The sequence below is a fragment of the Bradyrhizobium sp. BWC-3-1 genome, assembly GCF_032917965.1.
Classification (GTDB): Bacteria; Pseudomonadota; Alphaproteobacteria; order Rhizobiales; family Xanthobacteraceae; genus Bradyrhizobium; species Bradyrhizobium canariense_D.
The window spans coordinates 7,510,290-7,567,960 of record NZ_CP136625.1; the positions used below are offsets into that span (position 1 = coordinate 7,510,290).

Genomic DNA, 57,671 nt, shown 5'->3' on the forward strand with positions numbered 1-57,671 from the left:
CCTGGCCAGCACAGTGTCACAGCGAGCGGCAGCGCACCTCCCGTGAGGCCCTTGAATAGCACGCTCTATCTGGCACAACATTGGCCTGCTCACAAGTGAGATTGTTCCGGTGCGGCTCCAGCCCGTCATGACCTCATCGGCAATGAACAGGACGTCCGACGCCTCGCAGATCCGCTTCATCTCACTTAGCACCCAAGTTGGGTACCTCAGCATTCCGCCTGCCTCAACACCAGGCTCGACAATAAGGGCTGCGCGATTTTCGTGCCGACATGCTGATTCAAGCACATCAAGCGTTGCCTGCTCACGACCGCTCGCAGGGAATGGCATTGAGGTCAGGTCGAACAGGAGCGGTCCGTACGCCGCGTTGAAGACACCGCGGGCACCAATCGACATCGCGCCGAACGTGTCGCCGTGATAGGAGTGCTTGACAACGATGCGTGTTCCCTGTTTGCCTCTATTGTGCCAATAGCCGAGTGCCATGTTCAAGGGCGACTTCAAGCGGCTGAGCCACTGTCCGAGTAGAACACATGGTCCAAGCCTTGGCTTATGAGTTTCAAAAGGAGCCGAGCGACCTCCTCGGCCGGATCATGCGTGTAGCCGGCGAAAATGACTCGCTTCAATTTGCCGGCCTATTCGTGAATCGCGCTCACGATCTGCGGATGGCAATGGCCGTGAGTGACGACCCCACCAGGATGCGACTGCATCTATGATTCGATGATCATCCGCACTGTGGAGATAAGCACCGTCGCTACGCACAACCTTGGTCATCTCTTGTGAAGCGCATGCTGCGCGAATGGATGCCAGATGGGCCACCTGTTGTTTGGCTTCATGGCTGGAAGTCGCTGGAAATGAACGAGTCTTTGAAGACGACCCGTAGGCTGTCTGCCGTCAGAGGAGAAATCCAGGGCAGCCGGCCTAACCAACGCACCCGCGCGATGTCACAAATTGCGCTTTCAGTTTCAGCATTTCTTTCCCCCGATAATGCGATCCCAAGAATGTCGATCTGGCGCTTTCGCAAGGCCTCAATCGGCAGCAGGGAGTGATTGATGGTCCCGAGTAGCGTGCGGGCGCGGAGCACGACGGGAAGCCGCCACCGCTCGAAGATGTCGATGTAGAGTGGGCTACGGTTCAGCGGCACCATCAGCCCGCCGGCGCCTTCGATGACGAGCGGTCGCTCCCCGGCCTGCGGCCCGATGAGCGAATCCGGGGTCGATGCGAATTCCGTCTGTCTCGGCCGAATGATGCGGGGAAGCGGGTATTTTAAGGCGGTAACGCTCCGGAACGATCCGATCGGCCGGAAGACCGCTCAGCCGTGCAACCAGCTGGCTATCGGCCTCCCCTTCAAAACGATTCTCGCCAACGATATAGGGCAGGATCTGCGAATTCGAAGGACTTCTCTCGCCTCGCACAGCCATCTCCCGATGCAAGAACGCGACCAGCTTCGTCAACCGTTCTTCGCTCCGGCTCCTCCTGCAGGATCAAGAGAGACTCCCGCACGGCCGCCGCCATCAACAGCGACCGAGCGGTCGCGAAGATGAACGGGCGACAGCGATTGATCGTGCGCAGCACGCCAGTGGCGGTGACAAGCGCGCCGGAAGTTCCCAGCGCCTTACCGCAGGTATGAACAACGAGGAGATTCTCGCGTCCTTCATAGGCCGCCGTGAGCCCTCGCCCTTGCTCGCCGTAAACGCCCGTTGCATGAGCTTCGTCGACAACCATGAACGCGTCGTGCAGGTGCGCGATCCCGAGCAGGTCTCCAAGCGGTGCGACTTCGCCATCCATGCTGTAGAGGCTCTCGACTACGATCCAGACCCGCCCGGCTCCTGCGGCCGGGCGCCAGTCGCAAATTGCCGCTTTCGATAGCCTGCGGATTGTTATGGGCACTGATTCGAAACGCTGCTCGGCCCGTTCGCGCTCCTTCATGAATACTGGCGTGAACCGGCGAATCAAGGACGAGCAGGTCGTCTTGTTGCGACAGCCTTGTCAGCACAGCAACATACCCGCAATGACAGAATTCATTCATCACTCGCTGAGCAACGATGGACGCCGCAAAACTCCCAACTGGCCGGACAGAGTCTTCCCGCGTTGGCTTGTGGGTTCAAACTTGCAGGATGGGATCTTCTCGATCAGCCGGCACAATGCGCGGCCTGAAGATGCTCGCATCCTCCTCGTCAAGTGACGCGTATGCAACAATACTTATCTTATCTGCGGGCATTGCCAGTCGCGCCGCCGCACCGTTTACGTCTACGGTGCCGGACCCTTGTGGCGCTTCGGTCACAAACGTTGCAAAGAGTGTTCCCGTCTCGAGGTTGTACAGTTCGACGCGAACGTTAATCTGATACCGGCCGCGTCCAGCAGCGCGCGATCAATCGAGATCGAGCCTTCATAGTGCAGGTCGGATTCAGTGACGAGGTGCAATGAATCGTTCCCTTCAATCAGGACAATCTGCATTTCTTTACCTACGCTGATGGCTTGCGCGCGCCACGCCCATTGTTCTGGATGACTTAAGCGGGTCAGACATAATATCGAGCCGGGCTAGCACACTTGCATCCCGGTCAACTTGCGGATTTTTGGTCGTCAGCAACACATCGCCGACAAAGATGGAATTCGCACCAGCCAAGAAGCATAGGGCCTGGAGTTCATCAGTCATGTACTCACGCCCGGCGGCCAACCGTATGACGCTGTTGGTCATCATGATCCGCGCGGTCGCCACCAGGCGCACCAGTGCAATCGGATCGGGACGCTCCGCCGTGAACCTCACCGGCACGCCATTCACCTCGTTCCAGAGCTTGATCCGGATGCTTTCCGGATGGTTCGGAAGATTGGCGAGCAGTAGCAGCATGCCGAGACGGTCCTCGGCGTCGTCACCGATGCCAATAATTCCGCCGCAGCAGATTTTGATGCCCGCCTGCCGCACGGGCGTAAGAGTGTCGCTTGGCTCTTGCAAGGTCCGGGTCGTGATGATGCTGCGGTAGAACTCAGGCGAGGTGTCCACGTTGTGATTGTAGAAATCGAGGCCGGCGTCGGCGAGCCGTGCGGCGTGCTTTGGCGTGAGCATGCCGAGCATTACGCACGTCTCCATGCCACAATCTTTAACGGCGGCAATCATATCGCAGACCTGATCGAGGTCGCGGTCCTTTGGATTGCGCCAGGCCGCGGCCACGCAGAAGCGGGTCGCCCCTGCGGCCTTGGCCCGTTGCGCGGCGGAGACCACGTCAGACCGATCCATCAAGCGAGCCGCCTTCAGTCCACTGGATACAAGCAACACCCACATGCGCAGCTCCGGAAACGCACTCTTGCCCGGTATTGAAGGAGAAATACCGCCGAGTTGCGCGGGCCATCGCGCGCATATCAGGCTAATAGCCGGCCCGCCTTCCAGGATTTGATCGCAGCATCGAGGCACGCGCAACAACGCTGCCCGACGCGCCTCACCCAGGTCACTAGCCGATGCGTACGTAGTTGCGCCCCGTAGGTCCTTTACTGATGCGAGGATTTGGCCGCCCGCAATGTGTACCGGATCGACCGATCCGCTCTAATTCGTCACCTGGCCGATTCCTCGCTGGCGTTGTTATGCGCGTCATATTGCGCACAATAGACGAGCCGATTCTGCGGCGTGCCTTGCCGCTTTGAGAAGCGCAGCGGCCTTTGGTGCGCAGAGTGGTGCCCGCGGGCCCTTGGCGGGCCTGTGGCCGCCTAGGCTCCAGCGCCACTGCGCTCTCGATTACGTGCCGCCGCTCGACTTGGCATCGATGCGGCCGGGTCCGTTAAGACATGGCACTCATCTGCGCAAACAGAATTGCCGCTTCAGACGGCCCCAGCCCGACGATGCCCACGAAGGCTGACGGAGGCATCGGAATGACCTGACGGGTCGGCCTCCAGAGATGCAGGCAATAGCGACTGTTGTTCACATACTGTGACTGAGGAGGATGCAGCTGCATCACGCATTCCTCCTGATGCCAAAACAGATTTTTGGCGAGACACATCTCCTCCCAATTTGGAGATCGCCGAGGCGTCGACACAGAGACATGCTCCCATCCCGGACGAACGAAGCCGATGATCTTGAGCTGGCAGCCACAAGGCCCCTGCACGAAGAAGAGACCGGAAGGACCAGATCCGGGTGCGGTGGCGAACCGGCCATCGCGCACGCGTCCCGCTTCGAGCCTTTCTACAATTTGCTTCCTCACACCTCCTCCCTCTTTTGACCGATAGGGTCGAATCCGGCACCACTCGTGTTGTCCGACTCATACATTGACCGGCCGCCGCGCCGGCATGGGCAATCCCAACTACTGCGGACCATCTGCACCAAACTTAGTTGGAAGACGAACATCGGCTTTGTCCGGATCGTCCAGCGGAGAGTTTCTCCTGCAGTTTATCTTTCGACATCTGAATCTTTCCTTGGATTTTCTCGTCATTCGTGCCTTCGTTGCGAACTTGCCTCATGCAGACAATCGGCACAGACATCTACGATGGTTGTCGCGGCAAGCCGGGCCTGCAGGAGCTGCTGCCGCCCCTTCGCCTAAACAAGTCCGCAAGGTATGGCGTTGGGCTAACCGTGCTTGATGCCAGAACCGACTGAAATGCCTTAGATCAACAATGGCGGCGGAGGCCATTTGGCGCGGCATGATCCGGCGAACCGGCTAGTATGGCACCAAACAAACGTCATCGGCTTCAGCACATGATGCAAAGCGACGCCAATGTATCGCCAGCTCGTCAACGAGAGGCTTTGCTCTTGCGACGATCTGACGGTGGGCTTTCATCTCAGTCCTTTTCATGTCGAGCGGTTAGCCGGTTACCGCCTGAGACACCGTCAATGCGTCATCTATGTGGCCGGTCACAATGGATCCACGGCCAGGGAACACGTGACGAAGTTTCGCAGTTCAGCCCTAGAGGGCCTCGAGCTCCAACACGGCGAGACTTCGGTGGCCGCAGTCACAGTTCGCTCCGGTAGCGATCAGAACTGCCCGTCAAGCTCGCTTCTTTGCCGCCCCTCCGCGAGGCGAGCCAGCTTGTCATATTCCTCAGCGACCTTGAGGAGCCTGCATCTAGATGTGTCGTCGTCGATCGACTCCGCTTTTAGTCGGGTCGCTTCCGCACGGCCTCGCCAATGTTTGGCGTCTGAGAATAGATTTTTCTGCTTCATGCAAAAGAGGATGCAATGTTTAGATCAAGAAAATGCGACACGGGCCCTACGTAAGATCCCGTAGGCTGGCTTTCACAAAAGCACCTCATTTGCCGTTAGCGCTGTCACTCGCTTTGTTAATGTCCGACATGCGACAAGCCGCTGGGCGAAACGTAAGCGCGGCGAGTAAGCTTCACTGCAATCCGTCGGTTGAGAAGGCCGATTGGAAGGGCAACGCGGCATGATGGACGAGATTTGGCTTCACCGGCCGTTCACGCAGAATTCTGCGCGAAATGCGCGGCTCTCGACATAAATGGCTTGAATCGGACGCAGCGTCAGATTGTAGGGTCTTCTTGCGGGCGAGCGTCCACGATCGCCTGCCGATGGCTTGGGAGCGACGGCTTGCAGACCGAACGCACTTGGCCTGTGCAGCAGATATTACGGGGTGAGGGCGCCAGCGCTACCTGTCCGAACTCGAGTCAGCTTGCGTGAGCAATGTCGCGATCCGATTTCAGTTCGAGATCCTGGCCAGGGAAGGGACGACAGATGACGCGCCCTGGACAAGCAGTCTCACTCGACCGGCTCCGCTTCGAGCAGCACGTTCGCGCGGAGCACTCAGAGCCACCAAATCGAACGATGGCCACACTCGATGAGCTTCTCGCAACAATCAGGCACGCTTGCCGTTGTCAGGACGTGCGCGCATTCTCAGGTTCACTATTCGACGATTCCAAGCAACTCACGAGATCAAATCGCGCACGCTTCCTGCGAAAGGCCGCGACTGCGTTCAGGATCGCATTTGTTCCACGATTTGAGGAAGACATCCGCCTCAAGCTAGCATCGAAATACGCCACAGTATGTGATGCGCTCAGCCGGCAGTCTGGCGGTCAGGCAGGTACCGATCTTTCCAAAGCTCTGGCGGCTCAGCTCTCCCGCCTTAGTGATGCACTGATGGAACAAGTCGACTTCACATCACTTTCGCTCTTTGCGTGTTCATTTGGCCGCCATCCTGCGTCTTCCGACTGCCGCGATGGCATGATCAGAATTGCTGAAGTTTGCCGCGACAAGAGCGAGCCGCTCCAGGACCTAACCGGCCAGCACCTATCATTGCTGATAAGCGGCTTTAGCAAGTGGCCGGATCAACCGGCGGTTCGTGAAGCCGCCCTCAGAATCGCGACTGAGATTTCTTGCCGTACGCGTTCGGATGATCGCCTCTCAGCGCTCACCCCGCGGCATCTATCATTGCTCGTGAACGGCGTCGGAAAATGGCTAGCAGAGGAACGCTTTCACACGGCAGTTGTGATCGTCGCAGATGAGCTTGTGCGCCGAAGCGATCGACTCTCCGATTTTACCCAGGAACAGCTGGCGAATCTGGTCAGCGTCTTTAGCAAGCGGCCGGAAGATTCGAGTTGTCGCAAGGCAGCGATCGCGATCAGCAACGAACTTCTCCGCCGCTCCGATCAGCTCTCCGATTTCAGTCAGCAGCGCCTGGCTAAGCTCGTAAACGGATTCAGCAGGTGGCCGGGCGAGCTCGCGCCTCGGCAAGCCACCGCCAAGATTGCAGGAGAACTCGTTCGCCGCGGGCTTTCCGTCGATCACCATGAGTTGGCGAGTCTGGTAAACGGCTTCAGCAAATGGACGGCGGAGGTTGCCTGTCTCGCGGCGAGCGTCGCGATCGCGGATCAAGTCATCCGTCACGCTCGCGGTACCGAGCGCCTCTCTTATTTTCGTTACCAGGAACTCGGGGTGCTGGTAAACGGTTTCAGCAAATGGCGGCAGGACCCGAGCTGCCGCCAAGCCACAATTGAAATTGCCGGTGAAGTGCTCGCCCGCTGTGACCGCGCCGACGGCGTCTCCTGCATTACTGAACAGGCACTGGCGAACCTCGTAAATGGGTTCAGCAAGTGGCCACAACAGCTGTCTCTTCGCGCCGCGACGGCTGCGCTCGCCCGGGAGGTCGTTTACCGCGCCCGACGGGCCGGTCAGCTCTGTGATTTTACGCAGCAAGGACTGGCTATTCTGTTGAACGGCTTCAGCAAATGGCCAACGGAAGTTCCGCTGCGCGAAGCTAAGACTGCGATCGCGCACGAGGTCCTTTCTCGGGCCTGCCGTTCCGACCGGCTTTCTCATTTTACGCGTCGAGCACTGGCGATCCTCGCCAACGGCTTCAGCAAATGGCGACAAGAGGAGATCTCTCGCCATGCGACGGTAGCCATCGCGCAGGAGATTCTTCGCCGCACTTTCCAGGTTTGTGATTTTAGCGAGCAGGAGCTTGCTCAGCTCATGCGTGCGTTCAGTCACTGGCCGAAAGAGGTCACCTGTCGCGAAGTCGCCGTCGTAATCTCCCAGGAGGTCCTGCGCCGCCTCACCGGGACTGCGCGTTTCACCGAGCAAGAGCTCGCATACTTGGCGAATGGGTTAGCCAAGTGGCCCGAAGTGGCGATCTGTCATCGAGCCGCTGCGGCTATCGGCAATTGGACAGCGCTAGGTGACCGACGACGAACACCATGTCATGCGGCGTTTTGAAGCAAACGGAACACGGCTGCACACCGCTCGTAAGGCACGAAGGGCAACGCTGCTCCAAAGGACGATAACTCAATGCAGGATGACGCGAGCAAGCGGCGCGACCAACGGCACCACACTTTTAGGCGCGAGGTGATCGAGATAGGCGACGAGATGGGCTCGCAAGCTCGTTCAGCGGAGCGGATTTCTGGTCGTACTTTCAGCCATCAAAGGCAATGATCCACGCGTAGTGAGTAGCGAGGTTCTGACGGGCGGCACTATGTCGAATGGTGCATTGAACGGCCGCGGCAGATCTCTGCAGGTGCTCGGCGCTCTGCGTTCAACGGATTTTCCAGAAGAGCACGGAGGCGCGTCATCGCCGCCGCTCTCGGCAGAGATGCATCAAGTGTTCGCTCACGCCGCAGCCCTTTCGGGCGGATTGCTCCGGAGCCCGCGTACATCGTGTTTTTCAGGACGGCAACAGCGCCTCCAGAGTGCAGTGGCTTCTGCAGCTTTGGATGCCAAGCAGTCGTTCAACAGACGACCACGTAGCGCGAGCTCAAACCACAAGGAACTCTCTAATTATGCTCTGCCAGAAATGTCACGGAGATAACTGGTGCGAGATCGCAATGCACGACCCCTGGGCCGGCCGACCAGTGATCACCTGCAACATTTGCGGCGAGTATGCCGAGTACGACAGCCTCCAGCGCAAAACGGCTCACGCGATCATGGCAGCTACCTTGGCCTGTAGCGTGAGCATAGAGGACCAGCGCGATCCCCGGGTGGTTGCTGATAGGATCTTGGATGCACTGGAGAATGCCGGCTTAACAGTCGCTCGCGCCTCAAGATGAATGGGGAGGAGCGCCGATCGCCGCCTACGAGGCCCTGCCCGGCGATCCGAGAGCATGGGCTGCGCCGCTCGTTCCAACAGCCGTTTGATTGCCGTCAGACTTTCCGCCTTTTCCGTGGCCGCTCTGGAGTTGCACGCGCCCATAGCAACTGTTGGAGACCAGCCACGATTGTAGCAAACGCACCAATCCGGACTTAAACCGCGATGCTCTGAACGGGACCAGGGCTGAGCACCGCTTGGGCGCCGTCTTCCAACGCATGACGGCCCCCACATGGATCGAACCCGCAATCATCGCTGACCTGACGCGGCCTGCACCTGACGGCGCCTTTCGAGGTCCATCGTCCAAGTTGTCTGGAACGGCAAAGTCACTGCTCAGTGCCTTGACGGGAATTGCACTCATTGACCGGAATAACCGCTGCCGATGGACCTCGTTTCCCATTCTGCCTAGCGACGCCAGCCTCTAGAAATCCCGGGAAGCAGCCCCATCCAGACAGCGTAGCGGGAGAGCTCGGCCGGATAGACGAGGCGCCAATTCGCACAGATGCCACAGAGCATCCTCGCCATGGACGCTTGATTCGGCCGGCGAGCGCGCTCCTATTCCATGGACCTTACAAGAACTTCATTGACACGCGTGATCGCTCATTGCCACGACCAGCAGCCTCACTGCCGCGGCGTGGCTATGCCGGCACACTTGAGCAGACCCTGGCTGCGCAATTCCGCGGAGGACGAATAGCGAAGGCCAGCCGCTTTGGCGCAGCGCCTCCCGCCCTCCTCCCGTCGCGGCTGGCTCCTGGCGTGACATATTCCCGCGATAACCCCCGCAGGGGATTGAATCGTACGTAGCGTCAGATTGTAGAGTGCCCCTGCTAGTTGGCTCCAATCTTCAGTCGCCCTAGAATTCCTGTGGACAAAAGCGGAGCAAGCCGATCGCGTGTCATGAGAGGTGTTCTGCCAAAGCGGCTGAGGATCGCGCTGAGTGCGAAGGACGCTGTTCCTCTTCTGTCTACGCAAATCGCCAAGTCGCATGAGGTCACGATTGCCCAGATGTAAGAAGGACCAATCCAGCATTGGAGACTTCGCAATACGGTTGCGAGCGCCAAGTGCCAACGAGCCGCCGCGAGACTGATGCGCTATCCTGGAGCGGTGATGTGAGAAGACCCGATGGATCCAACACGGTGTTGCTCGTCGACCATTGTGAGGGCCAATGTCGGGCAATTGTTGGCTTCAAGAATGGCGATCCTGGAAGAGCGTATATGTGCGGGGAACCAATTGTGACGGGACTGCGCCAAAAGCCGTCATCATGGTGCGCTTATCACCATGTCCGAATGCACGTCATGCCATGGTCGGACGGACGCGCCCGTCCTTAAACGAAAAGCAGACTAGATGACAACGAGTAATCCGGGACGAGCGCGCGGCATGGTAAGCGGCTGATTGCGGCAGCAAGAGAGCTGCCGCTAGCTCCGCGAGCTGGGCCTGCTCGAGATGCAGGCCTGACGATTGCCCCAGGGCCGAACGCCGATGCAGGCAACGAGCCCCTCAACACCCGACGAACGAGCATTGGAAACCTCATGTGATCGCCTTGGAACGGAAATGATGTGGAAGTTTAGACACGCGAGCGATCGAAGATTGATCTCGGCGGCGTTCAAACCCGATAAGGCAGCGATCCATTTCGATGGCGCGCCTCTAAGCTCACGCCCCTTTTGGCGCATTCGAGCAGGCGGCGCGTGCTTAAACAGCCCGAGTCGGCTCCCTCCACGATCAGCTCATCCCGCGTGTTTCTGCCGTGGGACTGCAATATGCGCGCCTTCACCTATGCTTATCCGACCACCAACACGATCGTCCCGAGATTGATCGATGATACGGACTGCGCGACAGAGAACAACTTTCAAGGCTTTGTTTGCCGGGCTTGCTCGCAGTTGCACTGGATGAACAGCAAGACTCGAAATTTCTAGGCAAGGACAAGAAATGAGGGACACTCCTTGGCTCGACGCGCGAGCTGAGCATGGAGAGACTGCAGAACGCTTCTCGGCCGAACGGCCTGCTTACCTTTTGACTGCGCCGCAATTCATTGAGCGCACTCAAGCAATAGAGAAGCGCCTGACGAAGGCCGAACGAAATCTGCCGGCTACAAACTTTCGTATAGTCCTTCAAAACTCTTTCGAGGTGGGAGGTTTACCTCCGTACAGTTGAGCAATCGACGCAATACCTGTAGAGGTCCACACTTCGGCAGTTCGAGAGCGTGACGCTTCCGCATTTCGAAGAGCCAGCCGCGATTGACGTCGTCGATCGGGGACGACATTAGCCTGCGCAGAGGAATCATTTGTTAAGCCAAGAGAGCAAACGGCGGGTCGCTCTAATCACCGGCGTGACCGGCCAGGACGGCGCCTATCTTTCCGAACATCTGCTGTCGCTCGGCTATGTCGTGCACGGCATCAAGCGGCGCTCGTCCTCGTTCAACACCGCGCGCGTTGATCATCTCTACCAGGATCCGCATGTCGGCGACGTGCCGTTCCTGATGCACTACGGCGATATGACGGATTCGAGCAATCTGATCCGCCTGGTGCAGCAGATCCGGCCGACCGAGATCTACAATCTCGCCGCCCAGAGCCACGTCGCCGTCAGCTTCGAGAGCCCGGAATACACGGCCAATGCCGACGGCATCGGCGTACTCCGCCTGCTGGAAGCGATCCGCATCCTCGGCATAGAGAAGGAGACGCGGTTCTACCAGGCGTCGACTTCGGAGCTCTACGGCCTCGTCCAGGAGATCCCGCAGAAGGAGACCACGCCGTTCTATCCGCGCTCGCCTTACGGCGTCGCAAAGCTCTACGGCTACTGGATCACGGTGAATTACCGCGAAGCCTATGGCATGTTCGCGAGCAACGGTATCCTGTTCAATCACGAGAGCCCGATCCGCGGCGAGACGTTTGTGACCCGCAAGATCACGCGCGCTGTCGCCCGTATCGAGGTCGGGCTGGAGGAGACGCTCTATCTCGGCAATCTCGAAGCCAAGCGCGACTGGGGCCATGCGCGCGACTACGTCGAGGGCATGCACAAGATCCTGCAAGCCGACAAGCCCGACGATTTCGTGCTCGCCACCGGCGAGATGCACTCGGTGCGCGAGATGGTCGAGCTATCGTTCGCCCAGCTCGGTCGCCGCATCGCATGGCGCGGGACAGGCGTCGAGGAGACCGGCGTGGACGAGATGAGCGGCAAGACGGTGGTGAAGATCGATCCGACCTATTTCCGGCCCACCGAGGTCGATCTCCTCGTCGGCGACGCCAGCAAGGCGCGCGAGGTGCTCGGCTGGAGGCCGAAGCGGAGCTTTGCAGAGCTCGTCGCGGAGATGATGGCGAGCGATCTGGCGGTAGCAAAACGGGACGCGACGAGTGGCAAACGCTCCGTTTGAGCTGACAGGCAAGAGTGTCTACGTAGCCGGCCATCGCGGCATGGTCGGCAGCGCGCTTGCGCGCCGGCTGGCGCGGGAGGACGTCAAGCTCGTCACCGTGGACCGGCGCGAGGTTGATCTGTGCAACCAGGCGGCGGTGTTCGACTGGTTCGCAAGAACGCGGCCGCAGGTGATCTTCCTCGCCGCGGCAAAGGTCGGCGGCATCGCCGCCAACAACACACTGCGTGCAGAATTCATCTACGAGAACATTGCGATCGCGGCTAACGTGATCCAGGCCGCGCACCAGAACGGCGCCGAGAAGCTAATGTTTCTGGGCTCGTCCTGCATCTATCCGAAACTGGCGCCGCAGCCGTTGCGAGAAGATGCGGTCCTGACGGGCCCGCTGGAACCAACCAACGAGCCCTATGCAATTGCAAAAATCGCCGGGATCAAGATGGTGGAGGCCTATCGCAGCCAGTATGGCAGCGACTTCATCAGCGTAATGCCGACCAATCTCTACGGCCCCGGCGACAATTATCATCCCGAACTGAGCCATGTCGTCGCGGCGCTGATCCGGCGCTTCCACGAGGCGAAGGTCGCGGGTGCCAAGAGCGTTGCCGTGTGGGGCACCGGCACGCCACGGCGCGAATTCCTCTATGTCGACGACATGGCAGACGCCTGCGTGTACCTGATGAAGACCTATTCGGGAGCAGAGCTGATCAACATCGGCACCGGCGAGGACGTCACCATCGCCGAGTTCGCGCGCGTCGTCGCAGAGATCGTCGGCTACAGCGGCGAGATCGCCTTCGACACCTCGCGCCCCGACGGTACGCCGCGCAAGCTGCTCGACGTCAGCCGCCTCGCAAAGCTCGGCTGGCGCGCGAGGACATGGCTTACAGATGGAATGCGGCAGACCTATCAGGACTTCTTAGCGGTATCGGCCAAATCGGACAAAGGAGAGAATCTTGCAGCTGTTAATTGCTGACGGCGCTCATTGTCCGATTCCCAGAAAGTTGCTTCGGATCGTCTGGCGACTTCGATTGGGTTTCCGGTGTTGCTTTGAGCTCGCGCACGCCGAGTGACGCGTGCGCGATGGAAGGCCGGCACGACTACACCGGTTGATAAATAGCGAGCGAATTGGTCAGGCGCGTCTTGCGAGACGCTCTGTTTTGAAGTTGAGGTAAACTGGTTACCATGTGCGGAATTGTAGGCATCTTGGGGCGCGGTCCGGTCGCGGATCGCCTCATCGATTCACTTAAACGACTGGAATATCGCGGCTACGACTCAGCTGGCATCGGAACGCTCAAAGGAAATCACATCGAGCTTCGACGCGCCGAGGGAAAGCTGAAAAACCTTGAGACACGTGTTCGCTGCCATCCGCTTTCGGGCCATGTCGGGATTGGGCACACGCGCTGGGCTACTCATGGCAAGCCAACCGAACACAACGCTCATCCGCATGCAACGGACAATGTTGCGGTCGTCCATAACGGCATAATCGAGAATTTCCGGGAGCTGCGCGCGGAGCTGAAACAGCATGGCGCCTGTTTCGCCTCTGAAACAGACACGGAGGTGGTGGCACATCTCATCGACTCTTATCTGAAGAATGGCTGCTCGCCGCAGGAGGCAGTAAAAGCGTCGCTGCCGCGGCTAGTGGGCGCGTTTGCGCTTGCAATCCTGTTCAAGGGCCAACACGACCTCATGATCGGTGCGCGCAAGGGCTCACCACTGGCGATCGGGCATGGCGAAGGCGAAATGTATCTCGGATCGGATGCTATCGCGCTCGCGCCCCTTACCGACTTGATCACCTACCTTGAGGATGGCGATTGGGCTGTGCTCAACCGCAACTTCAGCGTGGTCTACGACGCACAAGGCACAGTCGTCCGCCGGGATCTGGTGAACTCTGGCGCGTCGTCGGCTCTCGTCGAGAAAGCGAACTACCGCCACTTCATGGCGAAGGAAATCCACGAACAGCCGGAGGTGATCGGGCATACGCTTGCGCATTACGTCGATATTGCCAGCGAGAGCGTGGCACTGCCGCAGGAGCTTCCGTTCGACTTCAATGAGATCGGACATATCTCGGTCACGGCTTGCGGTACGGCCGGCTACGCCGGCCACATCGCCAAATACTGGTTCGAGCGGCTGGCTCGTATTCCGGTCGAGCTCGATGTCGCCTCCGAATTTCGGTATCGTGAGGCACCGATGCGCCAAGGAGATCTTGCGATCTTCATCTCGCAGTCCGGCGAGACCGCCGATACCCTGGCCGCGCTCCGCTACGCCAAATCGCAAGGTCTGCATACCCTCTCGATCGTGAACGTACTGAGTTCGACCATTGCGCGCGAAAGCGGGACAGTGTTGCCGACATTCGCGGGGCCCGAAATCGGCGTTGCCTCGACCAAGGCGTTCACATGCCAGCTCGTCGTCCTGGCGGCGCTTGCGGTCGCCGCGGGCAATGCGCGCGGTGAATTGTCGGAGGGCGACAGCATCGATCTGGTACGCGAGCTGATCGAAATTCCTCGGCTCGTTTCAGCGGCGCTGGCCAACGAGCCGCAGATCGAGAAGCTCGCACGCGACATCACCAAATCGCGTGACGTGCTATATCTTGGTCGCGGCACCTCGTTTCCACTGGCCATGGAAGGGGCACTGAAGCTGAAGGAGATATCCTATATTCACGCCGAGGGCTATGCGGCCGGGGAGCTCAAGCACGGCCCGATCGCCTTGGTCGACGAGAGTGTTCCCGTAATCGTCATCGCTCCTTCCGACCGGGTGTTCGAAAAGACCATCTCGAACATGCAGGAGGTCGCTGCACGCGGTGGCAAGATTATCTTGATAACCGACGCTAGGGGAGCCGCAGACGTGTCCATGGATTCACTCGCGACCATTGTGCTGCCGGAGATGGGTGCGACATTCACCTCGATTGTCTATGCGATTCCGGTGCAGCTCCTGGCCTACCACACGGCCCTCCTCATAGGCACGGACGTCGACCAACCCCGAAATCTCGCGAAATCGGTAACCGTCGAATAAGGCAAAGTGATGCGACCTCAGTTGTCGTGGTCAGATTCCGAATGCGCGAGCCGCGGTCAGATCGTATCACGATGTGCCGCCCAGCTCCAGGCCCCGATGCCACCGCGAGGCTTGTGCCTGTTCTTGGCCCTGTTTACGGAGACGCCGGGTTTGGACCACATAGGAACCGGAGCGCCCCTCGAAGTACGAGGCGCGCCTCGCTCGAAGGACAACGTGGCTGTTTCCAAGCATGGCCGTCGGCGCCGCGCTTGATCGCCAGCGCGCTCACAAAATCCTTTCCGGCGAACCACCGGTTAACTTTGAGCATATCGACATCGCTGGAGATCGGGTGAGATAATAGCGCGGTTCGGCCCCAATCGCAGGCTCGCGAGCTGTTCTAGCACGACATCTCACGGAGCTCCTCGCTGCGGCTCGTATGCCACCGATCTCGTCCTTCCCCTTTCACTGCATATCGGTACGCTTGATGAGAACTTCGGCCACCCCACAGACAACAGCCTTGTCGCCAACCTTGGCGCCGAGAATTGCCCCAGGGTTCAGTAGCTTGAGAGCCACTCCTGCTGCACGAGCGGAATGACGAGCGAAAATTGTGAGGGTTGCGGCAATTGCCGAAAATATGCCGGAAACGTCAGGCGCTTACGGCTTGGTCGATAGTGCCCTGATGGCCGATTCGCGGCCATGAAACTGCACGCGGCTGCGGTGAGATTTTCTCCGGAAGCGGCCATTTCAAAATCGAGAGGAAACTCGCCATGTCACCAGCGCCCATTGCGCACGCCTCAAATGCCAAATCGCGCATTGGCGCCATCTTACGTGCCACGAGCGGCAACTTCCTCGAGCAGTTCGATTTCTTCTTGTTCGGGTTCTACGCCAGTGCGATCGGAAACGCGTTCTTTCCATCAGGAAGCGAAACCGCTTCACTGCTTAACACCTTCGGTGTGTTCTGGCTGGGTGCCTTGATGCGACCTGTTGGTGCGATCGTGCTTGGAGCCTATATTGACCAGATTGGCCGTCGGCAAGGCCTGATCATCACGCTTTCGATCATGGCCATTGGCACCATCATCATCGCCTTTTGTCCGGGCTACGCGACGATCGGCATTGCCGCACCTGCGATCGTGCTGTTCGGACGGCTGTTGCAGGGCTTTTCTGCCGGCGTTGAGGTTGGTGGTGTTTCCGTTTACCTCTCCGAGATTGCCACTCCGGGCAACCGCGGCTTTTACACATCTTTCCAGTCCTCGAGCCAGCAGGTTGCGATCTTTGTCGCGGCTCTTATAGGATATTTTTTGAGCGAAGCACTTCCGGCCGAAATGGTTGCCGCTTGGGGCTGGCGGATCCCGTTCTTCCTTGGCTGCTTGATCGTACCGCTTATCTTCTTCCTGCGCCGGACGCTGGAGGAAACTCCGGAGTTTCTGGTCATGAAGAACCACCCAACGGCCCGCGAGGTCTTTGCCTCCACACTTGCGAACTGGCGCATCGTCATTCTCGGCATGATGATCGCGATGCTGACGACCACGACATTCTATTTCGTGACGGTGTACACGCCTACGTTCGGCAGGCACGTATTGCAGTTGTCCACGCAGAACACGCTCTTGGTGACGCTTTTGGTCGCGGTGACGAACTTCATGTGGAACCCAATTGGCGGCGCGATTTCCGACAGAATCGGCCGGAAACCGGTCCTGCTGACCATTGCCGGCCTAGCCTTGGTGACTGCATATCCAGCGTTGTCTTGGCTTGTAACGGACCCAAGCTTTGGCAAGATGCTGATCGTGGAGATGATGTTCTCGTTTTACTTTGGCACCTATAGCGGCGCCATGTTGGGCGCTCTGGTCGAAATCGTGCCGAAGCACATTCGCACAACTTGCTTTTCTTTGGCGTTCGCACTCGCCGCGGCTCTGTTTGGCACCTTTACGCCGCTTGCATCGACTTGGCTGATCGACCGGACAGATGACAAGGCGTCGCCCGGTTTCTGGTTGATGTTTGCGGCTTTGCTCGGCATTATCGCCGCGCTCACGATTTATCCAGGAAACACCAAGAGAGTTGCGAAAGCCGTTGCGACCCGAGCGGCCTAACTTGGCGGTAAGCGCGCAATTTACCACGCGTTAGCACGCGCGCCCGCGGGACGTTGGGGGCCGAAGGCTGAACTGAAGTTGGTGCGCGACTATCCCTGCGGTGATTTTCACGATGCTGCGCGGCCGTTCTGCCGATCACGGTTCTTCCTATGTGATCTGGGGCAGTATAGGGACGAGCTGGCGGTGATGTTGACCGGGAAAGGCTTAGCTTATCAGCCAACCTCGATTCCGTCCGGTGGTCGGACGGTGCGCTGCCCGCACTTGCAGTTGCGTGAAACACGGCGGATTTCGCGCGAGGACTGGGATCCCTCGCGCGAGCTCCACGCTCTGATATTCTGTGCGGCCGCCACAAAACTCGAAGGCGCACATCCTCGGGCTGCGTGAATTCCCCAGCGGACTGGTCGTCTCGCAGGTAGCGACAAACGTTAGCGTAGCGGGCCGTCTTGTATCCTGGTCCGATACCGACCTCTCGGCGCTCGGGTACGCAGGTTGAAGGCTCACCTTCTTGTCGCATCTGGCGGGGAGTGGTCGAGAAGTTTGGTCGTGCCTGTACAACGAGCGATGGGCCAATGCGTAACCAGACCCAGGCTGTTGCTCGCTGCGCTCGATCAGCCGTGACTTCACGCACCGCGAGCTTGCGCAGATGAGGCGAGCTGTGCGAGCTCCGTTTCGAGCATAGGGTTGCGCTTGAACATAGCGTCGATCAATGCTTGGGCCGGCTGCTCGGCCGCCTCCACCCACGTCGCCTTCTCCGCTCGCGCGGAGGGCGCGAACACACGCTTGACCACGGTCGGCGATCCCCTCAGACCGCAATTGGCCATGTCATCCACGCCAGCACTTTGGGCGCTCCATTTTACGATTGTGGTGCGGGCGGCACGCAACGCATCTATCATTGCGCCGCGGCGAATTTGATTTGTTGCCTCTAACATGCTGACGAGACACGGCAGCTTGGAACCCAACACCTGGACGCCCCCTTCGCAGCGCCGTTCGGCCTCGATGGTCCGTAGCTTGAGGTCCAACGCTTTGATCGTGGAAACATAAGTGAGCTGCTGGACCCCGAGCCGCCTTGCAATGCCAGGTCCCACCTGCGCCGTATCGCCGTCGATCGTCTGCTTGCCGGTGAATATGACGTCCGGTGGGCCATATTCCTTGCCGATGTTGCGAATCGCGCTCGCCAACGCGTAACTCGTCGCCAGCGTATCCGAGCCCGCGAAGCTACGGTCGGTGAGCAGGACAGCGCGATCGGCACCAAATGTCAGTGCCTTTCGGAGAGATTCTTCGGCCGACGGCGGTCCCATTGTCAGGACGGTGACTTCGCCGCCGAATTGATCTCTTAGCTCGAGCGCAGCTTCCAATGCGAAGAGATCATAGGGGTTGATGATTGTCGGCACGCCCTGGCGCATGATCGTGTTCGTAACAGGGTGCACGCGGATTTGCGCGGAGTCGGGGACTTGTTTGATGCAGACGATGCTGTGCATGTACTTCTCCTAAGATGCCGAGCCGACTCCCGACGCAGCAAATGTCATACCATCCAAGGCATTTCGCCAACGAGGAATGAATGCAGGCTGACGACGAGCCGGTTGTCGCAACTGCGATGGTTTACGCACCGGCGTGATCTCAAGCTGATCGGAGTCAGGGGCGGCAACGGAGCCGCAGCGATCACGCGCCGCTTCGACGCCAAAGCCATTTTCAGGTCGCGTACGTTGCAAACAGACGATGACAAGACTGGCCGAAGCGAAGACGCCCTACGGGTCGCCGGCGAGTAAATCCCAACCCAAGGCGCAACGCTAGCATCCCCGTCATGCATCCGAGCTGGCGACCGCCTCTTTTCCACGCTCTCCTATGCCAGTCGGCCGAGCGAGAGAGAGAGAGAGAGAGAGAGAGAGAGAGAGAGGAGCGAGCTCGACGCTTGGCTCAGAAGCGTTTGATCTCGATGCCGTGTCTTCGCAAGGCGTAGCCAATCTGGCGCGGGGTCAGTCCAAGCAGGCGCGCCGCCTTCGCCTGTACCCACCCGGATCTTTCCATGGCTGCGATGACGCGCTCGCGATCGGTGACTTTCGCGGCACCCACCACGGGGCGCCCGGGTGGCCCCAGCGGTGTCAGCTCGCTGCTCACCGGCTGAACGGGTGTGACGGCTTGTGTTGGCGGCATGCTCAGCCTCGCGGGCAGTGAGATTGTCGGGCTCGGCTGTCGGGCCATTTCCGCCGGTCCACACTTCCATAGCAAAGCCGACAGGCATTGCCCGTGGCAGCACGCAAAGTCATCTCTTACGATCGACGATCCTCGCGCTAGCGTCGCGGTCCGCTGCACGCAGTTTTCGAGCTCACGGACATTGCCGGGAAATCCGCAATTCATGAGGACCTCAATCGCACTTGAATCGAATACCAGAGTGCGGCCGTTCTCATTGTTAAAGTTCTTCAAAAAACGAGCGGCGAGAAGCGGAATATCAGTGCGTCTTTCCCGCAGCGGCGGCAATAGCAGAGGAACAACGCTGATGCGGTAATAGAGATCGGCACGGAACTCGTTCCTTGCCACCGCCTCTTCAAGATTTTTGTTCGTGGCCGCAATCACGCGGACGTCGACTTTGATCGTCTGATTGCCGCCCACCCGCTCGAATTCCTGCTCCTGAAGCACGCGCAGAAGCTTCGCCTGGAACGAGCCCGAGATCTCTCCAATCTCATCCAGAAACAGTGTTCCCTTGTCGGCGATCTCGAAGCGCCCCTTGCGCGCGTTGAATGCGCCCGTAAACGCCCCCTTCTCGTGTCCGAACAATTCGGATTCCAGCACGGTCTCGGTGAGGGCTGCGCAATTCAGCTTGATAAAGGGGCGTTTGGCGCGCGCTGAACGCTCGTGAATAGCCTTCGCGACCAGCTCTTTGCCGGTACCCGATTCGCCACGCAACAAAACCGTGCTATTTGATTTTGAGATCACCTCGATCTTGTCAAGTAGCGCGCGCAGCGCCGGGCTGTCGCCGATCATTCCCTCGACTTGGACCTTCTTACGGTCCCGCCCATGAGGCTTGAGCTCGGAGAGTTGCTTCTGCAGCCGGAACTCCTCGTCCATAAGGCGCCCGCGATCGCGCACAAACGAGCAATGCAGTTTCGTCGTCTGGCCTAGCAGGCTGGCGACCATCGTCAGAAGGCGGAGGTCGTCCTCGAGCTGCGCACGCGTCCCATTGTCCGCGATGCGGTCAATGCTCAGCGTACCCACAACTTTGCCGTCAACGTCTATGGGAACGCCGATGAACGCAACACGCGTATGACCGCCGGCATTTAGCATATCGACCTCCGAAGAACTGAAGGCCGAATGCAGCGCTAGATTCTCCACGATGAGCGGCTGCCCCGACGCGACGATTTGATCGATTGCTCCTTGCGGCAAGCGCACCCGGCAGCGCGCGTCGCGGTCTTCGCTCCTGCCGTCCTCTACGATGATCTCCGGCCCGCCGTCATGCTCGAACAGACATACGATGCCGCGCCGCATCTGCACGAGCGATCCCAGGCGCTCGATGACGCTCGTCAGCTTAGCCTCGAGCCGACATAGGCCAGTGAGCGTGTGCGCTATTTGAACAATCGTGCTTAGCGATTTCTCTTGGGACCGCACAATACAAGCGGAAGCGTCCGCGTCGGAGGTTGAGTTTGGGTTTTCGCGCAGGGAAATGCTGTCTAGCATGACGACTTCTCCGTTCCTTTCTCGATCCTCCCCATCGGACTTGTTGGATTCGTGTTGCATGCCCGATCTGACATCCAGTTCTCAGGGCGGGACGAGAGATTATCCCTCTTCATGGCACGTCGGCAGCACTTAGAGTAGCTCGCTTTGCCGCTTTGTTTTCCAACTCGCTGCGCGGATTCACCCCGGCCAACATGGCTCCCATCGATGACGCTCAGAACAGCCGGGGCTCTTTAGGGGCTGATTGAATTATAAGTGTTGCCCGCCATTGGTCGGCACTTCGGCGCCGGTGACATAACTTGCCGCATCTGAACATAGGAAGAAAATGACCTTGGCTACCTCTTCGGGTGTACCCACTCGGCGGAGTGGGATCTTTGGCACAAGATGCGCTTCCGTGTCAGGCGACAAAATGTCCATCTTGATTTCGCCGGGCGCGATCGCATTGACGCGAATGCCATGCGCGGCGTAATCGTGGGCCATTTCGCGCGTGAGACAAGCGAGCGCAGCTTTCGAAGTCGCATATGCCGAGCCAGCAAATGGATGCACCCGCGAGCCGGCGATCGACGTCACGTTGACGATCGAGCCTGACGCCCTTTTCAATTCGTCGAACAGGCCTTGAGCGAGTAGGATCGGTGCCACCAGATTGAGGTGGAACACGCTCATCCAGGTGTCGACTGAGGTCGCCAGCGATGTCAGCCTGGTACCGTTTGCCGCTTTTGGTGAGTTGCCGGCATTGTTTACCAGTCCGTGCAACGGTGCGCCAGCAAGGCGCTCCTTGATCTCGGCAATCACGCGCGGCAGCATCCGATGATCGCCCAGGTCGACTTCGATATAGCTGTCGCCCTCTGAGTCTGATGGGCGACGCGCCGCGTCCAATGGTTGGCGCGCGCAAGAAATGATGCGCCAACCGGCTTTCAAAAACAATTTTCCGGTGGCGCGACCGATACCGCGCGATGCCCCGGTCAGTACCAGCGTCTTTCGCTCACGCAGCGGACGGCCCGCTCGATCGGCGTGAATTGGACCGCTAGGGTCCGTTTCCGACGATTGAGGTACGACCGCTTTGTCATCTGGTAGATCTAGATTCACACGCGGCTCCCTTCCGCTCCCATCGGCTGTGCACCTGGTGCAGGATCCGGGCCAAAGCGACGCAGGGCATAAGGGGCGCACTTTTGCGACAAATGGCAGGTTCTGAACATCTGGCCTGTTTGCTTTTCGACAACAGCAACGCCGCGTCAAGCCCCCGGGGCGCGTTGACTGGGTCGCACTCCAGGGGTGGTCTGTGGCTCATTCGAATTGGCGGAGATAGTTTAGCTGCCTTGTGCGGAGATCAGGATCGATGGCCAGTTCGTTCAGTTTCCTCGGTTGGACGCGCCGCCGCAGATGCGGCTCTGGTTCGACATCGATGGGCTGGGGCTCGTGCCGTTGATCAGCTGCGGTCGAAAGTATTTCGCAACCAGCGCATGAACAAGGCCGTCGTCCAGAAGACGAGCTGACCGCGAAGGGATTAACGCAGAAACGGCGATACGTCTACCTGACGCGCGTCCTTGCTGCTGGGACATTCTGACGTGACCGTCTGCTACGTCAGATTCCTCGGCGCCCCGGGCCACCATTACCGTGCTCTTCACCGCGTGGCCACCGATGGCGGTTTCGGCCCGGCGATGCCGGGACCCTAACCTTTTCTCCGGCCGGTCGACTTACACGTCGCGGTCCGACGTATCCCGGGACAAGGCCGCCGAGCTCGCCGGCATTGGCCTACGCTTCGCCGGGCATTCGCTGTACCACTGCATCCCGGCAGGGCGTCGGTCAGCCCTCAGCTGCGGACGTTGCGAAACCCGATGCTGTGGAAGCCAGCAGTATCAGGCCGACGATCTAGGCGACGATTGCTCAGGTTCAGATTCGCGGCACCTCATGAAGCCGCGAAATGCTCGTATGGATTATCGACCAGGGTCAACTGCTCGGGATTGCTCAGATCGAATTCAATAATGCGTGGCACGAGCAGACGGGCATAGCGCGTAAAGGCGCTGGTGGGGGGAAAGCGGATCACGGTGGCGCATCGCGCAAGAAGATACATGTCGATGAGCGCGGAAGCTCCACCTTCAATTCCCATTTCCGCACTATGCAACGGCCCTGCCAAATCGGCCTGGAACCGTTTTGGTACGGCGAAGATATCGGGAAACAGACCCGATATGTGATCGAGCACCTGTGCGCTATCCGTGCACAGGAAGATCTTAACAGGCTTTGGATATGGCAAAGCCATGGCTTTACGGATTGCCATGCAGACCTGACGAAGAGCGAGCTCCGAATCGGCCCAGTACGGAGCATGCCCCATGATATCTTCGCCATTGCCGTGCCGAACATGAACGCCGATGATACTATGGCCGTTAAAGTGTTGCTCATACAAGTCCTCGATCCGCGCTCGAATCTCAGACCTGAGTTTGATGTTTCGGAAGATCAGTCGTTCGGCTTCCTCACCACAACGCCACATCAGGCAAGCGTCACAGACAATGGTGTTGGCCTCGTTATCGTCTCCTGCTTGGAACAGCTCAGTCAGTTCGTCACGTTCTCGGAAGATCTGCTCGTCCGGACGATTGATACAGTCGATCGATGGCCTATTCCACCACGGCGGGAAGAACGGGCCGGGAAACGAGAGCTGGTTGAGCCTGTCATCGCAAATCACCGGCACGCCAGCGATCTCCTCAACCGGCTCGAAGAACACCGGAAAGGCATTGCTGAACGGTTGGTCGACATAACAGGAACCGCGCCAGTCAATAACGAGCGTTCGCCCGGTCCGCTGCGCGTACGACCAGGCTGATGCCAACGACCAGAGGCAATCACCAAAGCCGGTGCGCCTCCGAGAAACAACAAAGCGTTCCTTCGTCACGTTATCAAACCCTTCTCGTTGCGTGAGTGTGGCGCACCAACTCATCCGCGATGCCGATCTACGCCGGGCGCTGGTCACCTGGACGCAAGTCACCCAAACCGCAAACTCATCCTGCACGGCACTGCGATTGGCAGGTCATGCTAGAGGTGTCACATTACGCACCTTTTACGACGGCCCAGTCTGTGACGGATGCAGCCGAATACGACGCTGATCCCACAGCCCGCGCAGTTCGTTCAGGAGAGCTTCGCGCCTGGTCCTGTCAGAGGTGACCCTGGCGAGAAGATCGGCCAGAACAGCTTCCTTCTCGATTTGCATCAGCATGTCGAACAGGTCATGCGAGACGCGTACGCTGTCATGGCTGGAGTGACCCATGCGGATCTCGCAGATTGTCTCCTGGCGGTCTCGGCCCGCATGAGCGCGAACCCGGTAAAGAGATACATGGGGCGGCAGTGATACAGCGAGTGCGGTCCAATTTTCGAGCGTTGTTGCCCGCTTTTTGATGAGGAATGACCCGACCACAAGGCCATCCAGCTCGGTCGACAAAAACGCCGTAATCGCATCGGCAACGGAATCTACGATCGGTTCGGCATTGTTGTTGAACGACGTATTAAGCAGAATCGGGACGCCCGTTCGAGCTTTGAACGCATTGATAAGTTCCCAATAGGCGGCATTGCTCGTGCGGGACACCGTTTGCAGCCGAGCCGTACCATCGATATGCGTGATCGCGCCCAGCAATGCACGCATGGATTCGCGCACGCGCACGACGAAATTCATGAAGGGATATTCTGCGCGACCATCCGGCAACTCAAAGAACGCGCCCGCATCCTCCTCGAGAACCGATGGCGCGAACGGTCGATAACTCTCGCGCTTCTTGACCATCGCATTGATCCGGTCCTTGTTTGCCGCGGGCCTCGGGTCCGCAAGAATGCTGCGGTTGCCGAGCGCACGAGGGCCGAACTCGGACCGGCCCTGTACCCACCCGATCACAGCGCCATCAGCGATCCACTCGGCTGCTCTGGCTGCGACGTCAGCGGTCCGTTCAATCTCGAGGTGTCCGGCCCATCCCTTCAGTTCCTGTTCAATGCTGTCGTCGCTGCCGACATCGGGCCCCCAATAAACCGCCTGTAGTCGTTCGCGGGGCGGAGCCTGCCCGGCCTCCTTCGACACCATCAGCGCCGCACCCAATGCGCATCCGGCATCATGCGAGGCCGGCTGCACAAAAATCTCTTCGAATAGCCCTGAGTACAGCAGTTTTCCGTTTAGCGTGCAGTTGTGGGCTACCCCGCCAGCCAGGCACAACCGTTTCATTCCGGTCTGCTCACGATAATGCCGAAGAATGTGAAAGACGATCCGCTCCAGCGCCTCCTGCAATGAAGCGCTCACATCTCGGTGTTGTTGCGTGAACGGCATTCCCTTTCGCCGGACCTCGATATTGCGCAGCAATGCCGGGCCGACACGGTCGAGGTGAACGCGGTAGGCACCGTTGGGGGAGAGCTCATAAAATTGGGAGAAGAGCTCGCGATAGCGAGCGGGATCTCCATAAGGAGCCAATCCCATGACCTTATATTCGTCGAACAGGCCGTAGCCGAGGTATCGGATCGTTTCCAGATAGAACAGTCCGAGAGAGTTGGTCTCTGGAAACGTCATGAGCTCGGTCATTTCGGTGCCCGACCCCACCGCCAACAGACCCGAGAGGAAGTCGCCACAGCCGTCGATCGCGAGAACCAGGCTTTCTTCAAAACCGGACATTGCCAAAGCGCTTACGGCATGGGCCTGGTGATGGCCTACGAATGACACCCGCGAAGGGTCAACTTGGGTGCCGAACTCTGCCGCGAGAAGGTGCCGCAACAGGAGATTCGCATCCAGCGGAATTGAGATCTCAGGTTGTGAGATGAACAACCGTTCGAGTATCGAATTGCAGTAGGCTTCAGTCGCGTAGAACGCAATACGATCGACGTCGCGAAGCTCCACACCCGCGGCTGCTAGACAGTATTCAATCGCACTGCTCGGGAGCTTGTTCGAATGTTTGATGCGGTTGAGGCGCTCCTCTTCAACGGCGGCGATCACGCGACCGTCCTTGACGAGCACCGCGGCGCCGTCGTGCAGAAACGTGTTCGGTAGTTGCAGCGGGTTTTCATAGACCCTGTCAAGCCCGCCACTCAATCCTAGACACAGCATCTTGTTCTCCGTTCATTTTGAGAGGCCTGTTGGCCTATTTCATATCGCTTGCTTGGCGAGTAGGCTGCACGTCGCCGCGGGGCCGCAGGCATCGCCAACGAAACGAGGCTCGTATAAGCGTCGGCCGCGAACCGAAAGTTCGTTACGTCCGTGTCTGATCTCGCACGCGCGACGCTTCGCTTTAGGTCTTGTTCCTCTCACCGCATCAGGCGTTGCCGAAGCAGCGCAGCTGAGACGATGAAGGGAATGGCTGCGTAGATGCACAGTGTGCCCACATGCAAACCGACGCTGTCGACCGGCCGACCGAGCATTGCTGGACGAATGAGATCGACCGAATGTGTCAGGGGCAACAAGGCCGCGATGCGTTGAAATGAACCTGGCAGCTGGCTGATTGGGAAGATCGCCCCGCTCAAATACATCATGGGCGTGAGGATAAGGGATTGGTAGAAGATGAAATAGTCGTGGCTCGGTGCAAGAGCGGAAACGACCATTGCGAGGCTCGCGAAAGCAACGCCAGTGAGGGCGATGGCTGGTAACGCATAGGGAATGGACGACCACTCTGCATACCCCAGCGCGACGGCAACAATCGTGATCGCGGTCCCGGCGAGCAAGGCCTTGCTTGCTGCCCATGCCACTTCACCTAGAACAATGTCGCCGAGCGTGAGAGGCGTACAGAGCACCGCCTCCCACGTGCAACCTGTCTGCATGCGAGCGTAAGCCCCATAGATGGTTTCAAAGGTTGAGGAGACCATTGCGCTTGTGGCGACCATGCCAGCCGCCAGAAACGCAATGTATGAAGTTCCCTCAACGCCACCTACGATCATTCCGAGGCCAAAGCCAAGACCGAACAGAGAGCTCATCGGCTCGGCCAGATTCCCAAGAATCGAGGCCAGAGCGACTTTCCGCCAGACCAGAAAGTTGCGGCGCCATACCGCGATCCAGTTCCATGGATTAGCAGGGAGCGCGGGCGCAAAACGTTGCCACATCGTTCAGTCCTTCATCTCTCGCCCGGTTAGCCGCAAGAAGACATCCTCCAGATTTGGAGGTCGCTGCAGAAGACGGAGATCCGGACGGTTGGCAAGCCGGCGACGCACCTGCTCGGGATCCGCGGCATAGCAAAACAGCGTCTCCCCGCTCACCTCAGCGTGCTGCACTTGGGTTCTGACCAGCGGCAGCAACTCATGCGGGTTACCACCGTAAATCTCGATCACCTGACACCCGATCTGCTGCTCGATCAGAGCATGAGGCTGCCCTTCGGCGATCTTGCCGCCGTGCTCAAGCACGCACAGGCGGTCGCACAATCGCTCCGCCTCTTCCATGAAATGGGTGGTGAGAAGAATCGTTTTGCCGCGCGCTAATAGCCAGCGCAAGCGTTCCCAGATGAGGTGCCGGCCGTGCGGATCGAGGCCAGTCGTCGGCTCGTCAAGCACCAAGAGCTGCGGGTCGTTAATGAGGGCACGTGCCAGCGTCAGTCGCCGCTTCATGCCGCCGGACAGTTCGGCGACGCGCGCGTCCGCCTTGTTCTCCAAGCGAGCGAATTCGAGCAGTGACGGCGTCACCGCTTTGACCTCGGTCGCGCTCATGCCGAAGTAGCGACCGAATACGAGCAAGTTTTCGCACACGGTGAGCTGAAGATCGAGGTTATCGAATTGTGGGACAACCCCGATGCCCCGACGCGCCAACCGCGCACGTGCCGGCACCGGCTCGCCAAGCACGTGGATCTTACCTGCGTCGGGCGATGCAACACCCAGGATCAATCGCGCAAGCGTACTTTTACCCGCGCCGTTTGGTCCCAGCAGACCGAAGCACTCTCCGGGCGAGACCGTAAACGAAAGAGCGTCCACGACGGTCCGGTCCTTGTAGGACTTGCTCACCTCGAAAAGGTCGATTGCCGGGGTTGACATTTGCTTACGCGATCGCGGCGGACGTTGTTCGCACCGCGTCCTTTGTTGGGTGCTTCTTCGTCCAAAGCAGGCCGTCACACCACACGTGATCGACGCGTCCCCACTGGCACGCGGCGGCAGCATCCGGGAAAAAGCCGCGTCCATGCAAATTGGCGCTGGTATTGCAAAGCAGCGGAATGGCTGTGAGCTTCTCGTACGCGATGAGAAGCTCGACCACTTTATGCTGAGATGTTCTGGAAACCGTCTGTAGGCGAGCAGATCCATCAAGATGCACGACGGCGGGAATTTTGTCCCGCCATTCCGGTCGCGTCTGGTGATCGAACAGCATGTACGGATCGGGTACTCCAGGGCTAAAAATCTCCGCAGCACGATCCTCCAGGCATATCGGCGCTACCGGCCTGAAATGCTCTCGAAGCTTGACGTCGTTGAGATGATCTTTCATTCCCTCCCAGCTCGCAGCCGCGAGAATGCTTCTGCCACCCAACGCACGTGGTCCGAGCTCGGCACGCCCGGCAAGGAAGATCACGGGCTTGTCACTCGCGAGGATTGCCGCAAGTTCGCCCATAGTGCAGGGCGCGCCGTCCCATCCGGGCGGGACTTCGCTGGGACGAACGGCCGGTCCACTGTAGACCGTCCATTCCAGAGCTCTAAAGCCTTGCTGTGCCGCCAGTGCAGAGCAAGCAGCACCGATCGCTGAGCCGCTGTCGTTCGGAAAGGGCGGCACCCACACGTGGTCGAACAGACCGGTCGCACGAAATGCACTATTCCACTTGATATTCAGGCCACAGCCGCCGGCTATGCAGAGGTTACGCCCCCCCGCAAGATCCGAATGTCGCTGCACAACATCAGCAATTGTGCGAACCAGCAGGCGCTCTAGAAAGACGTGAAATGACGCAAGGATGTCTTCGGCCTGCTTGGCCTTCAATCGCAGTGCGCACGCATCGAAGAAGTCGTGCAGAGCTTCAAGTGGTGATAGTGAGCTGTTGATCTGTGCAAGCTTATGACAAGCGCCCTCAGCATCCGTGGCAAAGTGCGCGTGATAAAGCTCCTGAAACGTCGCAATAATCTCCTCGTCGGGAGCTCCCAGTGCGATATAGGCCATCAGCTTGCCGGCGATGCCGAGATCCCAGCTGGTCCGGTCCGCCCGCCTGTAAGGTCCAAAGTGATGTCCTGCCGTCGCATAGGCGTGGCCTATCATCGGAAACAGGCACTCGATGAACCGAATCCCGTGCGGCTCGACATAGTAGAGGCGCGGAAACATGCAGCCGTCCCACACCAAGCAGAAAGCAGATTGTGCGGATTTGGCAAACGAGCTGGTGCAGTATGCGGATGCTACGTGCCCGGTGACATGCGGATAGCTTTGATAGGGATATAGTTTCCCATCAAGCATAAGGCCGATGCGATCGCGGGACGCGAGGGGGCTATCGCCTTGGCGTTCGATATACGGCGCGCCCTTGAGCTTGACGGTCGTCGTCCCACTAAGAACTTCAAACTGGGATTCGAACTCTCCATCCCAACCATCAATGACGAACTGATCGACATCGCTCGGATCGAGCCCGTGCTCCGCCAAGGCGCTAACAACGGAATCCAGGTTGTCGATGGTTTGATAACGCGGATTATTGTTCAGCTTCTCCTGCTCGACGCAGAACACCACTCGCCCGTCCTCAATCAGAGCGACGGCCCCATCATGCGTCAACTTGATACCGCAGATACGCATAGTGGCTCCTCTCAGCCTTGGCCGTTGGGTGGGATCGAAGATGGCTCCGGATTCCGAAAGCGGACCAAAAGGCAGTCTTCGTCAGCCGACTGCCCCTGGCACTGCACGCGTTCGACCTCAATGAGCGCTTCAGTCAAGATCGTGATGACCGTCTCGGCGCCAGCGACATGCCCCCACCGCTTGCAGGTCGCATCACGTGCAGATCCGAAGACCAGATGCCCACCCGGAGCAAGCATCTTGACCATGTTGTCGACTGCAGTACGCATTTGTGTCATGTCTTCGAGATAATAGAGAACTTCGGCGACCACGATCAGATCGAACCGCTCTGCGGCCGAGAACTGCAGAATGTCAGTCGCCGCCCAGCTGATATGCGACCACCTCTTGGTCCGCTGGACCGCTCGACCGATCGCTCGCGGCATAACATCGATGACCGTGAGCCGTTCGCAGTGAGGAGCAAGCTTCTCTGTAAACGCACCGGCCGCGCACCCGATTTCGAGGCCATTTGAGACGGCGCTGTTCGACAGCGACAGCCGCAGCAATTGGGTGTGACGCTCACGTTCGAACGGATTATCGTCGAGCCGCCACGGATCCTCATTAGACAGCTCCCGTTCCAACGATTGATATGTCTGATGCACGTTCACGACCTAATCTCCTACAAGCTGCTCACTCAGTCTCGGCCGCAATGCCATCCGGCGCGATCAGCTGTGATGGAGCGCGCGAAAGACCTGCCCTGCGAATTGCGCCAGGCATTTCCAATCCGGGGTTAAGGCTTGGTCCAGTTGTCGCGTCTTCGGTCGAGGCCTTCGATTCATCAACGTCTGGTGATTTCGCTATTTTGCGCGAGAGCCAATCGCTGTTGCTCAAGGTACAGAGCGCATAGGCTTTCATCGGGAGCAGGAGGAAGATGTTGATCGGGGTGTGCAGCGAGAAGCCGAGAAATCGAAGCTCGCCGGCGCGCAGGGCTGCCACGCTGCATCGAATCATGGTCATCGCGACGATGGTCAGACCGGTCCACCAGGGCACGGAGCCCGTGAGCGCGAGCTGAGCGAGCGCGGCAATCGATGAGATGGCGAGCAGCAGCGGGCCGAGGTTCTGTCCAACCACGTCCAGCGTGAGGTAGCGGTCGAGGCCGGGCAGCAGGTGCAAACCGAGCAGGGTGTCGCGGTAGGTGCTGCGCGCCCAGCGGAGCTGTTGGCGCAGATACGGCAAGAGCGTGTCCGGGACCACCGTGGCGGCGATGGCGTCCGGTACGTACTCCGTTCGGAACCCTGCCTTGAGCATGAGGATGGTCAGATGACGGTCCTCACCGAAGTCGCTGGGTTTTCCCCGGAAGAACTGCGTCTCGTATTGCTCGAGCAGCAACAGCAGCGCGGAGCGCCGGTACATGGCGCACGGCCCACAGCAGCACATGACGGCACCAAACCGCGTCTGCGCGGCGCGCTCCTCGTTGCAAGCCAACCAGTACTCCATGTCGATCAATCGGGTCAGCCAGCTGTCGTTTCGGTTGCTGGCCTTCAATTGGCCCATGGCCGCGCCGACGGCTGGATCCTGCATCTTGCGCACGAGCTTGCTGACCACGTCGCTGTCGATTTCCGTGTCGGAGTCGACGTTAAGCACGAGATCGCCGAATGAGCGGCGAATCGCTGCGATCTGCGCCTTGCGTTTTCCAACATTGCTTGGCAGCAGAATGATGGTGAATCTCGGGTCATACGCGTAGCTCGCGTGGACCGCGGCCACTGCGCCGACATTTGCAGAGCCGTCGTCGACCACGTAGACCTGCAATCGCCCTGGGTAATCCTGACTTGCGATAGACTTCAGGCAGGCCGCCAGCGTGCGCGGGTCCTCGTTGAAGCAGGGCACGATGACATCGACGCTAGGCAGAGCATCGGCGTCGACCGGGTCGTACGGCGGCAGTGGAGCGTCGCTTCGCAGCGCATAAAGCGCCTGCGCGCTCTTGTGGACGCTGGAGAGCAACGCGTAGGAGGCAACAGCAGCGGTGCTGATGGTGGCAAGCAGGCTCATGGGAATCGATCTATTCAGTGAGGTTGAGGAAGCGACCGGATTGCAAATCCACGGTCATGCAGTGCTGGAATGAGTTGGGCGAGCGCCGTCACGGTCTGGTCGCGCTGACCAGCATGAGGGCAGCGTCCCAACTCGTCGGGAGGGCAGCCGTCGTGCAGGAGCACGATTGCGCCTGGCCTGACCGAGGCCAACACTGCGGCAATAATCGCCTCGACGCCGGGACGAGCCCAATCTTGCGGATCGACTGACCAGTGCAGGGCTGCCAGTTCGGCCTTCGCCGACGCGGCGAAGACCTCCTTGCTCCAGATTCCGTACGGCGCACGCATGTGCCGCACAGAGGCTCCGGGGCAGGCCATTCCGATGACCTTGTTCGTCGTGAGGATCTCGTATTCCACCTCATCCAGCATGCATTTGGCCAATTCCGGGTGCGTCATTGTGTGGTTTGCGACCTCGTGCCCTTCTGCAATCATGCGCTGGATCAGCTGCGGCTGGCCCGCCGCGTATGCACCGATCACGCAGAAGGTGGCGGGCGTCCGATGCTGCGCCAGCACATCCAGGATAGCCGGCGTGCAAAGCGGGTTGGGACCATCATCAAAGCTCAGATAGACGCAAGGCTCTCCGCCGGCCTCGGCGTAGTCGCGCCGCGCTTCAGTCGCATCGTTTGTGGACCTCACAGTTCTGGCCCGTTCCGTTCGATCGTGTCACCCGCCGGCCATTCGCTCATGGGTCTCGCAATCGGCAGAACGAGGCCGACCACGTCTTCCACACGCGTCGGAGGCACAGTGAGGTAGATGTCCGGACGAGCGGACCGGACGCGAAGCCCTGGCAGAACAGTCGCCAATCCCTGTCGCCCGAGCAGCCTGGTAATATGTTTCTGCAGGGCAGCTCGGACCGTGCCAAAGCCGAACGGCACGCCAAGATCTCGCAATACGGGATACATCACTCGGATCGAGTGGGTTATTCCAAGCCCCTCCAGATCCGGGCGAACCCCGTACAATCCGAGTTCAGCCACGAGCAGATCGGTCTGGCCAATTTTTATGAAGCGGCGTAGTGCCGCGATGTGAATCGCAATGCCACGATCATCGTAGCCGATTGCCCGAATTTCAGGCCTTGCGCCGGCCCAGCTTCGATGACCTTCAAAAGGCTTTGCATTGAATTCCCCGGTCGGACCATAGGTTTTCCGGAAGAAGTCGGATAATTCAATATGATCAGCAAGTTCAAGGTCATTCTCCCAGCACAACCTCCAACGGACTGGAGGGCGCGCCGAAACACCTCGTGTGGATTCGGGCACGATCATGTTCATAGGGCGTCATTCCTGTTCGCTATCTGGCTCCTGACGCAGGCCAGCAGTTCGCTACCTTCGAAAGGCTCGTTCATGAACTGGAGTCCAGGGCCTCGCCTCACATCGTGTTCGGAATGGCCTGTGAGCAGAACGGTGGGAATCGCGCCTCCGGATGCAACCAGATGATCGAAGAGCTCGAGGCCACTCATCGCGCTCGAGTGCATGTCCGCGATCAAGCACGACGTGATCGAACGGCGGTCTGATTTCGAGAACCCCTCTGCGCTCTCGAATGGTTCCGGCACGTAACCTGCGGAAAACACCATATCCGTCAGATCTTCACGCACTGACTGATCTGCATTCACAATCGCGACCACGTCGCGCGTGTGCGCAACTTTCATGAGATTCGCCAAGGACGCCTTCGCTTGCATGTTCCGCACGATTTCACCGTCGCAAGGACGCAATCCAATCGGATGCGACCAAGGCACATTTGGCACCCGCAACCGGAGGGGTGCGACCGGACAGCAATCTACGGCCTGGTTGAGGGTTCGCTCAATTCTACGGCGGTACACGGTGGATATAGAATGGGTTGGCGAAGCCATACGATGGTTTGCTCGTCGTATACGCCCACGCAATTTTGCGGATTCCGATCGTGCTAGCTCACGGCGATATGGCTTGCGCAACACGCGCGAAACTGCGACCGCTCGATCGAGACGTCTTGATTGATACCTAGCGCTGGGCTGAGACGCGCAACGGTTTGTAACCATTCTGATGGATCTGACATCTCGCTAAACTATCGTTTGCTATCCTCATTCGGTACAAATGGTAAAATCGATTATATCGATAGAACACATTCACAGCGTGGATCGCTCCGGATTATGCGTTTCAAGGGCCTTGATCTGAATCTCCTCGTCGCGTTCGACGCCCTGGTGACGCAAGGCAATCTCACTACGGCGGCAAGAAGCATCAACCTCAGTCAACCTGCCATGAGTGCCGCCGTCGCGCGGCTTCGCACTTACTTTCGCGATGAGCTATTCACCATGAAAGGACGGAAGCTTGTCCCAACGCCGCGGGCTGAAGCGCTCGCAGCCCCAATTCGCGAGGCTCTCGCTCACATTCAGCACTCCATTATTTCTCCAGACGGCTTCGATCCGTCTCAATCGAATCGGCGATTCAGGATCATCCTGTCCGACTTCATGACTGTCGTGTTTCTTCGAGGAGTCGTGGACCGCGTCGCGCGGGAGGCACCAACAATCAGTTTCGAGTTGCTGCCGCCCGCAGAGGAACCCGATGAGCTTCTCCGGCGCGGTGAAGTCGATTTTCTCATGTATCCGCAGATGTTCATGTCGAGCGCGCATCCGAAGGCGGCTCTGTTCGAGGACACTTTCGTCTGCGTGGGCTGCCCCATGAACAAGCAGCTCGCTTCGCGTCTCACGTTTGAGAAATACATCTCGATCGGGCACGTGGAAGCCCAGTTCGGACGCTCCCTGAGGCCCTCCTTCCACGAATGGCTCTTGCTCGAGCATGGTTTCAAGATACGCACCGAGGTCGCGGTGCAGGGTTTTGGCATGATTCCGCCTATGTTATTGGGCACCAACCGTATAGCGAGCATGCCCTCAAGATTGGTCAGCCATTTCGCACAGACGATGCCGCTGCGGGTTGTCGAACCTCCCCTGCGACTTCTCACATTCACAGAGGCCGTCCAATGGCCGGCCACTCATAATACTGATCCTGGAAGCATGTGGTTGCGCAACATATTCTTGCAGCAGGCATCCACGATGGTCTCTCCGTCCGAGATCAGCCAATGTCACGGCCCGTCCTAGGACTGTTCGGGGCGGTTGCGGCCTGCTCCCGCTAACCGGACTTACGCCAGGCCCGAAGCCCCCGGTCGTCTGATTGACGTTTGGCATAGTGAAAAAAAGCGCGCTTAAGCGTAGTTTGGTCGGGTCGCAGCCGATTGACTCGCGGTGCCGTGACGATCCCGCGCATCACACAGCTCGCTTGCTAAGGACTTTCCGCTGATTCGGACGGGACCGCATCACAGGTGCATGCGCCAGCTTCAGAGTACGCAAAAAAATGTGGCCTGTCCGGCGAAGAATGTTCGGCCTCAGCACCAAACTCGCTTGAATCGCACGCCGCGTCAGGTTCAAGGCCAGCACCTCCGATCGAAGTTGCAGGCTTCACCTGGTAGCGAACCCGCATCGCTGTTTGCCTGAAGGGTGGATCTCATTGCCTTCAACAGCGATGGAGTTAGTCCCGAAGCGCGCCACTAGATACAAATGGCTGATGACCGGCAGAGGCGCTTCCTGCTCGTTCCGGTCGAATCAACATGAAAGCTGAACGCAAACGCCGCCCACAATCGCGCACCCCAAAGCCAACCGCCTGCTCGCGCAAACCGGATGGGCGGGGAAGACTGCGTGTCTTTGCACAATGTCACAATGGAAATTCGGAACACTTCCTCTCTCGACGGCGCTTATGTTCCTCTCCATGCGCGCGATGCCGCGTGATCGAGTGCAACTGCAAGCTTGCAGACCGCAGGATCAACCCGGAATCAAGTGACATCAGCTGGCGGCACTTTTCCCGTGCGCGCGTGTTGCGGTGAGGAGTGTTCATGATGAGAGGACCGCAACTGTGACAAGGTGCGGCCGCGTAAGCGCTCGCCGCTCCCACTCGCCAAGCCTGCTCCTCCTCCAGCTTTCGATCATTTCGGCCGACATGTTCACCCGAGCCAAATCGGATCATCGGCGCGGGGTCCTTCTTTCCGACGTCGCAACAATCGTGTTTTTCGAAAGATCGCGGCGTGACTCACACCGCGCCACCGCCGTCCATCTCGAGCTGCTGCCTCGCACCGCTAACCCCGAAGGGCTCCTTTGCTGCGGCAAGATGATTTGCCTATCTTACTCGAAGCATATATGTCCAGCGCGCTTGCCAAAGCGATACTGTTAGAGGCTGGAATTGAGTGAGTGAGCGGCCGGACGAGCAAGCCAATACCGCGACAGCTCGCCGTCGAGCCTTATGTTCGATGGGATTCTTTACGGCGAATCCGCCAGACACTGCCCCCCGATCTGGGGAGTCGCTTTGACTTGAGCACGGTCTTAAGACGCGCATTAGACTCCTCCACCAAGCTACAGCATCTCTGCCGTATAGCGAGGCTACCAAAGGCTTGCCAAGTGATTCTGCAAAGGCAGTGTCGCTAGGAATCCTTGCACTTCGGGTGGATTACATCTGCCGAGGGCCGTCCGATGTACTGCGCTCCGCGACACCGAGCCGGCGCAAGCCTAAACACGCAAGTTATTGCTGTATTAGTTATGCCAAGGCTTTCCCCGGGCGTGAGCGCGTGGCGCCTGGGGCGGCCGTAGACGCGTTTGAGTGCCGCCACATGCAACGGATATGGCACGATCATTCGAAGACCCGGTCCTTAATTGCGAGCAACGTTTTGCCAGACGCTTGAGGTGAACCTGCGTTGAGATGATGCCTTCACGAATGGTCTTGAGCTCGCCTTCCGTCATACTCCCGACGTTCACGGCGGCGGACCTGCGCAGTTGAAGAGCAGCCATCATCTTCCGGCACTCAAAACCTGGGCAGCGATCACGCGAGCAACGCCTTTGATCCCACAGTGCCACAACGGGGCTAGCGGACGATCGAAAAAGCTGATAGGCGCCAAGCCCGCCGCCGCGCCACGACTGCTGGTGCGATTGATCCGCGATGATCAACCCAATCAACCGCGCCGCGCGCCTAGGTGATAGACGTCACGGCAAGGATTGCGACTGAAAGAGAGCCATCCGATGAGATCAGTGCTATGTCTAGGTTCGCCGTTTCGGGAGGCCGTGTCTCAGCGGGCTGTCACGCACATGCTTTCGCTTTCCTGATGATCAGGCCGCAGAATAGCCACCGCTGCTGCAGGATCGAGGAGGCATTGCACACTTTGGATTAGCGCACTGTCGGGCAGAGGAAGCAAACGCCCTGTTGCACAACGGCATCACGTGGACGCACCTGTCACATTCTTTCACGCACGTCGCCGCTCCGTCTCCTTTTTGCCCCACCACAGCCAAACGGCTTCGTCACGTGCGGCGCGAGTGCAATCACCAAAGGAGGTTTCTGTTGGAAAAGCCGAGCGGAGTCTACGATCCCGATGATCTCGCGAGCTTGGGAAGGCTGTTCGATCAAGCGATCGCGTCTTTACCGTCATGCATGCGAACTAGCGAGAATCGCGTGGCGATCGCCAGACTGGTGATGCAACGCGCAGCGCGGGACGAATTGGCGTCGCTCGCGTACTTGATGCTTGCACTTGTCTCGGCCGCTTGAGCACCGGCATGCACTCTAACCTTCTGGGGCCTGCAGCAAGAGACGCATCATCTAGATCATTGAAATAACTTGATTCTCACGTGACGTCAGGTTGTAGGCTTGCAAATTGAGGATCATGACAAACGCGATACCACGACGGCGCCGATGGCGTATTGGAGAACTTGCAGAGGCGACCGGTGTAACCGTACGCACTCTGCATCATTACGAACATACCGGGTTATTGACGGTGTCGGAACGTACCTGTGGCGGTCACCGCATGTACGATCGGGAAAGCCTACAACGCGTCTCCCAGATTCGCGCTCTACGTGAGCTCGGCTTCTCGCTTCCTGAGATTCGCAAGGCGATCGAGGGGCGGACATCTCTCACGGACCTGTTGCGAAACCATCTGGAGCGGATTGAGCTTCAAGTCGCGCGCGCGACATTATTACGGGATCGATTGCGCACTATGACGACGCAAGGTGAGACAGAAGTCAGTGTCGACGGGCTGCCGGCCACGCTAGATGCCATGTCGCGGATTGAGGAGCGTAGTACCCCCTCTGCCATCTGCACGTGCGCCTCTAACGCTAGCCGCGAAGATCGGTGGCGAAAGATTCGGGACGAGCTACGAAGCTGCATGGACCAGGGTGAGCCTCCGTGCTGCGAGCGGGCAAATGCAATCGCGCGTCAGGCCCGTTCGCTGCTGACTGAGATCGCAGGGGTTGATTCGACTGTCTCGATGATACTTAAGGTGCTGACGCGATTGACCGAACCACACAATCTCGCCGGCTGGGATGCGAGCCTCATGCGATACCTCGATCTCGCCCTCGCCGCGCTGGAGGACCAGCTGGGAAAGAGTTGAGCGCACCCGTTGCGACGCCCTATTACTGAAATGTCTCTAGACCGGATGAGGTGATGGTGATCCTGTCTGACCGCGGATGGTTTGTCCCTAGCAGTCGCCTCGGACTCTGCGTTGTCGGTTGGGTCTTTCGCTCTGTCGATCTTGGCAATCAACCCCAACGAGCACGCTTCGAAGTACTTGATTCGTACGTAGCGTCACATTGTACCTTCTAAAGCATCGACGGGGCGACAGACAGAGCGCCGGTTAAACCGAGGGAGACTCCTTTGATCGGCATTAGTTTCGGAAGTTCTCGGTGAGAGTTCTCGACGAGAACAAGTCGTTGGATGGTCGTACGCGCCTTCCAAGCGCCTGCTCGGCACACGCCTGTCGAGCACGGGAGACTGGCGAATCTACCGGGTATCAGCAGAATGTTCGATATTGGTCCTGTCAGCCCCTAGACGACCGCTTCTCCTGACCAGTGTCGGAACGTCTGCTCGTCCGTGCCCGCCCGAAGCTTATGGCCCAACCTGGCAACAACCTGAGCCTATTCGTACGCAACCTGAGTTCGCTCCAAACATCATTGCGCCAGATTGTTGGCCGCCGCGTCACACCAGAATGGCGAAGCAGACCAAGTCGTCTCGCGAGACACCGGGAGTCATATATGACGATCCTTCGCATTCACAGGCTTGCAGCTGCTGCGCTCCTTTCCGTGGCCCTGAGCTCGAGCGCCAGGGCCAAAGATGTTTACATTGCCATAGCGGGTCCGATGACGGGAAGCACTGCGGCGCTCGGCGCGCAGATACGCGATGGAGCGGCCGCAGCTGTGGATTCGATAAATGCTTCGGGTCTGCTGCCTGACACAAGGCTCATATTGAGAATCGCCGACGACGCATGCGATCCCAAGCAGGCTGTCGCTGTTGCCAATCGCCTGACAAGTGACGGGATCAGGCTCGTCGTTGGTCACTTCTGTTCATCTTCGTCGATTCCGGCTTCAGACATATACGCCGAAGCCGAGGTAATTCAGATTTCACCTGGGTCCACCAATCCCCGTCTGACAGAGCGTGGCCTAACGACCCTGTTTCGGATATGCGGCCGCGATGACCAGCAAGGCAGAGTTGCCGCCGAATACATCGCGCGGCATCACCAAGGTGCAAAGCTCGCAGTCCTCGACGACAAGAGCACAGCAGGCAGGGGTATCGCCGATATCGTAGAATCGCGCCTTCGTGCAGCCGGAGAGCATCCCGTTCGACAAAGCTATGTTGCAGGCGAGAAGGATTACACCGCTCTCGTTTCGCGACTGAAGAGAGAGGGAATCCAGCTCGTCTATATTGGCGGCTATTACAACGAGATCGGCCTGATCGTGCGTCAAGCCGCGGAGGCGGGCGCGCGTCTGACCGTGATCGCCAACGATCCGCTGATGACAACCGACTTTTTGGCCATTGCCGGCGAGGCCGCGAACGGCACGCTCTTTACCTTTATGCCGGACCCGACGAAGAATGCTGCAGGCGCAGCTGCGGTCGCCAAGCTCAAGGGTTCGAGCCTAACCGCCGCAGGTTACACGCTCTACGCTTATGCCGCGGTTCAAGCATGGGCCGACTCCGTCAAACGGGCCGGCACCTTCGATGCTATGCGAGTCGCTGCGGCCCTCCGCTCCGAGTCAATCGACACGGCTATTGGCACTGTTAGATTCGACTCCAAGGGAGACAATGCCGCCCCTGGCTTCATCGTTTACCGCTGGCGCGACAATTCCGTCGAAGCGGTCGAGCAGAACTGACCGCCCGTGCCAACACCGTACGGAGCGTTCGAATGATGAACCATCCTCGATATATCGATTACGCGCTGCTCACGTGCCTCGCAATCGCCGCAGTCGCAGCATTTCTCACCCTCGCAGCAATGCTATCAAAGCTGTCGTGCGCGCCCGCAGGGCCGCCCGAAGAGTACGTTCCCATTCGTCTGGTGCCACTGCAATGAGCATCACTTCCACATTCGGAAGGCCGACGAATATCCGTGCCTTCTTCCAGCTATTGGAATTGATGCGCGCCTCGCTCTCGGGAGTGAGCTGTCAGGGCCTCTTTAGAACGAACGTACGTCTTGAAACGATGTCAGTCACGCGCGTTCCCTCTGCCGATTGCGCGGGTTCGAGCCAATCGTTAGCTGCGGTGTTCGGTCGAGGGACGTGGCCTTCCATCTCTTTCCTGGAAACAGGTATTGGTTCGGAAAACGCCGTGCGACGCCTGATCCGTGCTGATCGCTATCCGGCCTTTGGGACGGAGTCTGAACCGGTACGGCCCTTAGAGCCAGGTCTGCCTCCCAACACTCACATTCATGCAGGCCTCGCCCTTCTTGGGTCCTAACAAAGCGCACGCACCCACGTAGGCTCGCCGAACGCCCTCAACTACTCTCGTCGACAAAAAGGGAGAACACCACTTTGGATGCAAAGTTGCAGACTATGCTTTCCTCGCTCTCGCCGGTGGCTCGCGAACTGGATGCTCTACCGTCGGGGCGTCCCACCACCGACAACAATTGCGTGAAACTGAACACGAATGAGAACCCATTTCCTTTGCCAGACATCGTGATGCGAAGCGCAATTGCAGCTCTTGAGCTGCAATACCGCTACCCAGAAGACGACAATCTCAGCTTGAGGCAAGCGGCCGCAGCTGCGTATGGCATTGCAACTGATCGCGTGATCGCTGGCAATGGATCGTCTGAACTCCTCAGCCTGATTTACAGAGCCTTTCTTGCCCCGGGCGACGAGGTCGCAATGATGTCGCCGGGTTTTTCCTTCAATCTCAAGCTTGCCATGTTGCAAGGGGCCCGCTTTATAGAAATTCCCTGGTCAGCACCTGACTGCTTGCCGATGGACCAGCTGCTTGTCGGTCCGGCTAAACATGCCAAGTTCATTCTGCTGGCCAATCCGAATAATCCGACCGGAACCTTTGTTCCGCTCGCTGAGATCGAACGCCTCGTTACACGATCTGACCGATTGATCGTATTGGACGAAGCTTACGTCGATTTCGCACCTGAGGACGGCCTACGCCTTGTTGAGCGCCATTCGAATCTTCTGGTCCTGCGCACATTTTCCAAGAGTTATTCGGCCGCTGGCATTCGCGTGGGCTTCGGTTTCGGCCATCCCGAGCTGATTGGGCGGCTTCGCAACATCCAGAACGTTTTCAACATGAATGTGGTCGCTCACGCGGTGGGCATGAGCATCCTTGCGCATCGGGACGCCTATGAGGAGAACCATCGCCACGTCAGGCTTGAGCGTCAACGTGTAACGGCCGCCCTCGCAGACGTTGGATTCTGCGTAACGCCTTCGCACGCGAACTTCCTCCTCGCCCGTGTGCCGTTAGGCCAGGGTGGCAGATGGTGGCAGGCGGCGTTGCAAGACCAGAGAGTCCTTGTTGCCTTCTTTCCGGATGCCGGCCTGGAAGAGTGCATTCGGGTTAGCATCGGTACAAAGCGCCAGATGGATGCGTTTCTTGCGGCCGTCGGCAGCATTCTTAGGAAAGTGGGATGTCGTGGCTAGTGGTCCCTTCCACTCATGTCATAGATCTCCGTCGTAATCGATCCGGTCCCACACATCATGCGGCTTCGCGACGCAGCCCTGAGTCAGTTTTTCTCCAGTCGCCGCATTACGCCCCGTTGTGAACGACTTCGCAGTAATAAAGCGCATTACCAGCGAGCACCTCTTGCACTCCCGAAACCCGGCGGACTCCGGTCCTCTCTATATAGGAGATAACTGAGTGAGAAACGTTGTTCCCTCGAACCTGACCTGCGGCATCTTTGACCATCTTGACGAGGACGGCCGCGATATCACCCGGCAATACGCTGACCGCCTTACCCTGGCGGAGGCCTACGACCGGCTCGGTTTCTATGCCTATCATCTGGCGGAGCATCATTGCACTCCACATGGACTGGGTCCGTCGCCGAATTTGTTTCTGTCAAGCGTCATACAACGCACACGGCGACTTCGCGTCGGTCCTTTGGTCATGCTGCTCAACCTCTATCACCCGCTGCGTGCATTCGAGGAGATCTGCATGTTGGATCACCTGAGCGGCGGCAGGGTTGAGGTCGGCCTTGGTCGCGGCTCTCTGCCGATCGAACTGAGCTATTTTGGCGTTGGAGCCGATGTCGCCTCGAGCCGTTACGAGGAAGCTTCTCAAATCTTCGTTGGCGCGATGAATGGCGGCCCGCTCACATACGAAGGGCGGCATTTTGCGCTGAGCGACGTCCCTTTGACGCTTTCACCTCACCAGCGTCCTTGTCCCCCGACATGGATTGCAACAAATCGGCCGGAATCCGCCCGCTGGGCGGCGGCAAATGGCGCCAATCTTGCCTGCATGGGCCCCTCTTCTGCCGTTCGCAAGATCACCGATGTCTATCGCGCTAATCGAAACGTCACGGGCGACGCCAACAGCTCAGCGCCATTTCTCGCGTTGCTCCGCATGATCGTGATTGCCAGCTCTGAAGCAGCGGCCCGTTCCCTCGCCGCGCCTGCCTACGAAACATGGCTCAGAAGCTTTAAATTCCTGTACGAGCTCAATGACATCCCGCCTCCGTCCAACCTGCCCCTGACCTTGGATGCCGCAATTGAGAGTGAACTGTGCGTTGTCGGAACGCGCGCTTCGGTGCGCCACACTCTTCTCGATCAGGTCGAAGAGGCAGGCATCAACTATCTCCTTTGCCAGCCCGCCTTCGGATCTCTGTCACTGGATGCCTGCCTCAACACCGCAAATGCCATTCACTCCGAGCTCATAGCGGCAGATCGCTGACGGTGACCCGACAGCGGTTCCAATAAGTTCGCCCTTGACCCGGCAATAAATGGCGACAGCCAGGCCAGTGAGTACCGCAGCCGAATGCATCGGTCAGGCTGCTCTTATCGTTCAAATGGCCATTACGCGCATGCGATCCGTTCGACTACATTACCAAACAGGGCGCTTAACGGCAGTAAATGACCTGACTCTAATTTTGCGTGCGTTGGTATCGACCGAACAGTGGCCGGCATGGACAGGTGAGTTGGCTCACGCTGATCCCGCTTTGGCGCGCCAGTTGGTCGATCGCATTTCACACAATTCCAGGGTTTGCCCTATCGCCCGGTTGGGCCTGTCGTGACGCAGTGCCGGCGGCGCTCCGACCGGACGGAGGAGATCGCGCGTAAGCTCGAGATCGTGCTGGCGGAGTTGGCTTCGCTGCGCATTCTCCTGGCTGCGCACGGCATTAGCACCCCGCCACCTCTCGATGATGACTACCTCACTGTTCAGCGGTTCGCGGCGACGAATCACATAAGTCCCGAAGCCGTGCTCTCTCGGATCCGCCGCGGCAAGTTGCGTGCGGAGAAACGCGGTGGTCGCTGGTGGGTGAAATGCACGGTTTGCACAGCATAGCCGTGCAGTGACGAGGACAGTAAGAGAGAATGGATCAAGATACGGAAGCGGCACATGGAAATGATCTGTGCGTTCACGTTGGTATCTCCTCTGGGCTCGACGCGACAGCCAATGGAAAATCAAGAGATTCATCGAGGTGAACGTGGCGCACGACCAACACACCGACGTAAGACCGCGAGGCTCGATTTCGATGGCGTACGCAATCACAAAACGCGTCGGCGCCCCGAGCACTTGCACATCGGATGACCATCTTTACGTGACCGGGATCACTCAGTCGATTCGGTCTTCAACAGAGCGATCCGAGTGAACAAACGAAAGAGCACGGACGCGTGCCACCAAACGTTCCACCCGGCTGCAGCAAGTCTTGTAGCAAATGGAACGCGGCGCACACGCTCCATCTCGGTTTTGAACGTGAGCCACCGCACGCTTACGGCCTAGAGCATAGGAAGAGAGATGCTTTGCTCGCAAGTCGCACAGTTGCGAGTTTCCCTGATCATAACTCGAACGTCCGTCTCACACCCGTAGCAGCGGCAAATGTATCCAGGTCATTTCGCCTATTCGGGCCTCGGCTCGCGCACCGGTGTCAAACGGAACAAATCTGATTTCGCTGGGATGCGCGCCAGAACCTGGCTGCAGAAGGAGATAGCCGATGATGTCACCAAGACTGATGTCAGTCCTCGGGTCGATGGTAGCGGTCGAGCGTATGTTTTGGAAACTTAGAGAAATGATCGACGGCGACAGCTCGATCCCACCTGATGTTCGAGAGACGCTTCACATAATGTTAGACGCAAAGCTTCTTGCCGCAAAGGACAAGATCGTGGGCGACGCGCGCGCTGCAATTGATGCAACTCCCGATTTGCCGCAGGCGGCCCGCGACCGCGCATACAGATCGCTCGGCTCTGCAATGAAAATGTTCATGTCCAGCGAACCGCACCGCACTCCGCATGCTCGTAGCGAAATCGGTATCTCCAGCGCTCATCGCAAGATGCATTGACGCATGCTCCGCTCCATCGAGCGCTTGCCGCGAAAGGGCTAGGTTAACCTACTCGAACCGGCGACAAGAAGACATCGCCTCCATTTTTTTCGAGACTGCCAAGCGATGCATGTAAGCCAGCGTCTTTCTTATCACAGATTGTTCCATCAGTAGGCAAGGCCTGGAAAGATGGCTACGGCACCTTCTCCGGCACCATCGCTCGTAATTCCGGCCCTCGGTCTCAGAGGATGAGTGCGGTCCCCTTGCACTTCGATGCGGCCGGCTGGCAGCCTGCCGACCCGCAAACAGCGCGTGACGACAGTTGCGCCAGCGCGTGGGACGATGCCGTCGAGACAAGTGCACCACTCTGACCAGACTACATCGATCGCCATCACGAGTTTCCTTTCCTGCAACGATCACCGCGTGTGGACTGCTCCGCAAGTGATCTGCAGAGCTGTGTCAGGCTAAGAGAAGAGAGATCCAGAACGCTCGCCCGACGTCGCTTTGATCTCGCATCAGGATCAACGTTGAGCTCACCGTGACCAATAGTTCCTTGCCCAGTTCGATTTGCTGAACTCGCCTACCTAAACTGAGAGGTTTCGAAGGTGCGGCTTCCTGCCTAGAACTCTACTTGCGATGGTCAGTACAGCGGATGCATCATGAAGCCTGACGAGCGCCTCGCTGAAGTAATCGAAAATAGCGCGTGTTTTGATAATGAGGCATGGGAGGTGTGGGCACAGTGCCTCTCACCCACCGAGCGGCTGGCGTATATTCGCAAGCATCGCTCTCACTTCCGGTTCACAGATTACGATGAAGTAATAGCTGTTGTACGCGGTCGTCGCTTCACCGGTTGCTCATCGCAGCTCCTTACATGGCGCCACAGGATACGCGCAAGGACGCTGCAAAGCGCTTTGCTCTTCTCCGTTGCGGTTTGGCTGGGGGTCATCTGGCTTGCGGTGCGCTTCATCCGCTGAAATCAGCAGCCGAGTTTTCGTCCACACCTGAGCGTCACTGTGTTCGCACGCGAGTGAGCACTGCGGCGTCGTTGGAGATGATCTGAAAAGCCGCAACCTGACCCAGCGTTCGGTTCGAACATTCCATTAGGCGCTAAGGTTAGGATGCAGTTACAGCAATTCTCACCGACGTTGTTAAGACGCACGAGGCTGGGGGCGCCAAGACAAGAGAGTTGAAATGAAGAACTTATTGCTTGCGATTGGAAGCATTGTGACGTTTGGCGCGGCGGCGCCGGCATTCGGTGCAGATCTGACTGGACTGCCAGCCAAGCTCTCTACACCAAAGCTCCGGGGCCTGTCGCGGCTGCAATCTACGACTGGAGCGGCTACAACGTGGGTATGAACGGCGGCTTGGCCTCAAGCTCGAATTGCTGGGATTGCGATGGCGGCAAGCCTGAGGGCTGTCATGATGCGACCGGCGGAAGCGTGGGTGGCCAGATCGGCTATCGATGGCAGATGGGCCAGATCGTGCTTGGTCTTGAAGGCCAGGGGAACTGGGCTGATTTGACCGGCTGGAATCCAGCGCTGCTTTTTTGGATATCAACCCGACCAAGATTGATGCGATCGGCCTGGTAAAGGGCAGATCGGTTATGGCTTCGACCACGCACTGCTTTAGGCCAAAGCGGCGCCGCGGTGACGAGCAACACGTTTCGAAACATCTGGACGACGGGCGAGCCGGGTGGAGAAAGCAAGCACGTTCTTTGGGGCGGCGCGTTGGCAGCCGGTATCGAGTACGGCTTCGCACCGAATTGGTCGGTTGGGTCCGAGTACGCACACCTGTTCATGCGGCCTGCCATGGTCAGCTTCACCGAGCCCGCTGGTGGGGTCGACCGCGTCCGCCAAGATTTGGATCTTTTGACTGCACGGCTCAATTACAAGTTCGGCCGTCCGATTCTTCTCAAATATTGATCTACCGTTCAATCGGCGGATCGAAAGCCCCGGCCCATGGCCGGGGCTTTTTTTGACCTGTTGGCCTAGTGTACAGGAGGCACACAGCATTCCGGGAGACCGCGCTTGCTGAGAAAGCCGTTCCCCTGCGCTAGTCATCGCAATCTCCGCCCCCCTCACTTACGCGAGGGTGACGAACCCGGCAGATGAGGCCCGTACCTTCCGAAGCTGCTGTTCGATTTGGCAACGTGGCGCTGAGCGGGCCTCTTTTGCTCTGGGGTCCACTCGACCTCAGGTTCACAGGGACTAACCCGTAAAGAGCGCGTCCGCAGAATAGGGGAATCGTGCGCATAATTGAGTTTCCCGCGCGATTGGGCAGCCAGATTGAGGGCAAGAGGAACATCCAGCGTGCATGTCTTGACCAGTTGCATGCGCGCCCATCCTTGAGCGGGCAGCAGCACGGGCTCGAGGGGTCGGGCTACGCGCCAATGATGACGCTTGCGCTGCAGATCACTTCACTTCGGGGAGATTGGTGGGCCAGATGATATCTATTTGGCCCTCCGTGGATTACGCACGCTGGCGGGCCGCATGGGGCAGCACTACGAAACCGTAGTCGTGAGGGCTGAGATCACTGAGTGCAGGTGGCGCCGCGAACGCTCTGCGCTGAGTGTAATAATATGCCTCTTTGAGCGGGGCCCAGGCGCGGGATAGCTGCTCGAACGCGGTGCCGGGAGCGGTTTCGGAATAGGGTATCGCCAGGGGCTTTCCCCCGGGAGTTATAGGGCCCAGGCTCGCCCGGACCGGTCGCTGCGATTTGCGACAGAGTTGGCTTTTGCGCTTTTAACTTGCTTCCGCCGGACAGATCCATGCGATATGGCACACCTTCGACGGCAAGCGTACGCGCCAACATGAACGCGCTCGGCTTTGCCGGGAGTTGCACCGCGACTACGGGCAAGACCCCCGAGGTCAGTCGATGAGAAATCGAATATCGCGTCTCCGGCTCCGTTGCCACTCGCCGCCCCTGCATGTCAACGACTGGTAGCTGCCTCACTCTGCGGCGGCCTGGGCTCGTGATCCATGGTTTGCAGAACCTGACGCACGTCGAAGACGGATGCAGGATGTTGAGCCCGGATCCTCGCCGCATCATGCGTCATGAATGAGTCCAGCGCATCAATGGTCCGTTCAGCCACGCAATGCGGTCGGGCGATTAGCGGGCACGCTGACAACCGGTCCCGCGTTCTGCCCGAGCAGGATCGCTGGATGGGCGTAACGAAGCCATCGACCGAATCGTCTGCCCCCTAAATCAACAGCGCCCACAGGATACTTTTCGCTCTCGGCGCGCTCAGACAGCGCACCTCGCGGACCCCCTTTCCTCTTCTCAGAACTGATAGTACAACTCCGTTCCCGTTTGAGCTATTCCTTCCAGGTCGATGAATACTTGCCGCCCAACCACGGCCATAGCCGACTGGCGGCCAATAGCCGAACTTTGAAGTCGCTGATGCTGGTTTCAAGTGCTACGATGTGAGTAGCAAGACAAGTCGACAGTCGCTTGAGCCGGAGCACCTCCGCTATGGGTTGTTCCACATGAATGCGAGCTGTCACCCAGCGAAGGGGGATGGTGATTCAGGTCCTCGATACCCGTTCAAGTGACTGCGCTCCGCCCATTGTTTTTGTCGGCAAAAATCGCGCTGGTAACTGGATTACCCGCGAAAAACGGGGCGCGTTTGGCGGGCTTTTTATCAACCGCGCCGAAGCTCTGAAATACGCTCTCTTCAAGAACGGACGCCAACCAGAGAACATCATCGAAGTGGCGCGTGAGATCGAGCTCGATATTCCCAGCCCCGTGAACTGCAGAACACGAAGGATTGACCGCCCTTCTGCATCCGCTGACCCGTCGGAGCCGGGCACTCGCTAATCGATGTTATTGAGTGTGCGCACTTCAACCTTCAATTAGGCAGCCCACAGGCTTCCCGCTGCAGGTTCGATCGTCGGCAATCATCGGCCAATCGTGCTTCCGCTCGATGAGCGCCACATCGTTATAAACCTGAACATCAGCCGTCCTGATTCGACTGCGACGACCCAATATGAGAGAAGGACGCACCATCGACTGTTCCATCTGGCACACATTTCATTACGCAAGCATAGCGCACAAGTTAAAGAACTAGTCAGTTTCATCTGCATCGGGCTATCTTGAGGTGGAATGCGTTCGCGGGCGTAGCGCCATCTCGTTCGCAGCGATACTCAGAAACACTCAGATTCGCGGCGTCCGCCGCAAACATATTCAGCTTATGATTTGAGCCGCTAGATCATCGCAATCTTCGCATTGGTGGTCCGCGAAAAGGTAGTTCATTAAGCTAGCTGCGGGCGCGTAATTCGCTGCGCATTTCGCCGGAGCAACCCACAGTCGCCCCTTACATTTCGACAGATCTGCGTCAGCGGGAACGGAAGCGCGGCCGTTACTTTAAATAAGACGCAGACGCCGTGCCTTGACGACGCACTGCGTACGGCTGGTCGTTTCCAGCTTTCGCATTGCATTTTTGACATGAAAGTTGACGGTGTTCTCGCTTACTTTCAGGATGACTCCGATGGCCCAGGATGACTTCCCCTCCTCGACCCATAGCAAGCACTGTTTTTCCCGTTCCGACAGCGCAACCTCTTGCACATCCGCCATGAGTTTCTCCTGAAGCCGAGAGGACGTGGATCGAGATCAGCAAATGCCATACCAGTCAGTGGCACCGCAAACTCTCGCGGCAGGACAAGATCTTGGGAGATTGCCGGTTCACTTCTCCGGAGACTGCAATCCAACTGCAGCCCTATGGACGGGATTGCGACATATGTCGAAAACGCAACTGCAGTATTTGAGACAACCGTAGCAGGTCGATATTTGCTGAACATCTGCGTGAGCTAGACATCACCCTTTGGTCAAGCGTTCTTCCCGCAAAGGGTGAATGCTCTGTGAAGGCCGTAGCACCCGGCTCGCGAGCCGAGATCCTTCATTTGCACTAAAGCTTTCCTTCCAACGTGTCGGCTCCGATCCACCCACCACAACAGCCCCGCTGTTCGGCGCCACCCTATGGCGATAATGCAAGCTTTCACGTCCAATCAACTACCAACGCTGGTCATTGATCGGCATCACAACAAAACGGTATGAGCAGTGGGGCTTGCGCCAACCGAAGCTCGGCCTCCAGGACTTCTTATGAAGTACCAACCACAATCCGCCCGGCCCAACGCAGGTCATCAATGCACTCGGCCGTCGCCTGTCGAAATGCTTCGTGCCAGGTCTGCTCGAATGGCGAGCTCTCGTTTCTGATGGAAGCGCATGACGGCCTGGCCGCCACAATCGCTCAGCGGTCAGGATCTGGTTTGTCGATTGCTAGCTCGCTCGGCTATCGCGATGCCAATGAAGCTTCATGGACCCAGCTCGTCGAGAGCGTCGAACGAATAGTGGATTCGACCGAGCTACCTGTGGCTCGTTGACGGCGACGGGGGGTTCGGTAATTTCAACACTGAGCGCCTCTTGGCACGCAAACTCCGTCAGGGTGGCTCGCTCGAGGACAGCTGCTTTCCAAGATGAACTCGCTCATTGGAGAGCGGCATACGCTGGCTAATGTCGACGAATTCTCCGGTCGTCTGCGGGCTGTGAAGGATACGGTCGCTGAAAACCTTGTTCTCGTGGTTAGGATCGAAGCGCTGATCGCCGGCCATGGATTGAACGAAGCCGTCTTGCGTGCTCATGCCGATGCCGACGCAATCTTGATTCATTCGCGAAAGAGTACCGCGGACGAGATGCTTCGTTTGTCAGCGAGTGGCGGAACCGGCTACCTGTTGTGATTGTTCCGACGACATACTATTGAACGCCTCGACCTCTCGTGAGGCGGGAATCTCCACGGTCGTCTGGGCCAATCACTCATTGCGAGCTGCGGCAGCTGCAATGCGGCGCGTCTGCGACAGTATCGCAGCGCAGGAGGGCATTGCGGGCATTGAATCCCATATCGCACCGCTCAGCGCATTGTTCGAGCTTCTGGGGTATGACGAATTCGCCGCGGCCGAAAAACAATATCTGCAGCCCAGTTAGTCCATGTCAGCAGGCTCTTCAAAACCGGCCGATGCGCCCCTAAGCCTCTCGTCGGTGTCGCTCCAGTATCAGCCAGCAAGGCCCGCGACCTACCATCCGGGGACAGCTCCGGAACATCGGTAAACATCTGCCCCTGACGCTGAAGGAAGCTCACACGGCGGCTGATTCAGGTGTATGCGTTCCTCGCCATTCACACCTACCCCTCAAATTTCTGGGATGGTCGGACAAGACTCGGCACTTAGCACTGAACAGAGGCGGTCAGGATGCTTGCGAGGCGAACGCGGGATGAAGAAGGCGAATGAAATGCCTCTGAAAGCTCCCAAGCATGCTCTCATTCTCGCCGCTGCCAGTTGGCTCTCGACTGCGACCGCTTACGGATTTAAACTCGAAACCGCTAGCCCAAATCCATGGCACTGCCATCCTGCACAACGCGCTACATAACGGGATCTATCAAGATCGCCCTGCTGGCGGTTATCTCCCCCGCGCCAGCGAACCGCGGCCTGTCACTACCGTCATGTGGCGCGGGCCGTCACGCCTCACCGATATCGCGCCGGGCGCCATTGTTGGAGGAGAATTTGTGAGTAATTGAAAGCTTCACCGGATGGGTACCTTGTGGAAGAATTGACGCGCATGAGCTGTGTGGTTGGATGTGCTGCCGCAGCTCACGCATCGCGTTTTGCCATTGTGCGCGAGCTTAGGGTTCAGACTCAATTGATCCAATAAGCGACGAGAGCGGCGAGGTGGACGGCGGCCAAGAAGTTTCTGGCAAGTTTGTCGTAGCGAGTAGCAACACGCCTGAAATCCTTGAGCCGGCAGAAACAGCGCTCGATAACATTGCGCCCTTTATAGAGGCGCTTGCTGAAGCTGTGGAGGGTTACCCGGTTGGATTTGTTTGGAATGACGGGTTTCGCGCCGCGATTGACGATTTCGGCGCGAAAGCCGTCGCCATCGTAGCCTTTGTCCCCAATGAGGGAAGACATGGGCGGCGCGAGCTTCAAAAGGGCCGGCCCTGCGGCAATGTCTGCGGCTTGTCCCGGAGTGAGATGAAATGCGCAAGGTTTGCAATCAGGGTCGCTCAGCGCGTGGATTTTCGTGGTCCGCCCACCGCGCGAGCGGCCGATCGCCTGTTCACACTCCCCCCTTTTCCGCCGCTCGCCGAGCGATGCGCTTTGATCGAGGTGGAGTCGATCGACAAAGCCACTCGGTCCTTGCCGCAGCGGGCGAGCGCTTCAAAGATCGCCTGCCAATGTCCGCGCTTAGCCCAGTGATTGAACCGATTGTAGATCGTCGTGTAAGGGCCATAGTCGGACGGGCAATCGCGCCAGCGTGCGCCGCACTGGAGCATGTGAATGATACCGCTGATAATGCGTCGATCGTCTTCGCGCGCCGGGCCGGTCTGGTTCGTTGGCAGATGCGGCTCTATCTGAGCCCACTGCTTGTCGTTGAGCCAGAACAGTCCTTTGCGCATCGAAGTCCCCCGTGCCGAATCAACTTGGCACGAGGGAATCAGAACTCGCTAATTAGGTACAGACCCTAACAAAGTACAAATTTTCATCGAGTGCTTGGGCGTGCTAGGAACGAGGCCGTGAAGCATTGACGCGCGGTCGCGCTGCGCGCGAGGCGCGTCCACGCGCTGGAAAATTGACAGAACAGGAAAGACGCTCGAATGGCGCCTGGAGAAGACCATAGACCGATCATCTGCAGTATCCGTACTGAACTTGTAACACCGTCGAAGAATGGGATATCCAGTTGGAACTCCGAATAGTTCTTCGAACTGACCGGTGGCGGGAGCGGCATCAATGATAAGATCAGTATTTGTCACAAGAATGCTGTGACGGCGCAGCGCTTGAGCGACAAATTGCTCAGCAAACTCGTCTACGATCTCGCCGTCCACATCTGTAGACAGATAGGTCGAGTCATACAAGAACGGCATATCGTCGATAAATATCGTCTTGCGGACGCACAGCATCGCTTCCCTCGGCGGGCGGAAGGTAAGCATAACCGGGTCTGAAATTCTCTCTGAAAGCAATTTCATTGTCGTCCCTCAAAGGAGGGAGCCGTAAATCTAGCGTGCGCAGAATTCTGGCCTGCTTCTTGACGTTGTGCCCTTCTCCGCAACAGAGATGGGTCACGCCAGCAGCTTGGAGGTCGCGAAGCGCCCGTTTAATCGTGATGAGCTGACTCCGAATTCCTCTCCAAGCATAGCAGTGGACGGAATTGGAGCATCCGGCTGATAAGTCTCATTGGAGATGCGCTTCAGAATCTCCTTGCCTACCGTGATGTGAAGCGATGAGCTGGGACGGAGACGAGAAGGTGCTGTCGACATTTCGTTCCGATCTCCCTCTGGCCGAACGTATTCGCATTCCGATTGCGGCTAGTGGAACTGTCCCTAGCAATCTCGATCGTCAGCGAGGTGCCTTGATTGCGAACACGTAGCCCAGGGCGATGGCGTACCTTATGCTTGGCATTTTCTGTCAACGTGCTGCATTGAATTGCGTTACGGCAGCTGGAATTGGGCCTTAGTAGCAATCTCCAGGATACAAAGACGAAATCTTGCTTGGCTTTGAGATGTATGAAATGATGGTCACCGCTTTCCGTTTTTGGTCCCAGCCTGACTTCGGAACCGGCCTTGAACTCTGGCGGATCATGCTCCGTTGACGCGCATGATAGGGAGTTCGCTGGAGGACAGCGTGGCATGGCCACCGAGCGCGAGTATCAAGCGACATCCTCCATCAACGACATTAGACCAAAAAGCGCATCACCCGTGTGAGCCAAAGTCGGAAAGCGTCGGTAAGCAACGACACCAGAGGCAGGAAACTTCAGTTCGGCCGGTTCGGCAGCAACATCACCTAATGGATAGACCCGTCCCGCCGGCTGGTTCGCCTTGACTTCATCGGCCGGTTTGGCAAATGGCTCGAACAGGCCGTCGCAAGGCGCGTAGATGGAGTTGTGCGGGCTTTGATATTTGAGAATCACGGACGAGCTGGGCTCGATGCGGTCCATAGCCGGAAGAATTTCATAATCGTGCAGAACCCGTCTCAGGCCACGCTCAGCGATCCGCAGCCCACGTTGTGAGAGAGTGGCCCCGAAACCCAGCTCAGTCGTCAGAGCAGGAATTCCGTGTTGCTCAGCAGCGGCGTAGAGAGTTGACCCGGCACCTGCACCCGCGCCATGGGTAATCGCCCCAAATGGTGCGTCAAAGCTTTTCAGAAGCCGCAAAATCGCGGCAGCCTCAGCGTCGTTCCGGCCGGAGCGGGCGAGCGCGACCGGCAAATAGTCCAGCGACCGGCCTCCGGAGTGAAGATCAAGGACCACATCCGCCAGAGGAAAAAGTTCTGACGTCACATAGTGGGCGATCATTGCGGTTGGCCCACCATTTGCGTGGCCCGGAAACTCACGATTGAGGTTACCGCCGTCGAGTGGAGAATTCCGGCGACCAGCGCTAACGGCAGGCCAATTCAGAGCAGGAAGGATAATGATTCGACCGCGCAGATTTGCGCTTGAAGACAACTCCCGTGCGAGATTGCGTAGCGCGATTTGGCCCTCGTACTCGTCGCCGTGCGTTCCTGCTGTCAATAGAGCGGTTGGTCCGCTACCGCCGTTGAAACAGAGTATGGGAACAGGTATCCAGCCGTAGGCGGATATGTCGGACGAATATGGGACGCGGGCATAGTCCGCCTGCATTCCAGTTGCCGAAAAATCGATCTTGCTCCACACGCGGCTTTTCATTGTTAACCCTGTTCAGTAAGCGATCTGGCTGTCATCGCTCGGCTCACGCAACGAACTTTTTCTTCGCTTGCAGGTCGACGCCTAGGGCGGGACCATGCGCGCTTGATATAGATTTTACAGATCGACTGGGCAATCGCTCGGGCGCGATCTCGCTCAGAAATTCAGGACGACTTTCGGTAGCTCGAAAGACTTCTTCGGTCTGATACACGCCGCCCGTCATCTCAAGCTTGCGTTCAAGATGCAGGACCATGTCTTCCAGAATGATCTCGTTCGAGCCGGCCATCAATGATGGCAGTTCCGTTAACGCGTTACCTGAGCCGTGGCCAACACGACGCGCCGCCGTCAGGCGAGACTGGTTGCGCTCCGACCAGAGTTCCTCAAAGGGACGATAGACCATGGCGCCGGTCATCCCAGGCCTTACCTTCTCTGCTAATCGAATTGTCACGCCTCTCACGAACCCGTCAGGTCTTCCTGCTCTGGCGTTGCCTTACTGATCTTTCGCGACCCGATCCAGATCACTGATCTGATCAGCACGGCGTGCGCCTACCCAGATGAAGTTGCCGGGGGCCAATGGAACGTTGTAGTTCGGTTGTTCGTAACTCTTTCCTGCGCGATCAAAGCGAACTGGAAGCCGGTCGACGCTATCGGCCCCCAGCGCGATCATTCGCTGCTTGAGCAATTGGCCGAACTCATATTCATCCATGTCGAGGCGCAGATCGGCCAAACCAGCAAAAAAGCTTGCCGTTGCTATGCGACGGGCCTGACGTTTGGTGGCCAGCTCGTGCTGACTTTTGACGAGCCGCTGCTGCCAGATGAGGTCGGCCTGGTGCGATAGCCTACACTTGCGCTGCGCCGCCCTCAAGTAATCGATCAGTGCGATCGATCCGCGCCCAAACATGTCGGGTCCATAGTCAAATCGAACAGCAGCACCGGCCGAGAGATCATTCAGAAACTCGCCTGCGGCGGATACTGCGACTTCGGTGTAGCCATGATGATACATGGGCTGAACATGGCGGTTCGGCCATGCTTGCGCATTGCGCTCTTCCGAGCTGCTAATGATTATTGCAATCCTGGCGCGATCACGTCGCGCAATCGCTAACAGCGGCCTGGTATCCAGAGTCCAGAATAGCGTTCTGAACCCGGAGTAATAATCACAATTCTGCCATGAGGTCAGAATCACGGCATCGACATTTGCATCTGCTATGTTGGCGCACAGGCGGGCAATGACCTCCGCTTCACCCAGGCAGGTGGAGGCAATGCCATGTTGTTCTCCATCGCTTAATTTCATTTGCATGAGGTCGACTTCGCAGGCGACTGGCCGGTATGAGGGCGGTTCTGCCAAGGTTTGAAGCTGCGGCAGCTAACATCATACGCGATATACTGCTATGTCAGCCGGCTTCCTCAGAGCCGACATACCAGATATACTCGCCCGAAGTGGCGCAGCGAATCTGCCCGACGCAAGCGCCTACCAATCGTTCTAGCGCTGCAGAAGATTCTAAAAAGGGACCCAATGGTTGCAACCAAGGACGCAGATGCGCCCCGGCGGAGGTCAAAAGCATCATATGAAGGCGATGGAGGCATTGGCACAAAAGCGCACATAGGCATGATCGTGATGGATAACGCTCAGACTCTGTCACATGAAGCGCGTGGCATGCTTACCTTACCTGGCGTGGCGCTGTATCGAATCTCGACACCGGGAAATGGTGCAACTTCGCTTCGGTTGATCTATTGAAGGATGCGTTCTCTGGACTTGACGAAGCGCTGGCTCACATCAACGCAACGCGTCCGTCCTTTGAGTTTCGACCTGAGGACAAATAACTCCGCGACTTGATCGAGATCAATGCCTCGCTCAGAAAAATCGTGAAGGCTTTGTCGCAAGAACGATGCTTTGTCGCAAGAACGATCATGAGCTACGACTTCCCTGAGCGTGATGCAACGCCTGCTACAGCGAAATAGCTTTGCGGAATCGACTATTGTTAGACTACCCAAATAGCCCTCCAGACCTGCCGCTCGCGGGCAGTTCATACGATGCCGGCCGGCCCTCTTCGGGTGGTACGTATCGCGATAGGTCCGCGCAGAAAAGCAGAAGCGCTTGATATTAGGCCCCATGGACATCAGCTCGAACAACAACGAAACGCTGTGCGTCGCTCCGCCCCCCGCGTCGCTCGAAGGGTTTGCTAGTCTCTCGGTACCGCTTTATCGAGCTTCAACGATTGTTTTCCCAAACGCAGCGGCCTATCGCGCGCGTGCGACACGGTCGCCGGATGGCTATACCTATGGCCTCTCTGGAACTCCAACAACGCGGACGTTGGAGAACCAGCTGGCGGCAATTCATTCCGCAAGCCGATCTATCATCGTGCCGTCGGGGCAGTGCGCGATAACATCCGTTATGCTCGGCCTGGTGAACCATGGCGAGCACTTGTTGATCGCCGACAATGTCTATCCTCCGGTGAAGCTATTCGCGCGGACAATCCTTCAGTCCTTTGGAGTCGATACAGAGTACTTTGATCCGACTCGTCTCGCCGACCTCGACGCCAAGTTCCGACCTGGCGCAACCAAGCTAGTTTGGGTTGAGTCGCCGGGCTCAACCACGATGGAAATCTGCGATATCCCGGCCATCGCAGCGAGGTGCAGAAGATCTGGCGCGCTTCTGGGATGCGACAATACATGGGCGACTGGTTTGCTGTGTAGACCTCTAAGCCTGGGCGTGGATATCGTGGCCGAGGCGCTTACTAAATATGCAGGTGGTCACTCCGACCTACTTCTCGGTGCGATCATTCTTGATGATCTTGATCTGTATGCGCGTTTTCGGAGCACTTTGGGCGCTCTGGGGGTGGGCACATCCTCCGATGATTGCTCGCAGGCGTTACGGGGCATCCAAACGATGGCTCTTCGGATAAGGCACGCGGGCGCACTTGGCGAGCTATTCGCGCATCGCTTGGAAAAGTCAGGTCTTAAGGTCTTGCATCCATCTCTTCCTTCGTTCTCTGGGCATGCCTTATGGCAGCGTGACTTCGCGGGCTGCTCCGGTGTTTTTAGTCTTCTACTGCAGGGCGTCGATGTCGGCAAAGTTGACCGTGCTCTCGACCAGTTGAGGACGTTTGTCATCGGTGCTTCTTGGGGAGGAACGCGAAGCATTGTCGCCCCCATGACTGTCGCAGGCGAGCGGCAGGCAATGCCCTCGGAATTGCACCGAAGCTATATCCGACTGAGCCTTGGTCTGGAAAGCGCTGAAGAACTTTGGCGCGATCTTGAAAGAATGTCGGATGTTCTCTTGGGCTGATGTGCAACTGCACGTAACCCACGCTTAACGTTCGAGATATCGACGGGGCAATCTCAGGAACAGCGGGAGAGTTCGTTTCTGCTTCAAGGCTGAAACGGCGCCGACGGAGCAATCGCCCCGGAAACGCTTAGACAAAAGTACCGCTTTTCGGGGTTTAGCTCTGAAAAGCAGGACGGCAGTTCTGCGCCGATGGTGAAAGTCGTAGCCCTAGTGAGTGGGTGCGATGAAGCCCTTAGGCCAATGACAGAGGGGGGCAAATCACCCGCCGTGGGCGGGAAGTAACACCTATGACCACACCCGATACATCTTGCGTTTCCGTAATCGGCGCTGGAATTACCGGCATCACAACGGCCTATCACCTCGCCAGGCGTGGCTGCCGGGCGACAGTCTTCGGCCGCTAGCCCTTGCAGTCGAGCTTTTGGAGACGCGCATGTGAGCGATGCCTTCGACACGATGCCGGTGAAGTCGGACCGCAACGACGCGCGTAACATCGCGCAGCTGATGCGGCTAGCCTGATTACGGCCGGTGCACTGCAAGTTATCGACGCGCAGGAAGTGCGAGCCCTGCTGACGGCGCGCAAGCTGGTGCAGAGCAAGCTGCTGGACGTTGAGAACAGCCTG

Annotated in this window: 36 protein-coding genes, 8 pseudogenes and 1 riboswitch (1 of these 45 only partly in view); of the genes and pseudogenes, 18 read left to right on the top strand and 26 right to left on the bottom strand. The window is 58.3% G+C overall.

The annotated features are described in order from the left end of the window. The 6 genes and pseudogenes from bioA to RX329_RS36185 form a co-directional block, all read right to left on the bottom strand. Positions 1–830 (bottom strand): annotated as a pseudogene (gene bioA, locus RX329_RS36160) (adenosylmethionine--8-amino-7-oxononanoate transaminase); it reaches 411 nt to the left of the window's first position. Continuing rightward, positions 827–1,343: pseudogene (gene bioD, locus RX329_RS36165) on the bottom strand (ATP-dependent dethiobiotin synthetase BioD); the annotation flags it as partial. The pseudogenes bioA and bioD, both read right to left, overlap by 4 nt. Next, complete coding sequence (locus RX329_RS36170; protein WP_166517532.1) at positions 1,342–1,923, bottom strand: aminotransferase class I/II-fold pyridoxal phosphate-dependent enzyme; 582 nt, start codon at positions 1,921–1,923, stop codon at positions 1,342–1,344. The gene RX329_RS36170 and the pseudogene bioD, both read right to left, overlap by 2 nt. Positions 1,924–2,098: 175 nt before the next feature. After that, positions 2,099–2,451, bottom strand: a pseudogene (locus tag RX329_RS36175) (aspartate 1-decarboxylase). A gap of 4 nt (positions 2,452–2,455) precedes the next feature. Continuing rightward, the gene (gene bioB / locus RX329_RS36180; RefSeq protein ID WP_317245119.1) at positions 2,456–3,274 is read right to left on the bottom strand and encodes a biotin synthase BioB; all 819 of its coding nucleotides are present in this window, start codon (positions 3,272–3,274) and stop codon (positions 2,456–2,458) included. Positions 3,275–3,764: 490 nt separating this feature from the next. Further along, a complete protein-coding gene (locus tag RX329_RS36185) occupies positions 3,765–4,184 on the bottom strand; it encodes a hypothetical protein (protein ID WP_317245120.1) in 420 nt (139 codons plus the stop codon). 1,571 nt (positions 4,185–5,755) lie between these two features. On the opposite strand from RX329_RS36185, the gene RX329_RS36190 reads away from it, so the two are divergent. The 5 genes from RX329_RS36190 to RX329_RS36210 all read left to right on the top strand — a co-directional run bounded on the left by RX329_RS36190 (position 5,756) and on the right by RX329_RS36210 (position 16,937). Further along, entirely contained in the window at positions 5,756–7,642 is a 1,887-nt protein-coding gene (locus RX329_RS36190) for a hypothetical protein (RefSeq protein ID WP_317245121.1), read from the top strand. A 3,146-nt stretch (positions 7,643–10,788) separates the two neighbouring features. Then, positions 10,789–11,874: a GDP-mannose 4,6-dehydratase gene (gene gmd / locus RX329_RS36195; RefSeq protein ID WP_085348755.1), complete on the top strand. Its 1,086-nt coding sequence runs from the start codon at positions 10,789–10,791 to the stop codon at positions 11,872–11,874. Continuing rightward, positions 11,855–12,838, top strand: coding sequence for a GDP-L-fucose synthase (locus RX329_RS36200; RefSeq protein ID WP_317245122.1), 984 nt, complete (start codon positions 11,855–11,857; stop codon positions 12,836–12,838). The genes gmd and RX329_RS36200 overlap by 20 nt, the downstream gene beginning before the upstream one ends. A gap of 209 nt (positions 12,839–13,047) precedes the next feature. Further along, positions 13,048–14,874 carry a glutamine--fructose-6-phosphate transaminase (isomerizing) gene (gene glmS / locus RX329_RS36205; RefSeq protein ID WP_317245123.1) on the top strand — a complete coding sequence of 609 codons (1,827 nt, stop codon included), beginning with the start codon at positions 13,048–13,050 and terminating at the stop codon, positions 14,872–14,874. A gap of 746 nt (positions 14,875–15,620) precedes the next feature. Continuing rightward, positions 15,621–16,937 (top strand): MFS transporter, encoded by a 1,317-nt coding sequence (locus tag RX329_RS36210; protein ID WP_085348758.1) that lies wholly within the window; start codon positions 15,621–15,623, stop codon positions 16,935–16,937. A 620-nt stretch (positions 16,938–17,557) separates the two neighbouring features. Here RX329_RS36210 and RX329_RS36215 read toward each other — a convergent pair. The 13 genes from RX329_RS36215 to RX329_RS36275 form a co-directional block, all read right to left on the bottom strand. After that, positions 17,558–18,415, bottom strand: a complete 858-nt coding sequence (locus RX329_RS36215; protein ID WP_007605808.1) for an electron transfer flavoprotein subunit beta/FixA family protein — start codon at positions 18,413–18,415, stop codon at positions 17,558–17,560. A 436-nt stretch (positions 18,416–18,851) separates the two neighbouring features. After that, entirely contained in the window at positions 18,852–20,666 is a 1,815-nt protein-coding gene (gene nifA / locus RX329_RS36220) for a nif-specific transcriptional activator NifA (RefSeq protein ID WP_166517533.1), read from the bottom strand. 186 nt (positions 20,667–20,852) lie between these two features. Next, positions 20,853–21,689, bottom strand: a complete 837-nt coding sequence (locus RX329_RS36225) for an SDR family NAD(P)-dependent oxidoreductase (RefSeq protein ID WP_410706167.1) — start codon at positions 21,687–21,689, stop codon at positions 20,853–20,855. A gap of 820 nt (positions 21,690–22,509) precedes the next feature. Next, positions 22,510–23,529 carry a nodulation protein NodZ gene (locus tag RX329_RS36230; protein WP_317245124.1) on the bottom strand — a complete coding sequence of 340 codons (1,020 nt, stop codon included), beginning with the start codon at positions 23,527–23,529 and terminating at the stop codon, positions 22,510–22,512. A 120-nt stretch (positions 23,530–23,649) separates the two neighbouring features. Then, positions 23,650–25,662 (bottom strand): carbamoyltransferase, encoded by a 2,013-nt coding sequence (locus RX329_RS36235; protein WP_317245125.1) that lies wholly within the window; start codon positions 25,660–25,662, stop codon positions 23,650–23,652. A 197-nt stretch (positions 25,663–25,859) separates the two neighbouring features. Further along, positions 25,860–26,648 carry an ABC transporter permease gene (locus RX329_RS36240; RefSeq protein WP_231189075.1) on the bottom strand — a complete coding sequence of 263 codons (789 nt, stop codon included), beginning with the start codon at positions 26,646–26,648 and terminating at the stop codon, positions 25,860–25,862. Positions 26,649–26,651: 3 nt separating this feature from the next. Beyond that, positions 26,652–27,566 carry a nodulation factor ABC transporter ATP-binding protein NodI gene (gene nodI, locus RX329_RS36245; RefSeq protein WP_085348762.1) on the bottom strand — a complete coding sequence of 305 codons (915 nt, stop codon included), beginning with the start codon at positions 27,564–27,566 and terminating at the stop codon, positions 26,652–26,654. 4 nt (positions 27,567–27,570) lie between these two features. Beyond that, positions 27,571–29,283: a nodulation protein NodU gene (gene nodU, locus RX329_RS36250; RefSeq protein WP_317245126.1), complete on the bottom strand. Its 1,713-nt coding sequence runs from the start codon at positions 29,281–29,283 to the stop codon at positions 27,571–27,573. Positions 29,284–29,294: 11 nt separating this feature from the next. Further along, complete coding sequence (gene nodS / locus RX329_RS36255; protein WP_317245127.1) at positions 29,295–29,924, bottom strand: nodulation methyltransferase NodS; 630 nt, start codon at positions 29,922–29,924, stop codon at positions 29,295–29,297. 22 nt (positions 29,925–29,946) lie between these two features. After that, positions 29,947–31,305 (bottom strand): chitooligosaccharide synthase NodC, encoded by a 1,359-nt coding sequence (nodC, locus tag RX329_RS36260; RefSeq protein ID WP_317245128.1) that lies wholly within the window; start codon positions 31,303–31,305, stop codon positions 29,947–29,949. 14 nt (positions 31,306–31,319) lie between these two features. Further along, positions 31,320–31,979, bottom strand: a complete 660-nt coding sequence (gene nodB / locus RX329_RS36265) for a chitooligosaccharide deacetylase NodB (protein ID WP_317245129.1) — start codon at positions 31,977–31,979, stop codon at positions 31,320–31,322. Further along, entirely contained in the window at positions 31,976–32,608 is a 633-nt protein-coding gene (locus RX329_RS36270; RefSeq protein ID WP_085348247.1) for a NodA family N-acyltransferase, read from the bottom strand. Before RX329_RS36270 ends, nodB begins: the two co-directional genes overlap by 4 nt. Continuing rightward, entirely contained in the window at positions 32,605–32,985 is a 381-nt protein-coding gene (locus RX329_RS36275) for a response regulator (protein ID WP_317245130.1), read from the bottom strand. Before RX329_RS36275 ends, RX329_RS36270 begins: the two co-directional genes overlap by 4 nt. 477 nt (positions 32,986–33,462) lie before the next feature. Between RX329_RS36275 and RX329_RS36280 the strand changes: the two genes are divergently transcribed. From RX329_RS36280 to RX329_RS42135, 9 genes and pseudogenes are all read left to right on the top strand, one after another. Continuing rightward, on the top strand, positions 33,463–34,407 hold the full coding sequence (locus RX329_RS36280; protein ID WP_085348245.1) for a LysR family transcriptional regulator: 945 nt from the start codon (positions 33,463–33,465) through the stop codon (positions 34,405–34,407). 2,278 nt (positions 34,408–36,685) lie between these two features. Further along, positions 36,686–36,889, top strand: a complete 204-nt coding sequence (locus RX329_RS36285) for a hypothetical protein (protein ID WP_085348244.1) — start codon at positions 36,686–36,688, stop codon at positions 36,887–36,889. A gap of 115 nt (positions 36,890–37,004) precedes the next feature. Beyond that, on the top strand, positions 37,005–37,727 hold the full coding sequence (locus tag RX329_RS36290; protein WP_317245131.1) for a MerR family transcriptional regulator: 723 nt from the start codon (positions 37,005–37,007) through the stop codon (positions 37,725–37,727). A 640-nt stretch (positions 37,728–38,367) separates the two neighbouring features. After that, positions 38,368–39,480, top strand: coding sequence for a branched-chain amino acid ABC transporter substrate-binding protein (locus RX329_RS36295; protein WP_317245132.1), 1,113 nt, complete (start codon positions 38,368–38,370; stop codon positions 39,478–39,480). A gap of 675 nt (positions 39,481–40,155) precedes the next feature. Continuing rightward, positions 40,156–41,232, top strand: a complete 1,077-nt coding sequence (gene hisC, locus RX329_RS36300; RefSeq protein ID WP_231190946.1) for a histidinol-phosphate transaminase — start codon at positions 40,156–40,158, stop codon at positions 41,230–41,232. Between the two features lie 217 nt (positions 41,233–41,449). Further along, complete coding sequence (locus RX329_RS36305; RefSeq protein WP_317245133.1) at positions 41,450–42,478, top strand: LLM class flavin-dependent oxidoreductase; 1,029 nt, start codon at positions 41,450–41,452, stop codon at positions 42,476–42,478. A 1,261-nt stretch (positions 42,479–43,739) separates the two neighbouring features. Continuing rightward, on the top strand, positions 43,740–44,084 hold the full coding sequence (locus tag RX329_RS36310) for a hypothetical protein (protein WP_231189091.1): 345 nt from the start codon (positions 43,740–43,742) through the stop codon (positions 44,082–44,084). Between the two features lie 638 nt (positions 44,085–44,722). Further along, the gene (locus RX329_RS36315; RefSeq protein ID WP_231189093.1) at positions 44,723–45,037 is read left to right on the top strand and encodes a hypothetical protein; all 315 of its coding nucleotides are present in this window, start codon (positions 44,723–44,725) and stop codon (positions 45,035–45,037) included. Between the two features lie 217 nt (positions 45,038–45,254). Further along, positions 45,255–45,985: pseudogene (locus RX329_RS42135) on the top strand (outer membrane protein). Positions 45,986–46,573: 588 nt separating this feature from the next. Here RX329_RS42135 and RX329_RS36325 read toward each other — a convergent pair. Continuing rightward, positions 46,574–47,151 (bottom strand): annotated as a pseudogene (locus RX329_RS36325) (shikimate kinase); the annotation flags it as partial. A 428-nt stretch (positions 47,152–47,579) separates the two neighbouring features. Here RX329_RS36325 and RX329_RS36330 point away from each other — a divergent pair. Beyond that, positions 47,580–47,879 carry a hypothetical protein gene (locus tag RX329_RS36330; protein WP_317245134.1) on the top strand — a complete coding sequence of 100 codons (300 nt, stop codon included), beginning with the start codon at positions 47,580–47,582 and terminating at the stop codon, positions 47,877–47,879. Positions 47,880–48,425: 546 nt separating this feature from the next. Here RX329_RS36330 and RX329_RS36335 read toward each other — a convergent pair. Then, positions 48,426–48,620: pseudogene (locus tag RX329_RS36335) on the bottom strand (response regulator transcription factor); the annotation flags it as partial. 584 nt (positions 48,621–49,204) lie between these two features. Between RX329_RS36335 and RX329_RS42140 the strand changes: the two are divergent. Then, a pseudogene (locus RX329_RS42140) lies at positions 49,205–50,039 on the top strand (isocitrate lyase/phosphoenolpyruvate mutase family protein). Between the two features lie 707 nt (positions 50,040–50,746). On the opposite strand, the pseudogene RX329_RS36360 reads toward RX329_RS42140, so the two are convergent. From RX329_RS36360 to RX329_RS36385, 5 genes and pseudogenes are all read right to left on the bottom strand, one after another. Continuing rightward, positions 50,747–51,507: pseudogene (locus RX329_RS36360) on the bottom strand (IS5 family transposase). Positions 51,508–51,555: 48 nt separating this feature from the next. Then, entirely contained in the window at positions 51,556–52,074 is a 519-nt protein-coding gene (locus RX329_RS36370; protein ID WP_317245138.1) for a UTRA domain-containing protein, read from the bottom strand. A gap of 680 nt (positions 52,075–52,754) precedes the next feature. Then, entirely contained in the window at positions 52,755–53,756 is a 1,002-nt protein-coding gene (locus tag RX329_RS36375; protein ID WP_317245139.1) for a succinylglutamate desuccinylase/aspartoacylase family protein, read from the bottom strand. 55 nt (positions 53,757–53,811) lie between these two features. Further along, positions 53,812–54,177 (bottom strand): hypothetical protein, encoded by a 366-nt coding sequence (locus RX329_RS36380; protein WP_317245140.1) that lies wholly within the window; start codon positions 54,175–54,177, stop codon positions 53,812–53,814. 78 nt (positions 54,178–54,255) lie between these two features. Beyond that, entirely contained in the window at positions 54,256–55,062 is an 807-nt protein-coding gene (locus RX329_RS36385; RefSeq protein WP_317245141.1) for a hypothetical protein, read from the bottom strand. Positions 55,063–55,875: 813 nt separating this feature from the next. Between RX329_RS36385 and RX329_RS36390 the strand changes: the two genes are divergently transcribed. Then, a complete protein-coding gene (locus RX329_RS36390) occupies positions 55,876–57,051 on the top strand; it encodes a trans-sulfuration enzyme family protein (protein ID WP_317245142.1) in 1,176 nt (391 codons plus the stop codon). Positions 57,052–57,104: 53 nt separating this feature from the next. Further along, a riboswitch (glycine riboswitch) is annotated at positions 57,105–57,204 on the top strand. Positions 57,205–57,338: 134 nt separating this feature from the next. Then, positions 57,339–57,452 carry an FAD-dependent oxidoreductase gene (locus RX329_RS36395; RefSeq protein ID WP_204513547.1) on the top strand — a complete coding sequence of 38 codons (114 nt, stop codon included), beginning with the start codon at positions 57,339–57,341 and terminating at the stop codon, positions 57,450–57,452. The last annotated feature ends 219 nt before the right edge of the window (positions 57,453–57,671 follow it).

Bases quoted from the DNA above. Each gene is read 5' to 3' on its own strand.
- RX329_RS36170 (WP_166517532.1), bottom strand. From the start codon at position 1,923: ATGAAGGAGCGCGAACGGGCCGAGCAGCGTTTCGAATCAGTGCCCATA.
- bioB (WP_317245119.1), bottom strand. From the start codon at position 3,274: ATGTGGGTGTTGCTTGTATCCAGTGGACTGAAGGCGGCTCGCTTGATG.
- RX329_RS36190 (WP_317245121.1), top strand. From the start codon at position 5,756: ATGGCCACACTCGATGAGCTTCTCGCAACAATCAGGCACGCTTGCCGT.
- glmS (WP_317245123.1), top strand. From the start codon at position 13,048: ATGTGCGGAATTGTAGGCATCTTGGGGCGCGGTCCGGTCGCGGATCGC.
- RX329_RS36210 (WP_085348758.1), top strand. From the start codon at position 15,621: ATGTCACCAGCGCCCATTGCGCACGCCTCAAATGCCAAATCGCGCATT.
- RX329_RS36215 (WP_007605808.1), bottom strand. From the start codon at position 18,415: ATGCACAGCATCGTCTGCATCAAACAAGTCCCCGACTCCGCGCAAATC.
- nifA (WP_166517533.1), bottom strand. From the start codon at position 20,666: ATGCAACACGAATCCAACAAGTCCGATGGGGAGGATCGAGAAAGGAAC.
- RX329_RS36230 (WP_317245124.1), bottom strand. From the start codon at position 23,529: ATGAGTTGGTGCGCCACACTCACGCAACGAGAAGGGTTTGATAACGTG.
- RX329_RS36235 (WP_317245125.1), bottom strand. From the start codon at position 25,662: ATGCTGTGTCTAGGATTGAGTGGCGGGCTTGACAGGGTCTATGAAAAC.
- RX329_RS36240 (WP_231189075.1), bottom strand. From the start codon at position 26,648: ATGTGGCAACGTTTTGCGCCCGCGCTCCCTGCTAATCCATGGAACTGG.
- nodI (WP_085348762.1), bottom strand. From the start codon at position 27,566: ATGTCAACCCCGGCAATCGACCTTTTCGAGGTGAGCAAGTCCTACAAG.
- nodU (WP_317245126.1), bottom strand. From the start codon at position 29,283: ATGCGTATCTGCGGTATCAAGTTGACGCATGATGGGGCCGTCGCTCTG.
- nodC (WP_317245128.1), bottom strand. From the start codon at position 31,305: ATGAGCCTGCTTGCCACCATCAGCACCGCTGCTGTTGCCTCCTACGCG.
- RX329_RS36270 (WP_085348247.1), bottom strand. From the start codon at position 32,608: ATGAACATGATCGTGCCCGAATCCACACGAGGTGTTTCGGCGCGCCCT.
- RX329_RS36275 (WP_317245130.1), bottom strand. From the start codon at position 32,985: ATGAAAGTTGCGCACACGCGCGACGTGGTCGCGATTGTGAATGCAGAT.
- RX329_RS36280 (WP_085348245.1), top strand. From the start codon at position 33,463: ATGCGTTTCAAGGGCCTTGATCTGAATCTCCTCGTCGCGTTCGACGCC.
- RX329_RS36290 (WP_317245131.1), top strand. From the start codon at position 37,005: ATGACAAACGCGATACCACGACGGCGCCGATGGCGTATTGGAGAACTT.
- RX329_RS36295 (WP_317245132.1), top strand. From the start codon at position 38,368: ATGACGATCCTTCGCATTCACAGGCTTGCAGCTGCTGCGCTCCTTTCC.
- hisC (WP_231190946.1), top strand. From the start codon at position 40,156: ATGCTTTCCTCGCTCTCGCCGGTGGCTCGCGAACTGGATGCTCTACCG.
- RX329_RS36310 (WP_231189091.1), top strand. From the start codon at position 43,740: ATGATGTCACCAAGACTGATGTCAGTCCTCGGGTCGATGGTAGCGGTC.
- RX329_RS36315 (WP_231189093.1), top strand. From the start codon at position 44,723: ATGAAGCCTGACGAGCGCCTCGCTGAAGTAATCGAAAATAGCGCGTGT.
- RX329_RS36330 (WP_317245134.1), top strand. From the start codon at position 47,580: ATGGTGATTCAGGTCCTCGATACCCGTTCAAGTGACTGCGCTCCGCCC.
- RX329_RS36370 (WP_317245138.1), bottom strand. From the start codon at position 52,074: ATGAAATTGCTTTCAGAGAGAATTTCAGACCCGGTTATGCTTACCTTC.
- RX329_RS36380 (WP_317245140.1), bottom strand. From the start codon at position 54,177: ATGACCGGCGCCATGGTCTATCGTCCCTTTGAGGAACTCTGGTCGGAG.
- RX329_RS36385 (WP_317245141.1), bottom strand. From the start codon at position 55,062: ATGCAAATGAAATTAAGCGATGGAGAACAACATGGCATTGCCTCCACC.
- RX329_RS36390 (WP_317245142.1), top strand. From the start codon at position 55,876: ATGGACATCAGCTCGAACAACAACGAAACGCTGTGCGTCGCTCCGCCC.
- RX329_RS36395 (WP_204513547.1), top strand. From the start codon at position 57,339: ATGACCACACCCGATACATCTTGCGTTTCCGTAATCGGCGCTGGAATT.